Source organism: Pseudomonas sp. PDM09 (genome assembly GCF_014852305.1).
In the GTDB taxonomy this organism is placed as follows: domain Bacteria; phylum Pseudomonadota; class Gammaproteobacteria; order Pseudomonadales; family Pseudomonadaceae; genus Aquipseudomonas.
In genome coordinates this window covers 286,115-342,152 of the sequence record NZ_JACVBI010000008.1, presented here as the reverse complement: position 1 = coordinate 342,152, position 56,038 = coordinate 286,115, and the positions used below count along the sequence as shown (strand labels likewise).

The following is a 56,038-nucleotide window of genomic DNA, read 5'->3' as shown; positions in this document are numbered from 1 at the left end:
TCGTTAGCGGGAGGCGAATTCTACAGCGTTACTCGCTGCTGTCAACACCTCTTTTTCTCCGCTTTCGACCGAGAAGATCGAACCGTCAAAAGAGCCAAACAACACCGCTCTTTCAACTCCTTCTGGCCTCGATGAACTGAAGCGTAACCGCTGCCGAAAACTGCATAACTCATTGTTTATCAAGGAGTTTTCCGTTTCGACTGCGCCGGAAGTGGGGCGAATTATAGACGTCCAGAATCTGCCGTCAACTCTTAATTATGCTTTTCTTGCAGAAGGGCGCTTTTTAGCTGTTAAACGTGGAATCCGGCGGATTACAGGCGGCAATCTCAGCACCAACAACAACGCACCTATAGAAGCATAGATCGCCCACTCCTTCAGATCGGCACGTACGATCCACAACATATGCAGCAATCCGAGCCCGAGAACCACATAAACCAATCGATGCAGTTTCTTCCAGCGAGAACCTAAACGCCGCTGACTGTAGCGATTAGAGGTAACCGCCAATGCCAGCAAACAGAGAAATCCCAGCACTCCTACAATAATGTAGGGCCGCTTGCGCAACTCGATACCCAACTGCGACCAATCAAAGCCAAGAATGAACGCGGTGTAACCGCTCAAATGCAGAACAACATAAGCGAAGCACCACAACCCCAACTGCCGCCGAACCGCTATCCATCCCGGCCAACCAGTGAGCTTCTGCAATGGCGTCATGCTTAATGTAATGAGCAGCAGCACAAGCGTCCCCTGCCCCAGACGGTCAATCAATACTTTGCCTGGATCAGGTCCCAGCACATCCGCCCAAGCCTGATACAACCAAAGCACTGGCCAAATCGCTGCAGTGATGAACACGCCAATACGCCAATACGGATATCGCATCAGTAATGCTTCCGCAAATCGAGCCCTGTATAGAGAGAAGCAACTTCATCCGAGTAGCCGTTGAACATTTGCGTGTCCCGCACATTGGGCTTGAACAGACCGCTCGGCAAACGCCTTTCCCGTGCCTGGGTCCAGCGCGGGTGATCGACTGTCGGGTTCACGTTCGCATAAAAACCATATTCATCGGAGGCGATACTCTGCCAAGTAGTTTTCGGCTGCTCGCTGACCAGGCTGATCCGCACGATGGATTTGATGCTCTTGAAGCCGTACTTCCAGGGCACCACCAGACGCAGCGGCGCACCGTTCTGATTCGGCAACTCACGCCCATACATGCCCACAGCAAGAATCGCCAATGGATTCATTGCTTCATCCAGACGCAACCCTTCTACATAAGGCCAGTCGATCAAGGCAAAGCCGGAACGCTGCCCGGGCATACTCTTGGGATCCTGCAAGGTTTCGAAGCGAATGAACTTGGCTTTGGACGTCGGCTCTACTTCCTTGAGCAACGCCGAAATGGGAAAACCTATCCACGGAATGACCATCGACCAGGCCTCAACACAGCGAAGACGATAAATACGCTCTTCCAGTTGATAAGGCTTCATGAAGTCTTCCAGCGCATACCGCCCCGGCTTCCCCACCTCCCCGTCCACCACCACGCTCCAGGGTTCGGTTTTCAGCGCACCCGCGTTGGCCGCGGGATCACCTTTATCGGTACCGAACTCATAGAAGTTGTTGTAATGGGTCGCATCCTTGAACGGTGTGATCGCCTCGTCCTTGACGTTGACCGCCTCCCATTTGGTAGAAGGAAGCTTTTCGGCAAACCAGGTGGGCGCCTTGCCAGACTCGACATCAGCATAACGCGCAACATCATCGGCACTCGCCCAACGCGGCAGACTGCTCACCGCCAAACCTGCAACGGCAGCACCTAATACACTGCGGCGAGAAAGGTAGAGGGATTCAGGCGTGACGTCCGACTCATGACAGTCAGACGCTTTGGGGACTTTGATCAGCATGACAACTCCGCAGCTTTGGAGGACAGATGCACCCATAGACTGCGGAGTATGAGGGAAATTACATCACTCGGCTTTTTTGTGGCGACGAAGACGCAACAGGTACTGCACCGGCCCGGAAGCCGCATAGGCAAGGAAGACCAGCAGCAGAATACGCGGCGGATCACTGAACACAACGGCGAATACCAATACCACCGCGAGAATCGCGACAAAGGGAACGCGCCCTTTCAAGTCCAGCTCCTTGAAGCTGTTGTACTTGATGTTACTAACCATCAGCATCCCGGCGGCGGCAACCATCAGTGCAACCAGGAACGACATCTTGGAACCCTGAATGCCGTAATCGCTGAATGCCCAGACAATGCCCGCGACCACACCGGCGGCGGCCGGGCTGGCCAGACCGATGAAGTAACGTTTGTCTGCTGTGCCGACTTGAGTGTTGAAACGCGCCAGACGTAACGCCGCCCCCGCCACATAGATGAAGGCGACCATCCAGCCGACCTTGCCCATATCGCCCAGGGCCCAGCCGAATGCCAGCAATGCCGGCGCCACACCAAAGGCAACCATGTCCGACAGCGAGTCATACTCGGCACCGAAAGCGCTTTGGGTATTGGTCATACGGGCAACGCGACCATCGAGGCCGTCAAGCACCATGGCAACGAAAATCGCGATCGCGGCAAACGCAAAATATTTGCTCGCGCCGATCACATCACCCGCACTCAAGGCACTCTGGGCGCTCATCGAGTTGATGATGGAATAGAACCCTGCGAAGAGGTTCGCAGTGGTGAACAGATTCGGCAGAAGATAGATACCACGATGCCGGACTTTACGACCTTCAGCGTCATGCCCTTCTTCGATGTGTTCATCGATGGGCAGAAGGCTTTCGGCGTCAGAAGCCTGCTTTGGCTCTTCGGGACGTTCGCTCATGGACATTTACCTTGCAACGGGGTGGAAAGTTTCGACAGATGTCTGGGACGACGGTTCGGCCACAAACAATGCAGCTTTATACCAGAACCGACGGATCCAAACGAAAAAACGCGGCCTAGGCCGCGTTTTCCGTACAAGCTCGGGACTTAGTTCTTGGCTTTGTCGACGATCTTGTTGGCACCGATCCACGGCATCATGGAGCGCAGTTGCTCACCGATGATTTCGATACCGTGGGCGGCGTTGTTACGACGCTTGGCGGTCATCGAAGGATAGCCGGTGGCGCCCTCGCTGATGAACATCTTGGCGTATTCGCCGTCCTGAATACGTTTCAGGGCGTTGCGCATGGCCTGACGGGATTCGGCGTTGATCACTTCCGGACCGGTCACGTACTCGCCGTACTCAGCGTTGTTGGAGATCGAGTAGTTCATGTTGGCGATACCGCCTTCGTACATGAGGTCAACGATCAGCTTCAGTTCGTGCAGGCATTCGAAGTAGGCCATTTCCGGCGCGTAGCCAGCTTCAACCAGGGTTTCGAAACCGGCTTTTACCAGCTCAACGGTACCGCCGCACAGAACGGCTTGTTCGCCGAACAGGTCGGTTTCGGTCTCGTCCTTGAAGGTGGTTTCGATGATGCCGGTACGACCGCCACCAACGCCAGCAGCGTAGGACAGTGCAACGTTTTTGGCGTTGCCCGAAGCATCCTGGTAGATAGCGATCAGGTCAGGGATACCGCCGCCTTTGACGAATTCGGAACGCACGGTGTGGCCCGGAGCTTTCGGCGCGATCATGATCACGTCGAGGTCAGCACGTGGCACAACCTGGTTGTAGTGAATCGCGAAACCGTGGGAGAAGGCCAGGGTGGCGCCTTTCTTGATGTTCGGCTCGATTTCGTTCTTGTACAGGGCAGACTGGAACTCGTCCGGGGTCAGGATCATGACCAGGTCGGCAGCCGCTACGGCGGAAGCAACGTCAGTCACTTTCAGGCCGTGGGCTTCAGCTTTGGCAACAGTAGCCGAACCTTTACGCAGACCAACAGTAACGTCAACGCCGGAGTCTTTCAGGTTGCACGCTTGAGCGTGGCCCTGGGAACCGTAACCGATGATGGCAACTTTCTTGCCCTGGATGATCGACAGGTCGCAGTCTTTATCGTAGAAAACTTTCATGAATTTCCCCTTTATATCTGGCCCTTCAGGCCATTCGCTAATTTGGTTTAGATGCTCAGTACTTTGTCGCCGCGGGCAATCCCGGTGACGCCACTGCGTACGGTTTCCAGAATCGAGGCAGTCCCGATCGATTGAATGAAGCTGTCGAGCTTGTCGCTGGTACCGGTCAATTGAACGGTATATACGCTAGCGCTGACATCAACGATCTGCCCACGATAAATATCGGTGGTGCGCTTGATCTCGGCGCGCTGGGCGCCGGTGGCCTTGACCTTGACCAGCATCAGTTCGCGCTCGATGTGAGCACTCTCCGACAGGTCGACCAGTTTTACCACTTCGATCAGCTTGTTCAGGTTCTTGGTGATCTGCTCGATGACTTCATCGTGCCCTACCGTGGTTAGCGTCAGACGCGACAGGGTCGGGTCTTCGGTTGGCGCCACGGTCAGGCTTTCGATGTTGTAGTTGCGCTGCGAGAACAGGCCGACTACACGAGACAAAGCGCCCGGTTCGTTTTCCAGAAGCAAGGAAATAATGTGCCGCATGATTAAGTACGCTCCGTCTTGCTCAGCCACATATCGCGCATGGAGCCGTCTTTGATCTGCATCGGGTAGACGTGCTCGCTGGTGTCGACCGAAATATCGATAACCACCAGGCGATCTTTCATGGCGAACGCCTCTTCCATCTTCGACTTCAAATCTTTCGATTCGGTGATGCGCACGCCAACGTGGCCATAAGCCTCGGCCAGCTTGACGAAGTCAGGCAACGATTCCATGTAGGAGTGCGAGTGGCGGCTGCCATAACTCATGTCCTGCCACTGGCGAACCATCCCCAGTACACCGTTATTCAGAATGACGATCTTTACCGGCAAACCGTATTGCAGGCAGGTCGACAGTTCCTGAATGTTCATCTGGATGCTGCCCTCGCCCGTAACGCAGGCGACGTCGTCATCCGGGAAGCTCAGCTTGATGCCCATGGCCGCCGGAAAACCGAAGCCCATGGTGCCCAGGCCACCGGAGTTGATCCAGCGGTTTGGCTTGTTGAACGTGTAGTACTGCGCAGCGAACATTTGGTGCTGACCCACGTCGGAGGTCACAAAGGCGTCGCCCTTGGTCACTTCGCACAGGGTTTCGATCACGGTCTGCGGCTTGATCACGCTGCCGTCGCCCTTGTCATAAGGGAACAGGCCGCGATCGCCGCGCCACTCATCGACTTGCTTCCACCAGCTGGCAACGGACTCCTTGTTCGGGGTCTCGCCGATTTCCTTGAGGATCGCGACCATTTCGGTCAGGACACTTTCGACCGGACCGACGATAGGCACGTCTGCCTTGATGGTCTTGGAGATCGAAGCCGGGTCGATGTCGATGTGAATGATCTTGGCATTCGGACAGAACTTGGCCGGGCCGTTGATCACGCGATCGTCGAAGCGCGCGCCGACTGCAAGGATGACATCGGCATGGTGCATCGCCAGGTTGGCGGTGTAGCTGCCGTGCATGCCGAGCATGCCAATGAACTGACGGTCGGTGCCAGGGTAGGCACCCAGGCCCATCAGGGTATTGGTCACTGGCAGGTTGAGCATCTTCGCCAGTTCGGTCAGCGGCGCGGAGCCACCACCGAGAATCACGCCGCCGCCTGAATAAAGCACAGGACGCTTGGCCGCCAGGAGCATTTCGGCTGCCTTGCGGATTTGCCCGGAGTGACCGCGAACGGCCGGGCTGTAGGAACGCAGCTTGGCTTTTTTCGGGAAGATGTATTCGAACTTCTCGGCCGGGTTGGTCATGTCTTTCGGGATATCGACAACGACCGGACCAGGACGACCGGATTGCGCCAGGTAGAACGCTTTCTTCATGACTTCAGGGATTTCCGACGCATGCTTGATCATGAAGCTGTGCTTCACGATTGGCCGGGAGATACCGATCATGTCGGTTTCCTGGAATGCATCGGTGCCTACCATGGTGCTAGGCACCTGGCCGGAAATGATCACCATCGGAATGGAGTCCATGTAGGCCGTGGCAATACCGGTGATGGCGTTGGTTGCACCCGGGCCGGAGGTTACCAGTACCACACCGGCTTTACCGGTGGCACGGGCATAGCCGTCAGCCATATGGGTCGCAGCCTGCTCGTGACGAACCAGGATGTGGGTCACTTCCGGTTCTTTGAACAGGGCATCATAGACATGAAGAAGAGCACCACCCGGGTACCCGTAGATATATTTGACGCCTTCGTCACGCAAAAAGCGGACGAGCATCTCACCGCCAGATAAAAGCTCCACGTTGTTCACCTCTAAAACGCCAGAATACCGCCCACATACAAGAGGACGGGTCTTAATAGGTTTACTTCTCGGCAGAGCATGAGCGACGGTGGTCGCCGACTACGTCAGCACTGACTGAGCAAGTATTGGGATCGTCCCAAGTGTTGCGGGCCTTTCCCACCCAGCGCGAGGTAACGCGTTGCGGGTGTAACAGGTCGGCGCGGATGTGCGCCTCATGATCTACCGAGTGGGTCTGCTTCTGGCAGTCCCTCTACAGCGGACTTTGGATTCTTCTGTTTCGCCCATCGCAAGTCAAGCCGTCAATGTGCTTTATTCGAACTAAGCGCATGAGAACGCAAGAAAAAACCTTTAAACCGCAACTGTGTTAGCTTCGATTGCGCACCCATGACAAGGAAATGGCATGCGAACGTTCTTCTTCACCGCCGGCTTGCTGATCAGCCTGAGCCCTTTGTGCATGGCGGGCCAGATCTATAAATGGGTCGATGCCCAGGGCGTTACCCATTTCGATGCGCAACCGCCCCCAGGCCAGGAGCCCGCCCTCGTGGTGACGCCCGCCCCGCCCGTCGGCAAACCAGGTACGCCAACGCGCAGCAACGTCATAGGCGATCAACAGGCTATCGACAACAAAGTGAAAAAGCAGGTTGCCGAGCAGCAAGCCCAGCTAAAAGTATTCTGCGAACAGGCTCGAACCAACCTGGCTCAACTGCAGAACAATCCGCGACTACGGGAGGATGTCGACGGTGAGATGCGCCGTCTGACCGACCAACAACGTCAGGAGCGCATCACCGAAGCACAGAAACAGATTGCGAAAAACTGCATGTAGGAGCTGTCGAGTGAAACGAGGCTGCGATCTTTTGATTTTGCTTTTAAGAACAAGATCAAAAGATCGCAGCCTCGTTTCACTCGACAGCTCCTACGGTTCCTACGGCTCCTACAACGGATTGGAGTTAGCGAGAGGCGGTGATCAACAGGTCGAACTCTTTGAGCAAGACCTGAAGCTGCCGATCCTTGCCTTGGACGTTGCGGGCGGCGAAGACCATTTCGGCCATCTCCTGGATTCCCGATGCGTTTGGCAAGGGTAGATCCTGCTCCAAAATCGTTTTCATGCGCGGCAGGAAGATCCATTGCAGCCATTGCTCGAAATCCAGCGTATCCACCGAAAACGGCTCGACACTTGAAAGCGCTTCAGCGGACGGCGGAACTTCGTCCCACCAGCCCTGAACGCGCAGTTCGCGTTCGATCAACAGCAACTGTTCGGCAATCTTCGGGAAGCGTGCATCCATCACAGCGAGACCTTGGCCTTCTGACGCGCCAACGCTGCACCGGCGGAGTCACCCTGTTTCTCACGCGCCTGGGCGATCAATTCCCACAAGCTGGCCTGAAGAGCCGGACGACCATTGGCGAACGTCAAACCACGACGAGCGAACTGTTCGGCCTGAGCCGCATCGCCTTGAGCCATACGTACCTGGGCCAGACGATAAAGCACTTGCGGCTCACGCGGCGCGACACGCTGGGCGCGTTCGAGGCTGGAAGACGCACCATTAAGGTCGCCACTGGCCTGTTGCTGCTGGGCAGTGGTCAACAACGCCAGAACCGGACCGTCCAGTTGCTCATCGGCAGACAGGCCGCCGGAGCTCGCCGAAGGAATTCCGCTCGGCGTAGATGGCATGCTGTAGCTGCCCTGGTTGATCGGTGCCGACTGAACCGGCGAGGTATCGATCGGGCCCGGAGTGATCGGGCCTGGGGTAATCGGCGAAGTGCTGATCGGGGCCGAGGAAACAGCGCCACCACCCGGCACCATCACGACGACGCCAGTATCACCTTGCGGGATTGCCTGAGTCTGGGCTTGTGCAGGACGTTTTACCGTCGACTGCCGGAAACCGCCATTCGCCGAAATCCGTTCGCTGTTGGAGACGGCGCTGCCGGAGTCCACAACCGGGATCGAACCACGCTGTACGGTGGAGCAGCCGCTGAGCAAAGCTACGGCGGTCACTGCTGGAATCAACCACTTGTTCACTTGAAACCCTCTTTGCTTAATTCATCCAGCCCTTGACCCAATCCATCACCGATTCAGCAGGGCTTTCGCCACCGCAAGCGGGACCGGGAGGCGGTTCGCTGCCGCGAATATACGGCATCTGCACTGCGCCTGGGCAGCTGCCTTCAGAACCTTGCCCCGTGCGCGAATCGACCCAGGCCTGAACAATGTTGTCCGGCTGCGGCATGTCCAGCGGCAGCGGATCGGCCTTTCGCATGAAACTGGTCCAGACCTGCAGCGCACCGGTGGCACCGGTGAACGGTGTCTTGCCGTTATCATCGCGCCCCAGCCAGACCACCGCCAGCAGATCCTGACTGAAACCGGCGAACCAACTGTCCCGCGAATCGTTACTGGTACCGGTTTTGCCGGCCAGGGTCAGGGTTTTCGGCAACACGTTATAAACCGAACTACCGGTGCCTTCACGCATGACTCGTTGCATGGCGCTCTGAATCAGGTAAATGGACGCCGGATCGAACTGCTGCTGAATCTGGAACGGATAACGCTTGAGCGGCTCGCCCTCGGCAGTCAGCACACTGCGAATCCCGCGCATCGGCGTATTGAACCCACCATTGGCCAGCGTCTGGTACATGGTCGCCACTTCGATCGGGGTCATACCGCCGGCACCCAGCAACATCGACGGGAACGCCGGAAATTCCCGACTCACCCCCAGACGCGCCAGGGTCTTCAAGACATTCGGTACGCCCACCGCCAAGCCGAGACGTGCGGTCGACAGGTTGTAGGAATGCGCCAGCCCTTGATAAAGGAACACCGTACCGTGGGAACGGCGATCATAGTTCTGCGGTTTCCAGACCTGACCGTCCGCGCCTTTGACCGAGAAGTAGTCGTCCGACAGCCAAGTGGTCAGCGTGTACTGGCTTGGCTTCTCGAGGGCTGTCAGATAAACCGCCGGCTTGATCAACGAGCCGATCGGTCGTACCGCGTCCAGCGCCCGGTTGAAGCCGGCAAAACTCGCCTGACGACTACCGATCATGGCCTGGACTTCGCCGGTTTCCGGGTTGGTCACGACCATGGCCGCCTCAACCTCATCGGAACCCTTGCGCCCGGACAGACGCTTGAACGTGTCATTGACCGAGGCTTCGGCCTTCATCTGCAGGATCGGGTCGAAACTGGTGAAGATCCGCAGACCTTCTTCGGTCAAGTCTTCGTCGCGGTAGTCTTCGCGCAACTGACGCTTAACCAGGTCGAGGAAGCCCGGGAAAGAGCTGTCGGCCAACTTGCCGCGAGTGGTCACACCCAGTGGCATTTTCTTCGCCGCCTCAACCTGTTCGGCGGTGGCAACGCCTTGTTCCGCCAGAACATCGAGCACCAGATTGCGCCGTTCCAGCGCCCGCTCAGGGTTGCGACGCGGGTTGTAATAGGACGGCCCCTTGACCATACCCACCAACAAAGCGACTTGATGCAGTTTCAGCTCGGACAATGGCTGCCCGAAGAAGAACTGGCTGGCCAGGCCGAAACCGTGCACCGCGCGCTGACCATCCTGGCCGACGAACACTTCATTGAGGTAAGCCTCAAGAATTTCGCGCTTGTCGTAATGCAACTCAAGCAACAACGCCATCATGGCTTCGGTGAGCTTACGGGTCAGGCTGCGTTCGCTGGTGAGGTAGAAGTTCTTGACCAACTGTTGCGTCAGCGTACTGCCACCTTGGGTCATCTTGCCGCCCGAGGTGTTGACGTAGATGGCTCGGGCAATCGACTTCGGCGACACGCCCCAGTGGCTGTAGAAATCCCGGTCTTCTACGGCAACCAGGGTTTCGAGCAGATACGGCGGAACCTGATCGATCTTGATCAGGATGCGGTCTTCAAGGTTTTTCGGGTAAATCCCGCCAATCAGCAGCGGCTCCAGTCGCACCACAGAGAGCTTCGAACCGTTGGTCGCCGAGAGCTCGGCCACGTAATCGCCGGAGAAGCGCACGCGCACAGGCTGAGCTGTCTCCATGCCTTCATAGAACTGGAAGCCACGGGTATTCAAGTCGATGGTATTGCCATTGACCGCCGCCGCGCCAGGGCCGTTGCTGACGGCTTCGCGTCGGTAGCCCAAGGCATCGAGCTCGGTGAGGAAGTCTTCCTTGCTCAGCTTTTGGCCAGTGAACAGCTCAAGCGGGCGCGCGTACACCTTGGCCGGGATGGTCCAGCGCTTGCCGGAGAACTTCTCCTGGACCACAGCGTCGAGATAAACCGCGAACCCGGCAAGCACCACAAGGCCGACCAGGCTGAGTTTAAGGGCCCAGCCCAGCCAGGGGCGCATGCCCTTGGAAGGTGGTTTTTTGGGGGTGCGGGGGGATCGAGTACGAGTCATGGCGGCGGATTATACGCACTTTATTCATCCTCAACAGAAGCCCGCTGAGGTTTGCGTCGAGCAGACTTGCGGCCATAATGGCGGCCTTGAATTTTTCCCAGACTCTGAAGGATCGCCTGTGAGCCAGTCCCTGATCGCTGCCCTGCAAAACCCGGCCCTCTACCCGCATCCCGTAGAAGGGTTTCAGGTCATCGAAACCCATATTTCGTGGGTGCTGCTCACCGGCCCCTACGCTTATAAAGTGAAGAAGCCAGTGAATTTCGGCTTCCTCGACTTCACCAGCCTCGAGGCTCGCGAGCATTTCTGTGCTGAAGAGCTGCGCCTGAACCAGCGCCTGACCCATGATTTGTATCTGGAAGTGTTGCCTATCACTGGCAGCGCCGAGGCGCCGCAACTGGGTGGCGATGGCCCGGTTGTCGATTACGCCCTTAAAATGCGTCAGTTCCCACAAAGCCAATTGCTCAGCACTCTGCAAGCCAATGGCGAATTGACCACCACGCACATCGACGAGATGGCGGCGCAGATCGCTCAATTCCACCTCAGCGCGCCGAAAGTGCCTGCCGAGCACGAAGCCGGTACGCCGGACAGCGTGATGGCGCCGGTACGGCAGAACTTCGAACAGATCCGTCCGTTCCTCAGCGACAAGGCCGATCTGCTACAACTCGAGGCGCTGCAAGCCTGGGCCGAAAGCAGCTTCGAACGCCTCAAGCCGCTATTCGCCCAGCGCAAGGCCGACGGTTTCATTCGTGAATGCCACGGTGACATTCACTTGGGCAACGCCACCGTGATCGACGGCAACGTGGTGATCTTCGACTGCATCGAGTTCAACGAACCGTTCCGCTTCACCGACGTTTACGCCGACACCGGCTTCCTGGCCATGGACCTGGAAGACCGTGGCCTGAAGAGCCTGGCGCGCCGTTTCATCAGCCAATACCTGGAACTGACCGGCGACTATCAGGGCCTTGAGCTGCTGAACTTCTATAAAGCCTACCGCGCACTGGTTCGCGCCAAGGTCAGCCTGTTCAGCATGCCGGCCGAGGCCGATCCGGTGCAGCGCGCTACCACGCTGCGTCAGTACCGCAACTACGCCAATCTGGCGGAAAGCTACAGCACCATTCCTTCGCGTTTCCTGGCGATTACCCACGGTGTTTCCGCTGTCGGTAAAAGCCACGTGGCCATGCGCCTGGTGGAAGCCCTCGGCGCCATTCGCCTGCGTTCCGACGTCGAGCGCAAGCGTATGTTCGGCGAGCAAATCGTACCGAACGACCCGCAGGCCGGCATCTATAGTGCTGACGCCAGCGCCGCCACCTATAGCCGTCTGCATGAAATCGCCGGTGTAATTTTGCATGCCGGTTTCCCGGTGGTGGTCGATGCCACGTACCTCAAGCGCGACCAACGCGACGGCGCGGCAAAAATCGCCGAAGCCACGGGCGCGCCGTTCCTCATCCTCGACTGCGACGCACCGCAAGCGGTGATCGAGAGCTGGCTGAAGCAACGTCAGGCAGACAATAACGATCCGTCCGACGCCAACCTGGCCGTTATCGCCGTCCAGCAAGCCAGCCGCGAGGCCCTGACGCCAGCAGAAATTCTCTGCAGCAAACGCGTCCAGACCAATGAAAGTGGCACGCTCGATACCGTCGTTGCGCAGATCCGCCAACGTCTGCCAGGCCTGTAAGAAACTATTTCAACCGTGAAGCCCTCACCGGCTTCACGGCTATCAAATAGTGGCACTATACTGGCGCCATAAAACCATCAGGTGATGCGACATGAGCCAGCCGAAACTTCTCGACACCCCGCTTTATGCCTTGCTGCACAAAGACGACATCACAGGCTTTAACAACGAGCGCCCGAAAGATGGCCCCATCGACATGGTCGGTGGCGACTTCCGTGGTCTCGATCTGCGTGAACTGAACGCCGACGGCGTCGACTTCACCGATGCCTATTTCCGCTCCGCCGACTTGCGCGGCATCGACTTTCGCAACTCTTCCCTGGAAGGCGCGAGCCTGGCCCACGCACAGATCTCCGGCGCGTACTTCCCGCCAGAGCTGAGTGCCGATGAGATTCTGATGTCGATGAATTTCGGTACGCGACTGCGTTATCGCACCCGCTAAAAGCGACGCTCTACCAAGTCCGGCGCACCTGCCTTGCGCTGGACTTGTACTTTTTTTACCCCCCGAAACTCACACCTTCCGACCGCACTCGCAGCCTTTTCCCGCCACTTCCAGAGCCCGCGTCTTAGAAGCTTTTACGTCGAAACCGACCAAACAATCACGCTTTTCCTACTGATGGCTACACTGCTGAGAGGCTCGCCCACGCACCGTTCGGCTGTCGCAAGGAGGCTTGATGAATGATGAACTGCAACACCTGAAGAATCTTGGCAAGACGTCGGCGCAATGGCTGCATGCCGTGGGCATCCACAGTGCATCGGACTTGCGTCGGCTGGGAGCTGTGGATGCTTATCGGGCCGTGCGCACGCGCGGTTTTCGGGCTTCCAAGGTGTTGTTGTATGCGATCGAAGGCGCACTGATGGATGTTCACTGGAACGACATTCCCGCCGAACGCAAGGAAGCTTTGAACAAACAACTGGACGCCATCTCGTCACGCCACAAGATTTGAACGGGTAATTACGCTTACGCACACAGCCTGAAGAGCAATGATTGCAAGGCCTTCACCAAAGGAACTGGTGAGATCCACAGAAATTGAAAATCAGCGGTTGACTTGGTAATGAGAATCGCTATGATTATCACAACTGGTCGCGAGACTGGTCGATATTCTGAAAAGCCCTTGGTTCGGACTCTCAGATTATCTCCTCATCAGGCTAATCACGGTTATTTGACCCGGCTCTTGCCGGGTCTTTTTTTGCCTGTGGAAAACTCGCCAGGTTTTACTGCCCTGACTGCTTGCCGAACTGTTTACGCATTTGCGCGCAGTAATCCTGCGGTGGCGTGGCGGGCGTATACCAAACGTAATCGGCCATGGCCGGCGTGACCTCTGCGCCCCGCTCCGCCAGCATCAATACCATCGGCGCTTCAGACTCACCCAAGTCCTGCACATGGATCGGCACCCCGACATCCTTGCGTGCATGGTACGCGCCAGCAAACAGCAGTGAAGGCGCAGGGGCGGCCAGTAATCGCCCGGCCATCCGCCGGTCACGTTGCTGCTGGACGGCCAGCATCGCGGGCATTTGCGATGTGGGCAGCAAGCCGCAGTGGGAATCGCTGATTTGTGCCAGCAACGTCTCCTTGACCATCGGGGCGTTGGAGCGCGAACCGCTCAATGCCGGGGGGTTGGCGTAGACATTACGGACTTCAAGCGTATCCAGATTGGCCGCCAGCAACGGGTACGGCTGAGTCAGGGCAAAACCAACGATCGGCCCGTACAGATTCCACTCCCAACCCGGTTGCCAGGCCAACGCATTGGGCAAGTCAGCGGGTAGCGGTGAAGAATGCTTAACGTGATCGACGCGCACTTGTTGATCCGGCGTGAGCATTTCCAGCAGTAGACTGCCTTGGGGCCGCCGCTCATTCAGCGTCTGTAATAACCACAATTGCAGTTGATGGTGATCACGATTGTCATGCTGCTCGCCGACGATCAACCGCGAAGGCTTGGCCAACCGTGCAAGCAGTTCCTGCGCGGTCAGGGTTTGCCCGCTGCGCAGGTCCCGGATCTCGCCGCTGACGGGTGGCGGCACCACCGGCACATGCTGACAGGCACTCAGTAACAGCACAGCCAGGATCACCATCACACGCATGTTCTCACCTCGATGAAATGCTCAGCGGGCGATGATCAGCGGATGCCCACGCTCCGGGTGCGGTTGCACCAGTACTTCCAGCCCGAACACGGCCTTGAGCGGTTCCGGGCGCAATACCTGCTCCGGCGTATCCAGCGCCACGGGACGCCCACCTTCGAGCAGTAATAGACGATCACAATAGCGTGCCGCCAGGTTCAGATCATGCAGGATCACCAGCACCGCGGCACCACGATTGGCGAACTCGCGCACCGCTTGCAGAGTGGTGTGTTGGTGCAGCGGGTCGAGCATCGACGTCGGTTCGTCGAGCAACAACGTTTGCCCCGCCTCCCCCGGCCACAACTGCGCCAGGACGCGTGCCAGGTGCACCCGCTGACGCTCACCACCGGACAATGCCAGATAACTACGACCACTCAGGTGCTGCGCATCGGCCGCGTGCAGCGCGGCGGCGACGATTTCGTCATCCCTGACCCGGCCGCTTTGATAAGGCAAACGCCCCATGCCGACCACTTCTTCGACGCGAAAGGCAAAGTCCAGGGTCGACACCTGCGGCAACACCGCCAAACGCTGGGCTCGCTGCGCCCCGGCCCAATGATTCAGCTCGCGCTCATCGAGCCAGACGCTGCCGTGGTCCGCCTGCAATTCGCCGCATAGGGCACCGAGCAATGTGCTTTTACCGGCACCATTGGGGCCCAGCACGCCGAGCACTTCGCCCGGTTTGAGCTCAAGCGTGATGCCCGTAAGGACAATCTTTCGGCCTCGCCGGATTTGCAGATTCTGCGCGCGCAACATCAGGCACGCCCCCTGAGCAGTAAATACAGAAAGAACGGTGCACCGATGAAAGCCGTGACAATCCCGATCGGCAACTCGGCCGGCGCCAGGGCCAGCCGCGCCACCAGATCGGCAAACAACAAGAGACTGGCCCCCGCCAATACCGACGCCGGCAACAACACCCGATGATCGGGACCGGCCAGCAGCCGTACCAGATGCGGCACCACCAGGCCGACAAACCCGATCATCCCCGCTGCCGCTACCGCCGCGCCGACGCCCAGTGCCGTGCAGAACACCAGTTCGCGCTTAAGCCTTTCGACATCAATACCCAGATGACCGGCCTCTGACTCCCCCAGCAACAATGCATTCAAGGCCTTGGCCCGACGCGGCAGCCACAGCGCCACACCGGTGCTCACTAGCAACAACGGCCAAAGTCGCGAATAACTGGCGCCGTTAAGGCTGCCCAGGTTCCAGAACGTCAAGGTGCGCAGGGTCGCGTCATCCGCCAGATAGGTGAATAACCCTACCGCCGAACCGGCCAGGGCAGTCAATGCAATACCGGCCAGCAGCATGGTGGCGACGTTGGTCTGGCCATTGCGTCGCCCCAGTCGATAGACCAGCGCCGTTACACCCAGCCCACCGAGAAACGCGCACACCGATAACAGGTAAGGCCCGAAGGATTCCGGCAGACCGCCGAACACCGAGCCGCCGACAATCGCGATGGCTGCGCCCAATGCCGCGCCGCTGGAGACTCCCACCAATCCCGGATCGGCCAGAGGGTTGCGAAACAGGCCCTGCATCGCCACGCCGGACAGCGCCAAAACGCCGCCCACCGCCAAGCCGAGCAAGGTTCGCGGCAAGCGAATCCGCCCCAGGATCAACTCGGCCTGCTCCAACCCGTCGGGCGCGATGGGTAAACCCATCAGCCGCAACGCCGCGCGTAACGTGTCGAACAACGGCAAACTCACCGGACCCAACGCCAGCGACAACCAGATCGCCAGCAAACACAGCAGGCTCAGGCCAATGAATAATGCACGGGGTTTAACCAGAACGGTCATTGGCAGGTCGCACTCAGGCGCATAAACAGCTTCCTTGAAAAGTTTTGCCGGGCATCGAGAGAACAGGCCAAGTATCCTCGGCCTCCGGCAATCGCCCTGGGGGTGAGCGGCCATTTGATATTTGCTTGCATTTGAACGTCAAGCTCGGACATATCCGCTCACGAGCTGCGGGACTTGAGGATAGACATGAAGCTTCTTTGCACAGGCGCCGAATTGGCTGACGCCAGCAGTCGCGGTTTCGACGTTGATGGTCAAAAGCTCTTCGCCGTGCGTCGGGGCGGCCGGGTGTATGTGTATGAAAATCGCTGCCCGCACCGGGGCGTCGGACTGGAATGGAAACCCGACCAGTTTCTCGACCCCAGCAACAGCCTGATCCAGTGCGCCACCCATGGCGCACTGTTTCTGATCGAAGACGGCGAATGCGTCGCCGGCCCGTGCGCCGGGCAATCCCTGACCACCATTCCCTGCCGCGAAGACGAGCAAGGGATCTGGCTAACCGTTTAACAGCACCTCCAGGCGCCGATCAACCACCATCTCTTCGTGGGTCAAGTGCACGCCATACGCCAGCACTTCGACCCCGCACGCCACCGCTTCGCGTAACGCAGCCGCGTAGGCCGAATCGATTTCTTCAGCAGGACGCACGGCGTCGATGCCGGTCAGGTTCACGCAATACAATTGCACGGCACGAATCCCGTCCCGGGCCAAATGCGCCAACTCCCGCAAATGTTTGGCCCCGCGCTGGGTCACTGCGTCTGGAAATGCCGCCACCAACGAGCCATCGAAGCCCAGGGTGACGCTTTTGACTTCTACATAGGCTGGCCCGCTCGGGTAGTCGAGACGGAAATCGATGCGGCTGCTCTCTTGACCGTAGGCCACTTCGCGCTTCAGTTCGGTAAAGCCGTTCAGCTCGGTGATGACATTGGCCCGCAACGCCTCTTCGATCAAACCGTTGGCGCGCCCGGTGTTTACGCAGAACAACCGCCCTTGCGGGGTTTCCCCGACTTCCCAGGTGCCGGGCAATTTACGCTTGGGGTCGTTGGAACGGCTGAACCAGACCTGCCCGCCTTCGACTTGGCAATTAAGCATCGAACCGGTGTTTGGGCAGTGAATAGTCAGCAACTCGCCGCTAACGGTTTCGATATCGGCGAGAAAACGTTTGTAGCGACGAATCAAGCGACCTTCTTCGAGGGGAGGATGAAAACGCATCAGCCTTGCCAGCTCCGCAAACCACGAGCGATCCGCTCAACCGCTTCCTGCAAACGTGGAAGACTTTGGGTGTAGGCAAACCGCACATGATGCCCAGCCTGATAACGACCGAAGTCCAGGCCCGGCGTAATCGCGACGTGCTCGGTTTCGAGGAAATGTCGGCAAAACGCGAAGGCATCGCCGCCGAACTTGCTGATATCGGCGTACAAATAGAAAGCACCTTCCGGCTCTACGGCAATACCGAAGCCCAATTCACGCAGGGCTGGCAACAGGAAATCACGACGTCGTCCGAACTCGGCGCGGCGCTCCTCGAAAATTTGAATAGTGGCGGGTTCGAAGCAAGCCAATGCGGCGTGCTGGGCCATGCTCGGCGCACTGATGTAGAGGTTTTGGGCGAGCTTCTCCAGCTCACCGACCGCCGCTTCTGGCGCGACCAGCCAACCGAGACGCCAGCCGGTCATGCCGAAATACTTGGAAAAACTATTAAGGACGAAGGCGCTGTCATCGACTTCCAGCACGCTGGCCGCATCCGTGCCGTACGTCAGGCCATGGTAGATCTCGTCGACCACCAAATGGCCGTGGCGGGCCTTGATCGCTGCAGAGAGCCCGGCCAATTCGTCGCGGGTCAGGATGGTCCCGGTCGGGTTGGCCGGCGATGCCACCAGGGCGCCGACGCTGTCGTGATCCCAGTGGCGCGCCACCAGGTCCGGGGTCAGCTGATAACGCACGTCCGGGCCGACCGGCACCAGTTGCGCCGCGCCTTCCACCAACCGCAGGAAATGCCGGTTGCACGGGTAACCCGGGTCTGCCAGCAGCCAGTGTTTACCTGGGTCCACCAGCAAGGCGCTGGCCAACAGCAACGCGCCTGAACCGCCGGGCGTGATGAGAATTCGTTGCGGATCGATGTTCAGCCCGTAACGTTGCTGATAAAAGCCCGAAATGGCTTCACGCAGCTCAGGAATGCCGCGGGCAGCGGTGTAACGGGTCTTCCCCGCCGTCAACGCGGCCTGGCCGGCCTGGATGATCGGCTCGGCGGTGGTGAAGTCCGGCTCGCCGATTTCCAGATGAATCACGTCGTGCCCGGCTGCTTGCAACTCGTTGGCTCGCGCCAGCAGGGCCATGACGTGAAACGGTTCGATAGCGCGACTGCGCGCACTGTAGGACAGAGCCATTAGCCTTCCTTACAACGGGGAAAAGAATCGATTCTACCCAAGCGCAGGAACGAGCGAGAACCTAAAGCGGTCAGAGCCCATATAACGCTGGTCTCAAACGGTTCAAGCGTATGCTCCAGGTTTGACTAAAATCAATAATTGATCAGGTCTCCAGAGCCACCAGGCAAGGCTTTGCAATCTTTTGCAAGGCCCACGGGCCGCGGGCTCGACATCCGGGAGTAGCGCGGTCCGATTTGATCTGGTAAGTTCGCCCGCTTGCAGCCGCAGGGCCGGCAGGTGTCGGTGATGGAGCAATCCTGCGCAATGGATTACAAGAGTAGAGGCGGTCCATTTCATGCCCACCCAAGCAAAGCAACAGCAGAACCAGTCGATCAGCGGCTTCGAACCCTACAAAGAAGTGAAGGGCGAAGAGTACATGGGCAAGCCCATGCGCGCTCACTTCACCAAGATCCTGAACAAGTGGAAACAGGACTTGATGCAGGAAGTCGACCGTACTGTTGATCACATGAAAGACGAAGCGGCCAACTTTCCTGACCCGGCAGACCGTGCCAGCCAGGAAGAGGAATTCAGCCTCGAATTGCGCGCCCGCGACCGCGAGCGCAAGCTGATCAAGAAAATCGACAAAACCCTGCAATTGATCGAAGACGAAGAATACGGCTGGTGCGAGTCCTGCGGCGTCGAAATCGGCGTCAAGCGACTGGAAGCCCGCCCTACCGCCGACATGTGCGTTGACTGCAAGACCCTGGCGGAAATCAAGGAAAAGCAAGTCGGCAAGTAATCTTGGCGACTTGAACGAAGAACGGAGCGTGCGAACGCTCCGTTTTTTTGTTTCTGACATTTGCCCTGGCAGCAAATCTGTGGGAGCGAGCCTGCTCGCGAATGCGGTGTGTCAGGCAACACTAATGTTGGAGCTGATGCCCCCTTCGCGAGCAGGCTCGCTCCCACAGGGACTTGCGCACGACCAGAGAAGTAACATTCGTCCATGACTGCTACGACTTCCCCTCTTTACATCGGCCGTTTCGCTCCTACACCCAGCGGCCACTTGCACTTCGGTTCGCTGGTCGCAGCACTGGCCTCCTACCTCGACGCCCGTTCGGTCGGCGGCCGCTGGTTGGTGCGCATGGAAGATCTCGATCCGCCACGGGAAGAGCCCGGCGCTCAGGCAGCGATTCTCAAGGCGCTGGAAAGCTACGGGTTCGATTGGGATGGCGACATGGTCCGACAGAGTGACCGGCACGCTGCCTATGACGAAGTCATCAATCGCCTGTTCAATCAGGGCCTGGCCTACGCTTGCACCTGCTCGCGCAAGCAATTGGAGCCGTATCACGGCATCTATCCCGGGTTCTGCCGCAACGCAGGGCACGGCACCGAGAACGCCGCGATCCGCCTGCGTGTACCGGAACTGGAATACCACTTCATCGACCGGGTGCAGGGCGAGTTCCGTCAACATCTGGGGCGGGAGGTGGGTGATTTCGTGATCCGCCGCCGCGATGGGCTCTACGCCTATCAATTGGCAGTGGTGCTGGACGACGCCTGGCAAGGCATCACCGATATCGTGCGAGGCGCCGATCTGCTGGATTCCACGCCGCGCCAGCTCTATCTGCAAGAACTGCTGGGCCTGCCGCAACCGCGCTACCTGCACATCCCGCTGATTACCCAGCCTGACGGCCACAAACTCGGCAAATCCTATCGCTCGCCGCCGCTGACCGAAGATCAGGCCACGCCGCTGTTGCTGCGCGCATTGCGGGCGCTGGGGCACAAACCGGCGACCGAACTGAATGACGCCACGCCACGGCAAGTGCTGAACTGGGGGATTACCCACTGGGATGCATCGCTGATCCCGCGCACACTGACGTTGCCTGAAGCGCAACTGCAGTGATGCCACTTGCAGTGGCGCGCCCATCCGTTACCATCGCCGCACGTTTTCGGGCACGCGCATAAAAAAGAGAGGCCGGGATGTACATCTATCGCTTGGTCCTGCTCCTGGTAGTGGGGATTTATCTGTTCTCCCCGGCCATCATGGATTGGTGGATCGACGCCACGGGCGCCTGGTATCGCCCTTATTTGCTCTGGCTGATTCTGATTGTCGTGACCTTCATCCTGCAGAGCCAAAAAGATGCCGATGAGCTTTAGCCTGACCCAGATGATCCTGATCAGCGCCGCGTACCTGGCGGTGCTGTTCGGCGTGGCCTGGATCAGCGAACGGGGGATGATCCCCCGGGCGATCATTCGCCACCCGCTGACGTACACCCTGTCGCTGGGCGTCTACGCCAGTGCCTGGGCGTTTTACGGCACGGTGGGCCTGGCCTATCAGTACGGCTACGGTTTTCTGTCCAGCTACCTCGGGGTTTCCGGAGCGTTTCTGCTGGCGCCGGTGCTTCTGTACCCGATCCTGAAAATCACCCGCACTTATCAACTCTCGTCCCTGGCCGACTTGTTCGCGTTTCGTTTCCGCAGCACTTGGGCCGGCGCACTGACGACAATTTTCATGCTGATCGGCGTGCTGCCGTTGCTGGCACTGCAGATTCAGGCAGTGGCCGATTCCATCAGCATCCTCACCCGCGAGCCGGTGCAGCATCGCGTGGCGCTGAGCTTCTGCGCACTGATTACGCTGTTCACGATTTTCTTCGGCTCACGCCACATCGCTACCCGCGAGAAACATGAAGGCCTGGTGTTCGCGATTGCCTTCGAATCGGTGATCAAACTGATCGCGATTGGCGGCGTCGGCCTGTATGCGCTGTACGGCGTGTTCGACGGCCCGCAGCAGCTGGAACTGTGGCTGCTGCAAAACCAGACCGCCCTCGCCGCCCTGCACACACCATTGCAGGAAGGCCCGTGGCGCACGCTGCTGCTGGTGTTCTTCGCCTCGGCGATCGTGATGCCGCACATGTACCACATGACCTTTACCGAAAACCTCAACCCGCGCTCGCTGGTCAGTGCGAGCTGGGGTTTACCGCTGTTTTTGCTGTTGATGAGCCTCGCGGTGCCGCTGATTCTCTGGGCAGGGCTGAAACTCGGCGCCACGACCAATCCGGAATACTTCACCCTGGGCATCGGCATCGCCGCCAACAACAAAGCCTTGGCGCTATTGGCCTATGTCGGCGGATTGTCAGCGGCCAGCGGTTTGATCATCGTCACCACGCTGGCGCTCTCCGGGATGGCGCTGAACCATCTGGTGCTGCCGCTCTATCAGCCGCCGGCCGAAGGCAATATTTACCGTTGGCTGAAATGGACCCGCCGGGCGCTGATCGTCGCGATCATCATGGCCGGTTACGGCTTCTACCTGATGCTGGGTGCCGAGCAGGACCTGGCCAACCTCGGCATCGTCGCCTTCGTCGCCACGTTGCAGTTCCTGCCAGGGGTGTTGTCGGTGCTGTACTGGCCGACCGCCAACCGTCGCGGCTTCATCGCAGGCCTGCTGGCGGGGATTCTGGTGTGGCTGGTGACCATGCTGCTGCCGCTGGTCGGCAATCTGCAAGGCTTCTACATTCCGCTGTTGAACATGATTTACGTGCTGGACGACACCAGCTGGCACATGGCAGCAATCGCCTCGCTGGCTGCCAACGTGCTGATGTTCACGCTGATCTCGTTGTTCACCAACGCCAGCCCTGAAGAAGCCAGCGCCGCCGAAGCCTGTGCGGTGGACAACGTTCGCCGCCCGCAACGCCGCGAACTGCATGCAGCCTCGCCTCAGGAATTTGCCACGCAGCTTGCAAAACCATTGGGCGCCAAGGCAGCACAGAAAGAAGTCGAACAGGCGCTGCGTGACCTCTATCTGCCGTTCGATGAACGCCGGCCATACGCCTTGCGCCGTTTGCGTGACCGTATCGAAGCCAACCTTTCCGGCCTGATGGGGCCAAGCGTGGCGCAGGACATGGTCGAAACCTTCCTGCCCTACAAGGCTGGCGGAGAAAACTACGTCACCGAAGACATCCACTTCATCGAAAGCCGTCTTGAGGACTACCACTCGCGCCTCACCGGTCTTGCCGCTGAACTCGATGCCCTGCGCCGCTACCACCGCCAGACCTTGCAGGAATTGCCGATGGGCGTGTGCTCGCTGGCCAAGGATCAGGAAATCCTCATGTGGAACAAAGCCATGGAGGAACTGACCGGGATTGCCGCGCAGCGTGTGGTCGGTTCGCGCCTGAGCACCATTGGCGATCCGTGGAGAGAACTGCTGCAAGGCTTCATCAATCTGCCGGACGAGCATTTGCACAAACAGCACCTGGCCCTCGACGGTCAGACGCGCTGGCTGAACCTGCACAAAGCGGCGATCGATGAACCGCTGGCGCCGGGTAACAGTGGCCTGGTGCTGCTGGTGGAAGATTTGACCGAAACCCAGATGCTCGAAGACAAACTGGTGCACTCCGAGCGCTTGGCCAGCATCGGTCGACTGGCGGCCGGCGTGGCCCATGAAATCGGCAACCCGATCACCGGCATTGCCTGTCTCGCGCAGAACTTGCGCGAAGAGCGTGAGGACGATACCGAACTCACGGAAATCAGCGGGCAGATCCTCGAGCAGACCAAACGCGTGTCACGCATCGTTCAGTCGCTGATGAGCTTCGCCCATGCCGGCAGTTATCAGCACAGTGACGAGCCCGTCTGTCTGGCGGAAGTGGCCCAGGATGCCATCGGCCTGCTGGCCTTGAACCGGCGCAATTTCGAAGTACAGTTCTATAACCTGTGCGATCCCGACCACTGGGTCGAAGGTGACCCGCAGCGGCTCGCCCAGGTATTGATCAACCTGCTCTCAAATGCCCGCGACGCCTCGCCTCCGGGCAGTGCGGTGCGAGTCAAAAGCGAAGCCGGCGAACACACGGTCGATCTGATCGTCGAAGACGAAGGCAGTGGTATTCCCTCGAGCATCATGGACCGACTGTTCGAACCTTTCTTCACCACCAAGGACCCTGGCGAAGGCACCGGTCTGGGCCTTGCACTGGTCTATTCCATCGTTGAAGAGCATTATGGACAAATCACCATCGACAGCCCGGCTGATGTTCAAAGCCAACGCGGCACCCGTATCCGGGTAACTTTGCCGCGTCATGTCGAAGCGACGTCCGCTGTGAACTGAGACCGTCGAGAGTATCGAATCAATGCCGCACATTTTGATCGTCGAAGACGAAACAATTATCCGCTCCGCCTTGCGCCGTCTGCTGGAACGTAACCAGTACCAGGTCAGCGAAGCCGGATCCGTGCAGGAAGCACAAGAGCGTTTCAGCATTCCCACATTTGACCTGATCGTCAGCGACCTGCGCCTGCCGGGCGCCCCCGGTACCGAGTTGATCAAACTTGGCCAGGGCACTCCGGTGCTGATCATGACCAGTTACGCCAGCCTGCGTTCGGCCGTCGACTCCATGAAAATGGGCGCGGTGGATTACATCGCCAAGCCTTTCGATCACGACGAAATGCTCCAGGCCGTCGCACGAATCCTGCGTGACCGGCAATCGGCGCAAGCCAGCGGTGAACCGGTCGTCGGCAAGACGAGCAATGGTGCTGCGAAAAATGGTGTCGACAACAGCAACGGCGAAATCGGCATTATCGGCTCCTGCCCGCCGATGCAGGACCTGTACAGCAAGATCCGCAAAGTCGCGCCAACCGATTCCAATGTCCTGATCCAGGGCGAGTCCGGTACCGGTAAAGAACTGGTCGCACGCGCCCTGCACAACCTGTCTAAACGCGCCAAGGCGCCGATGATTTCGGTGAACTGCGCGGCCATTCCGGAAAGCCTGATCGAGTCCGAATTGTTCGGCCACGAAAAAGGCGCGTTTACCGGCGCCAGTGCCGGGCGTGCCGGGTTGGTGGAAGCGGCGGACGGCGGCACCTTGTTCCTCGATGAAATCGGTGAACTGCCACTGGAAGCCCAGGCCCGCCTGTTGCGCGTATTGCAGGAAGGTGAAATCCGCCGGGTGGGCTCGGTCCAGTCGCAGAAGGTCGATGTACGCCTGATTGCCGCGACGCACCGGGACCTCAAGAGCCTGGCGAAGATCGGGCAGTTCCGTGAAGACTTGTATTACCGCCTTCACGTAATCGCCCTGAAACTGCCGGCCTTGCGCGAACGCGGCGCAGACGTCAATGAAATTGCCACTGCATTCCTCGCGCGGCAGAGCGCACGGGTCGGCCGTACCGATCTGAAGTTCGCCCAGGATGCCGAACAGGCCATTCGGCATTACTCCTGGCCGGGTAACGTTCGCGAGCTGGAAAATGCGGTCGAGCGCGCGGTGATCCTGTGCGAAAGCCCGGAAATTTCCGCCGAGCTGCTGGGCATCGACATCGAACTGAGCGATCTGGATGACGACGACTTCATCGGCCTGGCGCCGCAGCAGGGCAACGGCGCCGGTAACACCAGCCACGAACCGACCGAAGATTTGTCCCTGGAAGACTACTTCCAGCACTTCGTGCTCGAGCATCAGGATCACATGACCGAAACCGAACTGGCCCGCAAACTCGGGGTCAGTCGCAAATGCCTGTGGGAGCGCCGTCAGCGCCTGGGCATTCCGCGGCGCAAGACCGGGGTAGCCAGCGAGAGCTGAACCGCACCTGTCGCATGTGCGGGTAACACATGACATTGTGAAAAAACTGTTACCTCGGCTTTTTCGCGTAACAGAAGCCGGGGCTTACGGTAACGAAGCCCCGGTTTTTTTGGGTCTCGAAAAACACCATCAGCCCGCCTAACCCCTTGTTTTACTGGGCCTCGCAAAAGTTGGCACGCACCCTGCTATATGTTTAGTACAAGAACAATAACAAGCAATGTACAAGACAATAAAAATAAGACGAATCGACTCACGCACAATAAAAACAAGACGGCGAGAGGCGTAGCTAACTGATTCTTTTGGAGAGGCGTTGCATTTGGGGCTTGCCCCACGACCAGGCCGAGAATAATAAAAAACTGTCTCAAGACAGTGCCTGAACTGGTTGGATCGAACGATCACAGCAACACAGCGACCAAAGCAATCCGTTTGCTCTTGGCTCCCGATTGGGAGGGTCATGAAGGAAAACTTCATGGCGAGGGCGCTCAACAAAAACAAGAAGCCCGAAACCAATAATAAAAATAGAGCATGCAACTACTTCTTGGGGAGCTTCGGCTCCCCTTGTGGTTTCTGCCGTTTACCCCTGCTGCCGACATCCTCTTCACACGCTTGCGCAGCTTCCTACACCATCCCCCGACTAAATGCTAGAATCCCCGCCCATCATGCGGTCATTCTTCGTTATGGCCGAACATTCCTTCAAACAGTGCATCCCATGCTGAAGAAGTTGTTCCAGTCATTCCGTTCTCCCAAGCGTCATACGCAACACATTCGCAGTACGCCTGAAGTGCTCAACAGCGGCCAACATTCGCTGCAAAAGGCACAGTTCAGCCGTTACGCGGTGAATATCGTCGAACGCCTGCAGAACGCCGGTTACCAGGCTTACCTGGTCGGCGGCTGTGTGCGTGACATGCTGCTCGGCATCACGCCGAAAGATTTCGACGTCGCCACCAGCGCCACGCCTGAACAGGTACGCGCCGAATTCCGCAACGCGCGGATTATCGGTCGGCGTTTCAAACTGGTGCATATCCACTTTGGCCGCGAAATCATTGAAGTCGCGACCTTCCGCGCCAATCACCCGCAAAACGACGAAGACGAAGACAGCAACCAATCGTCTCGTAATGAAAGCGGGCGCATATTGCGTGACAACGTCTATGGCACTCTGGAAGAAGACGCGCAACGCCGCGACTTCACCATCAACGCCTTGTATTACGATCCGGTTAGCGAGCGCATTCTCGACTACGCCAACGGCGTACACGACATCCGCAATCACCTGATCCGCCTGATCGGCGATCCGAAGCAACGCTACCAGGAAGACCCGGTGCGGATGCTGCGGGCCGTGCGTTTCGCCGCCAAGCTGAATTTCGGCATCGAAAAACACAGCGCCACGCCCATTCGCGAACTGGCGCCGTTGTTGCGTGAGATCCCGTCGGCTCGTCTGTTCGAAGAAGTGCTCAAGTTGTTCCTCTCCGGCCATGCAGCGGACACTTTCGAAATGCTGGTCGACCTGCAGCTGTTCGATCCGCTGTTCCCGGCGAGTGCGGCAGCGTTGGAGTACAGCCCGACGTACACCCACACGTTGATCAGTGAAGCACTGATCAACACAGACCTGCGAATCAAGCAGAACAAGCCGGTCACCCCGGCGTTCCTGTTTGCCGCCCTGCTCTGGCCTGCCCTGCCGGCGCGTGTGTTGCGCCTGCAAGAACGCGGCATGCCGCCGATTCCGGCGATGCAGGAAGCCGCTCACGAATTGATCGCCGAGCAGTGCCAGCGCATCGCCATTCCGAAACGCTTCACCATGCCGATCCGAGAGATCTGGGACATGCAGGAGCGCTTGCCACGGCGTAGCGGCAAACGCGCCGACCTGTTACTGGACAATCCGCGGTTCCGTGCCGGTTACGACTTCCTGCTGCTGCGCGAAAGCGCCGGGGAGCAGACCGATGGCCTGGGCGAATGGTGGACCGATTATCAGGACGCCAACGACAGCGAACGCAGGGACATGATCCGCGACCTCAGCGGCAAGGACGACGGTACCGGTGCTCCACGCAAACGTCGTCGCAGCGGCGGTGCCAAGCGCAAGCGCGCGGCCGGCGCACCGAGCGCTACAGGCGAATAAGCCATGGAACGCATCTACATCGGCATGGGCAGCAATCTGGCTGACCCCGCCGAACAGTTGCGCAGCGCTGTCGCAGCGCTGGCGCAATTGCCGCAAACCGAACTGATCGGGGTTTCCGGGTTTTATCAAAGCGACTCGCTGCTGCCCGGTCAACCGCGTTACACCAACGCGGTCGCCGCCCTCGACAGCAGCCTCGCGCCGCTGAACCTGCTGGATGCGCTGCAAGCCATCGAGAACGGACAAGGCCGCGAGCGCCTTGAACGCTGGGGCCCGCGCACGCTGGATCTGGATATCGTGCTGTTCGGCGATCGATTGATCGACGAACCTCGCCTCAAAGTTCCCCACTATCACCTGCAGGAACGGGCCTTTGTGCTCTATCCGCTGGCCGAGCTGGCACCGGCTGATCTGCGCCTGGCCGATGGCCGCACCCTCGCAGAATTACTCGCTGCCTGCCCGTTCGTCGGGTTGGAACGCTTCTCTTAAAATTGACAAAAAACCCTGTGGGAGCGGGCTTGCCCGCGATAGCGACTTTACATTCAACATCAATGTTGACCGATAGTCCGCCATCGCGGGCAAGCCCGCTCCCACAATGGTTTCTGTCGTATCAAAGATTTGCATCAGCAAAAACCTGCTGAATCGCATCAGTAACGCCGGTAACACCCCACGCGTAACAACGCGGTAACACACGCAATTGACTTCCCGGGTTCTCCTCACGACTATAGGCGTCCCGCTGCCGCCAACGCGGCGCCATAGGGCGCAATCCAGGCCTTACAAGCACCACGAAAGAAGGTGCGCCTGTATAAATGACGAATCACGCGCGTTACTCGCAGTAGTTTCCATAGCGCCTGTAATGAGGATTTTTTCATGCCAGCCATCACCCTGACCACGCTCCAGAGCCTCAAGCAGAAAGGTGAAAAGATCACCATGCTGACCTGCTATGACGCGACCTTCGCCCACGCCTGCAACGAGGCTGGGGTTGAAGTGCTGCTGGTGGGCGACTCACTCGGCATGGTCTTGCAAGGTCACGACAGCACCCTGCCGGTGACCACCGCCGAAATGGCCTACCACGTGGCAGCCGTCAAACGCGGCAACACCGATGCCCTGATCCTCGCCGACCTGCCCTTCATGGCCTACGCCACCCTCGAACAAACCATGACCAACAGCGCCCTGTTGATGCAGGCCGGTGCACACATGGTCAAGGTTGAAGGAGCATTGTGGCTCGCGGACTCGATCCGTCTGCTGGCCGAACGTGGCATCCCGGTGTGCGCGCACCTGGGGCTGACGCCGCAATCGGTCAACATCCTGGGTGGCTATAAAGTCCAGGGCCGCAACGAGAACCAGGCGCGGCAAATGCGTGCCGACGCGATTTCCCTGGAACAGGCGGGTGCGGCCATGCTGCTGCTCGAATGCGTGCCCAGCGAACTGGCCGAAGAAATCTCCCAGGCGGTGAAAATCCCGGTGATCGGCATCGGCGCCGGCAGTGGCACCGACGGCCAGGTGCTGGTCCTGCACGACATGCTGGGCTTGTCCATTACCGGCCGCGTGCCGAAATTCGTGAAGAATTTCATGACTGGCCAAACCAGCGTCCAGGCAGCCTTGAGCGCTTACGTCACTGAAGTCAAAGCGGCGACTTTCCCTGGCATCGAACACGGATTCTCTGCATGAACACCGTAAAAACCGTCCGCGAACTGCGGGCCGCCGTGGCCCGCGCCCGTAGCGAAGGTAAACGTATCGGCTTCGTGCCGACCATGGGCAACCTGCACAGCGGGCATATCGCGCTGATTACCAAAGCCACCCAACGGGTGGATTTCGTGGTCGCGAGCATTTTCGTCAACCCGCTGCAGTTCGGCGCCGGCGAAGACCTGGACAAGTACCCGCGAACCCTGGCCGCCGATCAGGAGAAACTGCTTCAGGCCGGTTGCCATCTGCTGTTCGCACCCACCGTCGAAGAAATGTACCCCGATGGCATGGCCGGTCAGACCCGCGTCAGTGTTCCGCAACTGTCCGAGGGCCTGTGCGGCGCCAGCCGTCCGGGGCATTTCGAAGGGGTAGCGACCGTAGTCAGCAAGCTATTCAACATGGTCCAGCCGGACCTGGCGATCTTCGGCCAGAAAGACTTCCAGCAATTGGCGGTGATTCGCGCCCTGGTGCATGACTTGAACATGCCGATCCAGATTATCGGTGAGCCTACCGTACGTGCGGCCGACGGTCTGGCGCTGTCGTCGCGCAATGGTTTCCTCAACGAAGAACAGCGGGCCATCGCGCCGGTGGTCTATCGCACCCTGACCCATATTGCCGATGCAATTAAACAGGGCGAGCGGGATTACCCGACGTTGATCAACGAGCAGATCAAGCAACTCGAAGCCGCCGGTCTGCGAGTGGACTATCTGGAAATTCGTCATGCGCTGACCTTGCGTCCGGCGACGGCGGAAGATCGGGATCTGGTGATTCTGGTGGCAGCCTTCCTGGGCACGACGCGGTTGATCGACAACCTGCATTTGAACCTCGACGCGCCAGCCTGAGCACCGCAAAACCAATGTGGGAGCGGGCTTGCTCGCGAAGAGGCCATCACATTCAACATCATCGTTGACTGTCAGACCGCTTTCGCGAGCAAGCCCGCTCCCACATTAGATCTACGTCGTTTCCAGACTGTATTGCTGCCTCCAAAGCCTTCGGGCAAACTGCCCGCCGTTCGATTCCGACCTGGGGAAACACTCATGCACGCCATCATGCTCAAGGCCAAGCTGCATCGCGCCGAAGTTACCCACGCCGTACTCGATTACGAAGGCTCTTGCGCCATCGACGGTGAATGGCTGGACCTGTCCGGCATCCGTGAGTACGAACAGATCCAGATCTACAACGTCGACAACGGCGAACGCTTCACCACCTACGCGATTCGTGGCGAAGAAGGTTCGCGCATGATTTCGGTCAACGGTGCCGCGGCGCACAAGGCCAAGGTCGGCGACCGCGTGATCATCTGCGCTTACGCCCACTACAGCGAAGCCGAACTGCTTAACTTCAAGCCGCGCATGCTCTACATGGCGCCGGGTAACGAGTTGAGCCACACCAGCAATGCCATTCCGGTTCAGGTCGCCTGATCGAGCCCCTCCTCTGTCAGCCTTCCGTTTGTCGGACCGCTCCCGGTTTAAATGTTAAAAAAGTACCGGGAGCAGGTCAGACAAAGTCAAGACAGATTGCAGCGCGAGGTTTACTGTATTCGCCCTGCGCCATGAAATCGTGTCGACGCAGTTGACCGGACGCCCACCCACAGCGCTCCGGGATTTTTAGTGTTCAAAAGGCCGTTCAAGTAAAAAGGAAAACCGCAGCGATGGCGTATTACCGCACTCCTCACGACGTTACCGCTCTGCCCGCCTGGCAAGCGCTGAATGACCACCGCCAAGCCATGCAGGATTTCAGCATGCGCGAAGCCTTTAATGCCGATCCGCAGCGCTTTACTCAATTCACCCTTAGCAGCTGCGGCCTGTTTCTCGACTACTCGAAAAACCTGATCAACGCCCAGACCCGCAATCTGCTGGTGGGCCTGGCCAACGAAGTCGACCTCAAAGGCGCGATCAAAGCGCTGTTCGATGGCGAAATCGTCAACTCTTCCGAAGGCCGCCCCGCCCTGCACACCGCACTGCGCCGCCCGGTGGGCGACAAGCTGTCGGTCAACGGCGTCAACGTGATGCCCGATGTACACAAGGTGTTGAACCAGATCACCGACCTCGTGGGCCGCATCCACGATGGTTTGTGGCGCGGTTACACCGAGAAGCCGATCACTGACGTGGTCAACATCGGCATCGGTGGCTCGTTCCTCGGCCCTGAACTGGTGTCCGAAGCGCTGCTGTCCTACGCCCAGAAAGGCGTGCGCTGCCATTACCTGGCGAACATCGACGGCAGTGAATTCCACGAACTGACCATGAAGCTGCGCGCCGAGACCACGTTATTCATCGTCTCGTCGAAATCCTTCAACACCCTCGAAACCCTGAAAAACGCCCAGGCCGCACGCGCCTGGTACCTGGCTCAGGGCGGTTCGGAAGCCGAGCTGTACCGTCACTTCATCGCCGTTTCCAGCAACAACGCGGCAGCGGTAGCGTTCGGTATTCGCGAAGAAAACATCTTCCCGATGTGGGATTGGGTTGGTGGGCGTTACTCGCTGTGGTCGGCTATCGGTTTGCCGATTGCATTGGCCATCGGCATGTCGAACTTCAAAGAGCTGCTGTCCGGTGCCTACACCATGGATCAGCACTTCCAGAGCGCGCCATTCGAACAGAACATGCCGGTACTGCTGGCGTTGCTCGGCGTCTGGTACGGCAACTTCTGGGGCGCGCAAAGCCACGCGATCCTGCCGTACGACCACTACCTGCGCAACATCACCAAACACTTGCAACAGCTGGACATGGAATCCAACGGCAAGAGCGTACGCCAGGACGGCACGCCAGTGTCCACCGATACCGGCCCGGTGATCTGGGGCGGCGTCGGCTGCAACGGTCAGCACGCTTATCACCAGTTACTGCACCAAGGTACCCAACTGATTCCGGCCGACTTTATCGTGCCAATCGTCAGCTTCAACCCGGTGTCCGACCATCACCAGTGGCTGTACGCCAACTGCCTGTCGCAAAGCCAGGCGCTGATGCTGGGCAAGACCTTGGGCGAGGCCGAAGCCGAACTGCGCGACAAGGGCTTGAGCGAAGAGGAAGTACAAAAAGTCGCGCCGCACAAGGTGATCCCGGGCAACCGTCCAAGCAACACCCTGGTGGTCGAACGTATCAGCCCGCGTCGTCTCGGCGCACTGGTGGCAATGTACGAACACAAAGTCTTCGTGCAAAGCGTGGTCTGGGGCATCAATGCCTTCGACCAGTGGGGCGTGGAGTTGGGCAAGGAGCTGGGCAAAGGCGTCTACAACCGCCTGGTCGGCAGCGAAGAAACCCCGGCCGACGATGCCTCCACCCAAGGCTTGATCAACTACTTCCGCGGTCGTCACCGCGGGTGATAGGCTGAAGGGGCGGTTTGCCTGCCCCTACAGCTTGCAATATCGACAGTTCCACGGCACCGGGTTTACCGCAAAATCGGTGGCGTGCGCTATCACTGTAGGAGCTGCCGGAGGCTGCGATCTTTTGATCTTGATTGTAAAAAACAAGATCAAAAGATCGCAGCCTCCGGCAGCTCCTACGAGGGTCGCGCAGCTCCCCTCTTGTCGCAAAACAAGAATAAGGAACCGTCATGTTCGATATCAGCACGTTCCCCAAAGCCGATGCCATCCGCCGGGCTGCACAGTTAAGTCAAGATGACTACCAACGCCTGTACCGCCAATCCATCGAACACCCCAGCACCTTCTGGGCAGAACAGGCCGCACGCTTTCTCGACTGGAGCGCGCCGTGGCAAACCGTCCAGCGTTACGACCTGAAAACCGGTGAAGCGAGCTGGTTCGCGGGTGGACAGTTAAACGTCAGTTACAACTGCATCGACCGTCACCTGGAAAAACGCGGTGATCAAATCGCGATTATCTGGGAAGGCGATGACCCCGCCGAATCCGCCCAGATCACCTACAAAAAACTTCATCACAACGTCTGCCGACTGGCCAACGTGCTCAAAGGCCGTGGCGTGAAGAAAGGCGACCGCGTGTGCATCTACATGCCGATGATCCCCGAAGCCGCCTACGCCATGCTCGCCTGCGCGCGAATCGGTGCGATTCATTCGGTGGTGTTCGGCGGCTTCTCCCCGGACTCGTTGCGTGACCGGATTCTCGACGCCGATTGCCACACCGTGATCACTGCCGACGAAGGCGTGCGCGGCGGTAAATTCGTGCCGCTCAAACAGAACGTCGACACCGCGCTGCAAAGCTGCCCCGACGTGAACACCGTGATCGTGGTCGAACGCACCCAAGGCCAGGTTAGCTGGGTCCAGGATCGGGACATCTGGTACCACCAGGCTTTGCGCGACGTCAGCGATGACTGCCCGCCAGAGCCGATGGACGCCGAAGACCCGCTGTTCATCCTCTACACCTCCGGCAGCACCGGTAAACCCAAAGGCGTGCTGCACACCACTGGCGGCTACTTGTTGCAAGCCGCCATGACCTTCAAGTACGTGTTCGACTATCGCGACGGTGAAGTCTTCTGGTGCACCGCCGATGTCGGCTGGGTCACCGGCCATAGCTACATCGTCTACGGGCCGCTGGCCAACGGAGCGACCACGCTGATCTTCGAAGGCGTGCCGAGCTACCCCAGCACCTCGCGCTTCTGGCAGGTGATCGACAAGCACCATGTGAACATCTTCTACACCGCCCCGACTGCCCTGCGTGCGCTGATGCGTGAAGGTCCCGAGCCATTGAAGGAAACGTCCCGCGAGAGCCTGCGGTTACTCGGCACCGTCGGTGAACCGATCAATCCGGAAGCCTGGGAGTGGTATTTCAATACAGTCGGCGAGCAGCGCTGCCCGATTGTCGATACCTGGTGGCAGACCGAAACCGGCGGCATCATGCTCAGCCCGCTGGTCAGCACCCAACGGGTCAAACCCGGTTGCGCCACGCAACCGATGTTCGGCGTGCAACCGGTATTGCTCGACGAACACGGCAAGGAAATCAAAGGCGCCGGCAGCGGCATACTGGCCATCAAGTCCAGCTGGCCGGCGCAGATCCGCAGCGTCTACGGCGACCCGAAACGGATGATCGAAACCTACTTCAAGCCCTACCCCGGCTACTACTTCACCGGCGACGGCGCACGTCGCGACGAGGACGGCGATTACTGGATCACCGGCCGTATCGACGACGTGATCAACGTCTCCGGGCACCGCATCGGCACGGCCGAAGTGGAAAGCGCGCTGGTGCTGCACGACAGCATCGCCGAGGCCGCCGTGGTCGGTTACCCCCACGACGTCAAAGGCCAGGGCATTTATGCCTTTGTCACGCCCATGAATGGCACCGAACCCAACGACGAATTGAAGAAACAATTACTGGCGCATGTCAGCAAGGAAATCGGCAGCTTCGCCAAACCGGACTTGATCCAGTGGGCCCCGGCCCTGCCGAAAACCCGCTCGGGCAAGATCATGCGGCGAATTCTGCGCAAGATCGCCTGCAACGAACTGGACAGCCTGGGTGACACCTCGACCCTCGCCGACCCGAGCGTGGTGCAAGGGCTGATCGATCAACGCCTGAACCAATGAGCCCATGTTGTGAATTGGCCATCACATCCCTGTAGGAGCGAGGCTTGCCCGCGAAAGCGGTGTGTCAGGCGACATTGATGTTGACTGTCCCGCCGTCTTCGCGGGCAAGCCTCGCTCCTACAGGTACAGGTTCTTCATCGTCCAAGCTGTTAAACTCCCGCGCCCCAATTCCCTCCTGCAAGGCGCCCAGCATGTCTTCCTTGAATCAGGCGCTGCGCGCCGCCCTCGATCATCGTCAGGACCTGTTTGCCGAGCTGCATCAGCAAGGCACCGATTGCTATCGCCTGTTCCACGGCAGCCAGGAAGGCGTCGGCGGCCTGACCATCGACCGCTACGGCCCGCAACTGTTGGTGCAAAGCTTTCATCAGGCGCTGGAGCGTGACGCTCTTCTGCAACTGCACGAGATCGTCAATCAGCAGTTGGGCCTCGACACCCTGCTGGTCTACAACGACCGTTCCCGTGGTAACTCGCGCATCGACCGCGAAGACACCGTCTACCGCGCCGACGAAGCCGCCCTGCAAGATTTGATCGGCCACGAATGGGGACTGAACTACCGGGTGCGCGGGCGCCACGCTGGCCAGGACCCGTTGCTGTTTCTCGATCTGCGCAACGCTCGCGGCTGGGTCAAGGCGCACAGCAAAAACAAAAGTGTGCTGAACCTGTTTGCCTACACCTGTGGCGTCGGCCTCAGCGCCGCAGCGGGTGGTGCGAGCGAGGTGTGTAACCTGGACTTTGCCGAAGGCAATCTGGCGGTCGGCCGTGAGAACGGCTTGCTCAACCCGCAATTGCCAACGATGGAATTCATTCAGTCCGATTACTTCCCGGCAATTCGTCAATTGGCCGGTCTGCCTATCAGCCAGCGTCGCGGCCAGAAACTGCCGAGCTATCAACGTCTGGACCCGCGTCAGTACGATTTGGTGCTGCTTGATCCTCCGGCCTGGGCCAAGAGTGCGTTCGGCACGGTCGACCTGTTGCGCGACTACCAAAGCCTGCTCAAACCGGCACTGCTGACCACCGCCGACGATGGCGTACTGATCTGCTGCAACAACCTGGCGAAGGTCAGCATGGACGATTGGCGCGAGCAGGTTTTGCGCTGCGCAGAGAAGGCCGGGCGCCCGGTGCGCGAGTGGACAGCGCTGACACCGGGCAGCGATTTCCCATCGATGGATCAGCAGCCGCCACTGAAAACGCTGATTCTGCAGCTCTGAAAATTCGCACCGATAATCAGATAATTCCTATAAAGCCTGGTTGCTTCGGAACCGCAAACGCATGCCATACTCCAAGGCACTCCGATTCCGACAGATGAAGCCGCACATGCCCAAAGGATTGATTCGCGCTATCGGCGCCTTGTTGACTGCCCTGGCTCTTTATAGCCTGCTGGGGTTTCTGATTTTGCCGGGCATCGCGTTGCGAATCGCCAACCAACAATTGGCCAACTACGCCACGACACCTGCGACGATTCAGCGGATCGAACTCAATCCGTTCAGCCTTGAAGTCACCCTTTGGGGCTTGGTCATCGGCGAGCCGGGCAAGGAACAGGTGGGCTTCGAACGTCTGTACGCTAACCTGCAGATCGATAGCCTCTGGACCAAGGCGCTGCACTTGTCCGATATCGAACTGGACAAACCCAAGACCGAAATCCTTTTCGGCAAGGACGGCAAACTCAACCTGCTCGGCCTGTTCAAAATCCCCGCCAGCGAACCGACCCCGGTCGATCCGGACGCCAAACCATTCCCGCTGCGCGTGGAGCGGATCAAACTGGCCGGCGGCTCCTTGCATTTCGAGGATGCACGGCCCAGCGAACCCATCGAGTTCCTCTACGATAAACTCGATTTCGAACTGAAAAACCTCAGCACCCTGCCCGAAGACAGCGCCGACATGACGTTGGTCGCCGTCGGCCCGGCAGGTGGACAGATCGACTGGACCGGTAATTTCAGCCTGATCCCGATCGCCTCCGAAGGTAAGCTGAAAATCACTGACGGCAAGATGAAATCCTTCTGGCCCTATGTGCGTGATGCCGTGCCACTCGCACTCGAAGAGGGCGTCGTCAGCCTCAGCACCGACTACAAACTCAACCTGGCCAAAGAAACCGAGCTGCTGCTGAGCAACGTTGCCGTCAGTGTCGCGCCTTTCGCGATCAAGACGCCGGACGGTCGACCCCTGGTGAAGCTCGAGCGGCTGGACATCAGCGAAACCACTGTGGACCTGGCCAAACAGCAAGTGGTGGTCGGCAAGATCCGCAGCAAAAAACTGGAAACCTGGGCCGCCCTCGAAGCCGACGGGCAACTCGACTGGCAAAAACTGTTCGCCAGTCAGCCATCCAAAGCGGCCAACAAAGCCAATGCCGAGCCAGCCAGCACGCCGGCAGCAGCCGATTCGCCGAAGCCTGAACCGACCGCGCCGAGCAAGCCTTGGCAGGTGCTGCTCAAAGACGTGCAGCTACGTGACTATCAGGTACATCTGGCCGACCGCAAGGCACAACCGGAGGTCGCGCTGGAGGTGGGTCCGCTGAACCTGGACCTGCAAAATTTCGACAGCCTCAATGGCTCACCTTTCAACCTCAAGCTCGACACCGGCGTGGGCAAGCAAGGCAAGGTCACAGCGGACGGCGTGGTCAATCTGGCCCCTATCAGCGCCAAACTGAACGTGCAGACGAAGGACATCGACCTGCGCGTCGCCCAGTCCTACATCAACCCGTTCATTCGTCTCGAACTGCGCAGCGGCATGCTGGGCAGTGATCTGGCGGTCGACCTGAAAAGCACCGAACCGCTGGCGTTCAGCGTCACAGGCAAAGCCCAGGTCGATCAGCTGCATACCCTCGACACTCTGAAAACCCGCGACTTCCTCAAGTGGCAACAGTTGGTGCTCGAAGGCCTGAACTATCAGCACGGCGACAGCCTGTCGATCGACAAGGTCAACCTGTTCCAGCCTTATGCACGCTTCATGATCAACGATGATCGCACCACCAACGTCGATGACCTGTTGATCCCGCAACCGGCCGACTCCGGCGCCACAACCACCACTGCGGCCAAACCGGCAGCCGGAAAAGAAAAACCGCTGAGTATCCACATTGGCGGCATTGCCATCAATGACGGTTCGGCAAACTTCGCCGACTTCAGCCTGACTCCGAACTTCGCCACCGCCGTTCAACAGCTCAACGGGAAGATCGGCACCATCGACAGCCGCCAGGCAAAACCGGCCAGCGTCGACATCAAAGGCAAGGTCGACCGCTATGCACCGGTGACCATCAAGGGCTCGGTCAATCCGTTCGACCCGATGGCCAGCCTGGACATCGCCACCAGTTTCAAACGGGTAGAACTGACCACCCTGACGCCCTACTCCGGCAAGTTCGCCGGTTACCGTATCCGCAAGGGCCGGCTCAATCTCGACCTGCATTACAAGATCACCAACGGCCAGCTCCTGGCTGAAAACAAAGTGGTGGTCGAGCAGTTGCAACTAGGTGAAAAGGTCGACAGCCCGGACGCGGTGAGCCTGCCACTGAAACTGGCGATTGCCTTGCTCAAGGATGTCGACGGCAAGATTTCCATCGAACTGCCGGTGAGCGGCGACCTGAACAACCCTCAGTTCAGTGTCATGCCGATTATCTGGCAGACCCTGCGCAACCTGATCGTGAAAGCCGCCGCAGCGCCATTCAAAATGATTGGCGGGCTGGTCAGCGGCGGTGGTTCGGAAGACTTGGGCAGCGTGGCGTTCGCACCGGGCTCAAGTGACCTGAGCAAAGATGCCGAAACGGCGCTGGTCAAACTGTCCCAAGCGCTCAAGGAGCGTCCGGCCCTGCGCCTGGAAATCGAAGGCACCGCCGCCAAGAGCAGCGATGGCCCGCTGATTGCCGAGCAACGCCTGGAGCGGGAATACCAGTACAACTACTACAAGATGCTCCAGCGTCGCGGTGATAAAGTACCGGCCCAAGCCTCGTTGCTGGACGTACCGGACAACGAGAAAGGCCCGCTGCTTGAAGGGATCTACCGCACACGCCTCAAGACCCAGCCGCCCGCCGAATGGAAGGATCTGGGCAAGGAAGAACGCAGCAGAAAAATGCGGGAAGGCGTGATTGCGTTCTGGAGTTCCAGCGAGGTGCTGTTGCGTCAACTGGGGCAAGAACGGGCCAGCAGCATCAAGGATTATCTGGTGGACAAGGGGCAATTGGCCGATGACCGCGTGTACTTCATCGACGCCAGCCTCGGCGAGGCAGAAAGCGATGGCCGCGTTATCACGCCCATGCATCTGGATGCCGAATGATGGGCGCACATTGGCTTCTGAGCCTGACTCTGTTGCTGGTTGCCGGCCAGGCAGCGGCGGCCGAGACCTTGCGTTGTGGCAGTCAATTGATCAGCGTCGGGGACAGGTCCAGCGAAGTGCTGCAAAAATGCGGAGAGCCCGTTGCCCGCGACTTGCTGGGCTACAAGCGCAGCGCCAATCGACGGGAAGAATTTCAAGTCGAGGAATGGACCTACGGGCCCAACAGCGGGATGTACCAGTACCTGCGCTTTGAAGGCAACCGGTTGGTTCAAATCACCAGCAAGCGTGGGAATTAAATCCACCACAAACCAATGTGGGAGCGGGCTTGCTCGCGAATGCGGTGTGTCAGTCGGCATCAATGTTGACTGGCACACCGCATTCGCGAGCAAGCCCGCTCCCACAGTCGTTTTGCGTAGCCCGCAATAGAACAGGCCCCGACACGAATGCCAGGGCCTGTAATGGCCACATCCTTGTGGCCTTCGCATGAACTCTCAAGTTGCGGCAGACGTATGACTCGGCCCGTCTACCGCTCCTTCTCCCGGTCCAGGCGAGAAGCCTTGTCTTACTCGGATTTCAGGCCGTCAGCGGACACCGCTTTGACGCCTTTGATTTTCTTGGCGATAGCCACGGCGGTGGTTTTCTGAGCATCTGTCAGAACGGTCATGGAAGACAGGGAAACAACGCCTTTGTTGGTTTCGACTTTGATGTCGGTGCCTGGGATGCCTTTTTCGGTGACCAGGTCTGCTTTGACTTTGGTTGTGATCCAGGTATCGGAAACATCCTCTTTCGCTTCAGTGACTTCACCGGCGGCCAGCACCATGGGTGCCTGAGTCGCTTGGGTGGTCTGTGCAAATGCAGCGTTGGCCATGGTCAGGGTCAACGCGGTAGCAGTAGCGGCAGCGATAGCGAACTTCTTCATACGAGTAACTCCTGTATTTCTGGAAAGTCTGCTGCGTGTCTTGTCAGCAGGGTTACAGGAGATAGTGCGAACGCTGTGCCAACAGCGACATAAAAAATAAAACCTTTTAAATCAATAGGTTAACCATAATGGCAATTTCCGGAATCATGCAAATTGCATGACTGCGAAATTATCTACATGCAACTTGCGGGTTTTAACGCAGGCCTAAAGCCATGAATTGTCGGGGATTTTCTTGATTATTGAATTGGCCCACAAATGACGAGCAAAAAAAAATGCCCCGCGTCGTGAAACGTGGGGCATTGGCAGGATGACAATGGTTCAGGCGTCAGCGGCACCGGTGCAGCCTTTAGGAGTGTATTGCTGTTGAGCCGTGGTGACACAAGTCCAGCCGCCGCTGAGTGTACGCGAGAGCGTAATGGTCTTGTTGAGTACCGGCCCTGGAGCATTGAGGATCGTGCAAGCGATACTGCCCACACCGGTAGAGGAGGTGCCCGATGCCGAAATAGTGCAATTACCAGTGGTTACTGTACCGCCGATCAGAGCAAGGGTGGGATCGGTGCCTTGGTTAATAATGTCTTCGAAAGGCACCTTCAGTGCCGATATTTCTGCAAGAGCAGCAGTTACCTTCGCCCGCGCCTGGTACTTCGAATACTGCGGCAACGCAAACGTCGCCAGAATCCCGATGATCGCCACCACGATCAGCAGCTCGATCAGAGTAAAACCTTTTTGATTTTTCATAGACAGGCTCCATGCATGAGTCGAAATCTCATGATCTGAACAAGGCACAGCACAGGTCATGCCAAGCCGCGCGCGTCCCTGCCTGCTGGGCGCGAGATCGCGGCAAAGACCTTTCCTACTCCAAGGATCCGCACTATCTGACACTTTTTGTCACCTCACCCCGACTGGTTTGGTTCCACTGCTTGACTAGGCTATAAGTCATTCACTGTCTGCGTCCGGTATTCCAATGAATGACATCGCCCTTAGCGGTCTGGCCAAGCAATTGGTACTGGCCGAGCTGATCACTGACCAAAGTGCGCAACAGGCGTATCAACAAGCCCAACGCAATCGAATTTCGCTGGTCAGCTATCTGGTGCAAAACAAACTGCTGAAAAGCTGGCAGGTCGCTGAGGTGGCCTCGGAGCATTTCGGCATGGCCCTGCTGGACCTCAACTGCCTGGACAAGGACACCCAACCCCGAGGGCTGGTCAGTGAGAAGCTGATCCGCCAGCACCACGCCCTGCCCCTCTGGCGGCGTGGTAACAAACTGTTCGTGGGGATTTCCGATCCGACCAATCACCAGGCCATCAACGACATCCAGTTCAGCACCGGGCTGAGCACCGAAGCCATTCTGGTGGAAGAAGACAAGCTCAGCGACGCCATCGAAAAATTCTTCGACAACCATTCCACCGGTCTGGAAGACATGGCCGATGTCGACCTCGACGGGCTGGACATCGAGTCGGTCGATGACCAGAAACAGGACGTCCTCGTGGGGCAAGACGCCGATGACGCGCCGGTGGTGCGCTTCGTCCACAAGATGCTGCTCGACGCGATCAAGAGCGGCTCTTCCGACCTGCATTTCGAGCCCTATGAAAAAATCTACCGCGTGCGCATGCGCACCGATGGCATGCTGCGGGAGGTCGCCAGGCCGCCGACACAACTGGCCAACCGCATTGCCTCGCGGCTGAAGGTCATGGCCAGTCTCGATATCTCCGAGCGGCGCAAACCCCAGGACGGGCGAATCAAGATGCGCCTGTCCAAAAGCAAGTCCATCGACTTCCGGGTCAACACACTGCCGACCTTGTGGGGCGAGAAAGTGGTAATCCGGATCCTCGACCCGTCCAGTGCCCAAATGGGCATCGATGCCCTCGGCTACGAGCCCGACCAGAAAGACCTGTACATGGCCGCGCTCAAGCAGCCACAGGGAATGATCCTGGTGACCGGCCCTACCGGCTCGGGCAAGACAGTGTCGCTCTATACCGGGCTGAACATCCTCAACACCGTCGACATCAATATTTCCACTGCCGAAGACCCGGTAGAAATCAACATCGAAGGCATCAACCAGGTCAACGTCAATCCCAGGCAGGGACTGGATTTCGCCCAGGCGCTGCGCTCGTTTCTGCGTCAGGACCCGGACGTGATCATGGTCGGTGAAATCCGCGACCTCGAAACCGCCGAAATCGCCATCAAGGCCGCCCAGACCGGGCACATGGTGCTTTCCACCCTGCACACCAACAGCGCCGCGCAAACCCTGACCCGCTTGCACAACATGGGGATTCAGGGGTTCAACATCGCGACCTCGGTCAGCCTGATCATCGCCCAGCGCCTGGCGCGCAAACTGTGCAGTCATTGCAAAAAGCCCATCGAGATTCCCCGCGAGGCGTTGGTCAAAGAAGGCTTTCCCGAGGAACGCATCGGCTCGTTCACGATCTATGAACCGGTTGGTTGCGATCAGTGCAACAACGGTTACAAAGGGCGAGTAGGGATTTATGAAGTGGTAAAGAACACCCCAGAACTGCAACGGCTGATCATGGCCGAAGGCAATTCACTGGAAATCGACATCCAGATGCGTAAGGACGGCTTCAACGACCTGCGTACTTCGGGCCTGCTCAAGGCCATGCAAGGCATCACCAGCCTTGAAGAAATCAATCGGGTCACCAAGGACTGAACATGGCGGTCAAAGCAGCGAAAATCAGCGTATATGCCTGGGAAGGCACAGACAAAAAAGGCACAAAAATGACCGGCGAATTGACCGGCCAGAATCCCGCGCTGATCAAGGCCCAGTTACGCAAGCAAGGGATCAACCCGGGCAAGGTGCGGAAAAAAACCGCGTCCATTTTCAATGCCGGTAAACGCATCAAGGCCCTGGACATTGCCCTGTTTACCCGGCAGATGGCGACCATGATGAAAGCCGGCGTACCGCTGCTGCAATCGTTCGACATTATCGGCGAGGGCTTCGATAACCCGAACATGCGCAAACTGGTGGACGAGGTAAAACAGGAAGTCGCGGCCGGTAACAGCTTCGCCGCGGCCCTGCGCAAAAAGCCCCAATATTTCGATGAGCTGTACTGCAATCTGGTGGATGCCGGCGAGCAGGCCGGTGCTCTGGATACCCTGCTGGAACGGGTGGCGACCTACAAGGAAAAGAGCGAAAGCCTCAAGGCCAAGATCAAGAAAGCCATGACCTACCCGCTGGCGGTGGTGTTCGTCGCGATCATTGTGACCGGGATTCTGCTGGTCAAGGTTGTGCCGCAGTTCGAGTCGGTGTTCTCGGGGTTCGGCGCCGAACTGCCAGCGTTCACCGTGATGGTCATCAGCTTGTCGGAGTTCCTGCAGGCCTGGTGGTGGATGGTGCTCGGCCTGTTGGGTGCGCTGGTTTTCGGCGTCCGCCATGCCTTTAAAAAGTCCCCGGGCTTTCGGGACCGAATGGACACCTGGCTGCTGAAACTGCCGTTGGTTGGCGCGCTCATGTACAAGTCCGCCGTGGCCCGTTACGCCCGCACCTTGTCGACGACGTTCGCCGCCGGCGTGCCACTGGTCGAAGCCCTGGATTCAGTGGCAGGCGCAACCGGCAACATCGTGTTCAAGCGAGCGGTACTACGCATCAGGCAGGATGTTTCCACCGGCATGCAGCTGAATTTTGCGATGCGCACCTCCGGCATCTTTCCGAACATGGCGATCCAGATGACGGCCATTGGCGAAGAGTCTGGCGCACTGGATGACATGCTCGACAAGGTCGCGAGCTTCTATGAGGACGAGGTGGATAACATGGTCGATAACCTGACCAGTCTGATGGAGCCTTTCATCATGGTGGTGCTGGGGGTTATCGTCGGCGGCCTGGTGGTTGCGATGTACCTGCCCATCTTCCAACTTGGCTCAGCGATCTGATATGTCCTTGAACGAATTTCTGAGTCTCGACCCGCTGGCCTTCACGATCACCGCATTGGTGATCGGCTTGGTAATCGGCAGTTTTCTCAACGTAGTGGTCTGGCGCCTACCGAAAATGCTTGAGCGTGAATGGCGCTTGCAAGCCCATGACGTCCTGGATTTGCCACCCGAAGCCCCCGGCCCGGCTTACAACCTGATACTGCCTCACTCCGAGTGCCCCGACTGTGGCCATCGGATTCGAGCGTGGGAAAACATTCCCGTGCTCAGTTATCTGTTTTTACGCGGGCGATGCTCGAACTGCGCGACGCCGATCAGCAAACGTTACCCGCTGACCGAACTGGCCTGCGGCGTGCTGTCAGCGTTCGTCGCCTGGCATTTCGGTTTCGGCTGGCAGGCCTGCATGGTGCTGGTCCTGAGCTGGGGCCTGTTGGCAATGAGCCTGATCGACGCCGAACACCAGCTGTTGCCGGATGTGCTGGTGCTGCCGTTGATATGGCTGGGATTGATCGTCAACAGTTTCGGGCTCTTCGTCTCACTGCATGATGCGCTCTGGGGCGCGGTGGCCGGCTATATGGCGCTTTGGACGGTGTTCTGGCTGTTCAAGCTGATCACCGGCAAGGACGGCATCGGCTACGGTGACTTCAAGCTCTTGGCGATGCTCGGCGCCTGGGGCGGCTGGCAGATCCTGCCGCTGACAATCCTGCTGTCATCGCTGCTGGGCGCCATCATCGGGGTGATTTTGCTGCGCCTGCGGGATGCGAAGACCTCAACTCCGCTGCCCTTTGGCCCCTATCTGGCGATTGCCGGCTGGATTGCCTTGCTCTGGGGTGGTCAAATAACCGGCTTCTATTGGCAGTTTGTCGGTTTGAAATGAATACCCCTGTGGAAAAACCCTGGATTCTCGGCCTGACCGGCGGCATCGGCAGCGGCAAAAGCGCGGCCGCCCAGCACTTCATCGATCTGGGCGTGCACGTGGTGGACGCCGATCATGCGGCTCGCTGGGTGGTAGAACCTGGTCGCCCGGCACTGGCGAAGATCGCCGAGCACTTTGGCCCCGGTGTGCTGCAAGCCGACGGCCAACTGGATCGTGCGGCGCTGCGCAAGCTGATCTTCGAAGTGCCGGATGAACGCCGCTGGCTCGAAGCGCTGTTGCATCCGCTGATCGCCGAAGAAATCACTCACCATCTGGCCAAGGCACAATCGCCTTATGCGATTCTGGTTTCGCCGCTGCTGATCGAGTCCGGGCAGTACGCCATGACCCAACGGGTTTTGGTGATCGATGCCCCGGAACAGTTACAGATCGAACGCACCCTGCAGCGTGACCAGACCAGCGAACAGCAGGTCCAGGCGATCCTCAAGGCCCAGTCCAGCCGACAGGACCGCGTGAGCCATGCCGACGATGTGGTGGTCAACGACCGCGACCTCGCCTGGCTGCACAGCGAGGTCGAACGCCTGCATCATTTTTACCTTACTTTGCGTGGAGGCCAGTCATGAGCCAAACCCCTACCGTCGATTGCCCAACCTGTGGCGCCCCTGTCGAATGGAGCCCGGAGAACAAGTTCCGGCCATTCTGTTCAGACCGTTGCAAACTGATCGACCTGGGCGCCTGGGCGTCGGAAGAACACAAGATCCCGGTGCCTCCCGATGCCGAGGACGAGATGTTCAGCGCCGACTTCGACCCGCGCCACTGATCCCGCCCCTCAGGGCCGCATAAAGCCATAGTCCTGGCCCTCGTCGAGGTTCTCGGCGAGAAACCGCAACTCATCGGCCAGGTCTTCTATATTGCGTACTGCCTTGCTCTGCTGCACCACCGCACTGAGCAAGGCGCGCAGGCTCAATCCCGGATCGAAGCCCACCTCTTGCGCCACATCCAGACTCTGACGCAACTCCTGCCGGGCCCACTCATACACACTCATGCCATTGCTCCTGAAGGTTTTCCAGAGCATGGATTCGGCAACGTTTTTTGGATTTGATGTGGATCAAGATTTGGGATCGTCGTCTTTCCAGGGCGCCGAAAGGTAGCGGGTGCGATTGAACGTCTCCAGCCATTCGGGGCAGAACACCACCAATGCGCTGACCACCATACCGTTGATAAACGCTTCCGGGAAAATCAGTAGCCACAGGTAGCCGACAAAATCTGTCAGCCAGTACGGCATGGCGAAACGTTCGTCGTACCACAGCAGCGTGAGCGCCAGAATCAGGCACAACAGGGCCGACAACGCAGCGGCAAAAAAACCCGAACAGAAAATGTACACAAAGGGGTTACGCGGCTGCGCGCGCTCCACCAGGATGGCGCAGCACTCGGTGACCAGCACCGGCAGCAGAATCAGCAGCGCGCCGTTGACCCCCATGGCCGCCATGTCCTGCCGCCCCAGCAGGACCAATCCCGTTTGCGCGACCAATCCGCCGACAATCGCCAACGGCCAATCCAGCAGTAACGTCACCGCCGTCATGCCGATGAAGTGATAGGACACGCCGGTGTCGAAGTCCCGTCGCACCAGCCAGAGCATGAACAGCGCGAACACCGTGCCGAACAATAGATGCTGGCGGCGGCTGTCGCTGAACAGTTCGACCCAGGGTGCTCGCGCAATGGCCCAGATCAGCACCGGTGCATAGATCAGCCACCCCACCGTCAGGGTTTCGGAGGACAGTAACTCGGCACCGATCATGGCTGGGCACACTCCCTTGTCTTGCCAAAAGAGAACAGGCGATCAGTCTACACCGCCCTTTACTCCCTTCGACTTCGGGCTGGTATACACATTTGTACCGGCCCCGGGGGCGCTCCACGATTAGGTACATATCCATTTCTGCGGTAACGGCCACCTAGGGTTCCGCCCTTACGGCGGGTCACTTTCGAAAAGCGCGAAAGTAACCAAAGCGCTTTTGCCCCGCCATTCGGTGCCTCGCTTAGGCTCGGCATGCCATAACGAAGGCATTGCTCCGGGGGCCCGCCGCCATCGGCCCTCCATGGCCGGGGGCGGCTACCGCGGCATCCATGCCGCGGTGCCCCCTGCGCAATGCCTGCGTTCGCCTCTGGGAAAGGGGCAACAGATCAAGATCAAAAGCCAAAGCCAAAGCCAAAGCAACGGCAAGATCAACTGCTTCGCGAGCAAGCCCGCTCCCACAATGGATCTGCGTACCACTGCGCTTTTCACCACTCAACAGGCCGAGCGTTAGCTCGCCTGCAGCTTTTGATCTTGACGCACCGCCCCCTCGAGAGGCCGAGCGGAGGTTCTGCGCAGTGGGCAACCCGGCATGGATGCCGGGTTAGCCGCCCCCGGCCATGGATGGCCGATGGCGGCGGGCCCACGGAGCAGGACCGGAGCAAGGGCATGCCGAGCCTGGGCGAGGCACCGAACGAAAGGGGCAAGAGCCCTTTGGTTACTTTGGGGCTTTTCCAAAGTGACTCGCTGTAAGAGCGAAACCGCCAGCCGCCGCTACCGCAGAAACGGATATGTACCCGATCAAAAAGAACCAGCGATTGTTACGTTTTCTGTAAGGCTGAATCAGGCCGAGCCCCCTGTATCGATCGCGGGCAAAGCCTAGAATTGAGCCATCGGAATCAACACGGAGTACGGAAAATGAAAACCTTGATCAGCCTGTTTCTGACCCTCGCCGCCACCTCGGCCCTGGCCGCCGGCAACGAGCCAGCCGCCACCTCGTACAACCCGGCGCAGCCGCTGGACATCGCCAAGGTGGTTTCAGTGACGAACACCGCAACTGCCTGCGGGGTTGTGCCTGCGACCCTGGAATATGTCGATCATCAGGGCCAGACCCATCGCGTGACGTACGAAGTCATGGGTGACTGCACCACAGATCTGTGACCGCGGGCTCATAACAGCTTCCACGTGTAGCTGAGGATCAGGCGGTTTTCGTCGATATCGCTGCGGTAGTTGGAACGCGCCATCACATTGCGGACACGGATGCCGAGGCCTTTGAGGCTGCCACTCTGCAGCACATAGCCGATATCCAGATCGCGCTCGCGGTCCTTGCCTTCAAAGCCCTTGCCGGTGTCGACGTTATTGCCGGTGATGTAACGCACGGTGCTGGTCAGGCCGGGCATGCCGAGGGCCGCGAAGTCGTAGTCGTAACGCGCTTGCCAGGAGCGTTCATCGGTGTAGGCGAACTCGTAGGTCGGCACCTCGTTGCCCAGCGGCGAGATGTTGGCAAACACCCGCGGGAAGGCGCTGTCGCCGAACATGCCCTGATAGCCGACATAAAACGTGTGGCCGCCGCGCTTGGCTGACAGCAAGGAGAAGAACGCCTGGTTGTCGATATTGCCCAGCAACTTTTTGCCCTCTTCGTGCGAATCGTAATAGCCAAGGTTGGCGCCCAGGACCCAGTCTCCCAACGGCTCGCCGTGCTTGAAGCCGAGAAAGCGCTGGTTGTAGATATCTTCCAATTGCCCGAACCAGGCACTGAGCGAACTGCGTTTGTCATTGAAGGCGTAATCGGCGCCAGCAAAGTTGAAACCATCGCTGCTGACCTGACGCTGCGGAACATGACCGAGCATGGCTTGCATCTTTTCGTCGCCGGCCTCGTTGCGCAGGCTGGTTGAATTCAAGTGGCCGCCTTGCAAGGTCAGGCCATCGATTTCATTGGAGCTGATGCTTGCGCCCTGATAGCTGGGCGGCAGCAGCCGGATATCGCTGAAGGCCAGCACCGGCACGTTGGGTTGCAACTCCCCCACTTTCAGCTCGGTCTTGGAGTAACGCATCTTCAGCGCACCTTCCAGACGGCTGTAATCATCTGCCGCGCGACCATCATCGTGCACCGGCAGCAAACCGGTATTGACCCGGTCCGGGCTGCTATCGAGTTTGAGGCCGAGCAGGCCGATGACATCCACACCAAAACCGACCGGGCCCTGGGTGTAACCGGACTTGACGTTGAGGATGAAGCCCTGCGCCCACTCTTCGGCCTTCGACTGTTGATTGGCCCCGACGATGTCCGAGAAGTCCCGACTGAAGTAGTAGTTGCGCGCCTGCAAGGTGGCCGTGGTGTCTTCGATGAAGCCGCCCTCGGCGGCCATCACGCCACTGGAAAAACCCGAGACGACCGCCAGGGACAACACTGAACCGGTTGCTGGAAAAATCTGTTTCATCGCTGTTCTCTTATTGTTATTGATCGACAGGTTGAAGTGCTCCACCCGTGGCGGATTCGCCACGGGGGATGGTAAAAACGGATAAGGATCGGGGTTGCGATTACTTACTCGGTCAGCGCGCCACCTCCTGCGCAGGGGCCGCTTGAGTCGCCGGTGCGGGACGCCGGGCACTCAACAGCACGTGCGTGACCATGCCGAAAATCAGCCCCCAAAAAGCGGCGGACAGACCAAACAGCGACATGCCCGAGGCGGTGGTGAGAAAGGTCACCAACGCGGCTTCGCGATCACTCGGCACGGCCATTGCGCCGGCCAACGCCCCGGCTATCGCGGCGAACAGCGCCAGCCCGGCCAGGGCTGCGATCAGCTCCTTGGGGAACGCCGAAAACAACGAAACCAGCGTGGCACCGAAGATCCCCAGCACCAGGTAACACAGCCCGCCCACGACTCCGGCCACATAGCGTTTGCGCGGATCTTCATGGGCCTCGCGACCGGTACAAATGGCCGCGGTAATCGCCGCCAGATTCAACCCGTGACAACCGAACGGTGCCAACAGAGCAGTGCCCAACGCGCTGCTGGCGATGATCGGGCCTGCCGGCGTTGGGTAGCCGCTGGCACGCAGCACCGCCATGCCGGGAACAAACTGGCCGGTCAGCGCCACCATCACCAGCGGCAAGGCGACATTCAGGGTCGCACTCAGGCTGAACGCGGGGGTGATCCATACTGGCGTGGCCAAGCCGATCACCAGTGCTTCGCGGTGCAAATCACCGGCAAGAAACGCCATCGAACAGCCCACCAGCAGCACCATCAACACCGCATAGCGCGGCATCACCCGCTTGCAGATCAGGTACGTGGCAAACATCGCCAGCACCAACAGCGGCTTGCCTTGCAGCGAGACGAACAACCCCGTACCGAAGCTGAACAGAATCCCCGCCAGCATCGCCGCCGCAATCGCCGCGGGCAGTTTGCCGATGATCCGGTCAAACGCCCCCGACACGCCGACCAGAAAGATAATCAGGCTGCTGACCAGGTAAGCGCCCACCGCCTCCGGCATGGAGATTCCCGGCAACAGTGCCACCAGCAACGCCGAGCCCGGTGCCGACCACGCGATGATCACCGGGACGCGGTAACGCAGGCTCAAACCGATACCGAGCACGGCGCTGCCGATGGAAATCGCCCAGACCCAGGACGACAACACTTCCCGCGAGAGGTGCGCGGTCTCGGCGGCCTGAAAGATGATCACCAAGGGGCCTGCGTAGGAAATCACCGTGGCGATAAATCCAGCGACGGCAGCAGACAGGGAAAAGTCCTGAAATAACGCTTTCATGAAACCTCGCCGCAAGACTCGTCAGGCGATCCGTGGCACAGGCCCGGCCGCTCTTGTTCGGAAAAAAGTGGGGGTGACCAGGCAGGCGACACGGCATGACGCCGTGCCGCCACTGCCGGGTTCAGGCGCTGGTCGGCGCCAGCGTCTGGGTGGCACCTTTGGCGCTGCGCTGACTGCTGATGGCGAACACGGTCATGGCGAGAGCGGCCACCGCACCGGGCAAGGCAAACGCCATGAAGTTCAGTTGCAGCGGCAGGCTGATCCCCAACAAGGCACCGCCCAGCAGTGGGCCGACGATCGCGCCGTTGCGGCCGATGCCCGACGCCCAGCCCAAACCGGTGGAGCGGATGGTCATGGAGTAGAACTGCGCGGCGCAGGCGTACAGCAGAATCTGTGAGCCTATGGTGGTGGCGCCGGCAAGGGCGATCAGCAGGTACAACACCGGCATCGGGCTGTTGAAGCCCAGCAAGGTGATCGATACCGCAGCCACGACGAAGAACACCGCCAACACGCGCGGCAGGTTGAGCTTGTCGCCCAGCACCCCGCCGCCGACCGCGCCGAAAATGGCACCGAAGTTGAGTACCAGCAGGAACGACAGACTCGAGCCCAGGCTGTAACCGGCGTTGGCCATCAGTTTCGGTAGCCAGGAACTCAAGGCGTAGACCATCAGCAAGCAGCAGAAAAATGCCAGCCACAGCATCAGCGTGCGCAGCGCACGGCCCTCGCGGAACAGTTGCAACACCGGGGTGCCCGTGCCCTTCACTTCGCTCATGTGCAACTGATCGCTGGCGAGTGCAACGTAAGCCGGATCAACCCGTTCCAGAACGTTGCGCGCCTCTTGATTGCGCCCCTGACGCAGCATGAAACCCACCGATTCAGGCAGGAAGTACATGATCAACGGCAACAACAGCAACGGCAGCACCGCCACGTAAAACACTGACTGCCAGCCGAAACTCGGGATCAGCACAATGCCGAGCCCCGCCGAGAGCATGCCGCCCACCGAGTAGCCGCTGAACATGATCGCCACCAGCGTGCTGCGGATTTTCTTCGGCGCGTACTCGTTCATCAGCGCCACGACATTGGGCATCACCCCGCCAATGCCCAGCCCGGCAACGAACCGGCAGAGGCCAAACTCGGTGGGGTTACGGGCAAATCCATTGAGCACGGTAAAACCGCTGAAGAGCATCACGCACAGGGTGATGGCTTTCTTGCGGCCAATCTTGTCCGACAGCGGGCCGAAAAACAGCGCGCCGAACATCATCCCGAACAGTGCATAACTTCCCAGCGCGCCAGCTTGCAGGGGACTGAGCCCCCACTCTTTCATCAGCATCGGCAATACCACGCCGTAGATCACCAAATCGTATCCGTCGAAGATGATGATCAGGGCGCACCAGAACAGCACCATCCAGTGAAAGCGGTTGAATCGAGCGTTGTCGATCACCTCATGTACGTTGATCTTGCGCATGGCATCTATCTCTTGTTGTTGTTTTTTTAAGAGTCGGTAACGCGGCTAACGTCCGTACAGCCGAGGGTAGAGACGCCGGGCACGGGGCAATAGCCGCTTTGCGCAGATCGCTATCCGTTTTGTGCAAGGCCCTGTAGCAACCCTGTAGAGGGTTGATTCATGGACTAGACTCACGCGGTTGGTGATGGAGTTGAACGTCTAGAGCAGAGGGCCGTCCACGACTGACGCCAGGTTTGCTCGAAGCAATGCGCGATCTGCAAGCTGATAGCTGCACCTGCAGGGTCTATCTATCAGCAGTCAGCGACTGGCATAGGTGAGGCTTGGGTCATGGCAAAGGACAAGAAGAAAACCCCTGTTAAAAGCAACTCCGCTGAACCCTTGAAACTGAAGAACAAAGACTATCTTGAGCAGTTACGCCGACTGCATGTCGAAATGGTCAAGTTGCAGGAATGGGTGAAAGAAAAGGGCATCAAGATCTGTATCGTCTTCGAGGGGCGCGATGGCGCCGGCAAGGGTGGGACGATCAAGGCGCTCACTGAGAGGGTGAGCCCGCGTGTCTTTCGGGTGGTGGCGCTACCGGCCCCGACCGATCGCGAGAAGAGCCAGATGTATATACAGCGCTATCTGGCGCACATGCCTGCGGCCGGCGAAGTAGTGATCTTCGATCGCAGTTGGTACAACCGCGCAGGGGTCGAGCGTGTGATGGGATTTTGTACCGATAAGCAGGTGACCCGCTTCCTGGCCCTGGCCCCCCTCATGGAACGCATGATGGTCGACTCGGGCGTCATGCTGTTCAAGTATTGGCTGGAAGTCAGCGAAGAGGAGCAGACCCGCCGGCTCGAGGCGCGGATCAAGGATGGTCGCAAAATCTGGAAACTGACGCCAATGGATCTCAAGTCATACAGCCGCTGGTATGACTACTCGCGCGCACGTGACGACATGTTCAAGGCGACCGACACCGATCATGCTCCGTGGCTTGTGGCCAACTCGAACGACAAGAAGCGGGCCCGCCTCAACATCATCTCTGATTTGCTCAGCCGTATTCCGTACAAGAATGTACCGCGCGAGAAGGTGATTTTGCCCAAACGGCAGAAATCAGGCGGCTATCGGGAACCGGATTATCCGCTGCGGCGAATTCCGGAAAAGTTCTGACCGGCACGTTCAAGCGAATCTGCGCTGTACACCAAAGGGCCACAGTCCTATGAGCCATTCGGATGCTTCGCCTCCCGTCCCGGAACCGGGCCGCATTGCCCATCGCAACACCGGCGGCGACACCGGTTGGAGTCGCTGGCTGCCCGGACTACGCACGCTGCGCGGTTACAAAATAACCTGGTTGCGGCACGACCTCGTGGCCGGACTGGTGCTGACCACGATGTTGGTGCCTGTCGGCATCGCCTACGCGGTGGCATCGGGCGTACCCGGCATCTATGGCCTTTACGCGACCATCGTTCCTCTGCTCGCTTATGCGCTGTTCGGACCCAGCCGGATTCTGGTGCTGGGGCCGGATTCCTCGCTGGCTGCCGTCATTCTCGCCGTCGTGCTGCCACTGTCCGGCGGTGATCCGCATCGTGCCATCGCCCTTGCGAGCATGATGGCGATCGTATCGGGGGTGGTGTGCATCCTGGCCGGCATAGCGCGCCTGGGCTTTGTCACGGAGCTTCTTTCCAAACCGATCCGCTACGGGTACATGAACGGGATCGCGCTGACGGTATTGATCAGCCAACTGCCCAAGTTTTTCGGTTTTTCGATTGAATCCGACGGCCCACTGAGAAACCTGTGGGCGATCGCTACGGCGGTAATGGAGGGGAAAACCAACTGGACCGCCTTCATGGTCGGCGCAGGCACCTTGGCCGTGATTCTGCTGCTCAAGGGCAACAAACGCGTGCCGGGCATTCTGATCGCCGTGGCGGGAGCGACCGTCGCCGTGGCTGTGCTGGACCTTGCCGCGCGCACTGGAATATCGGTCCTCGGCTCGCTTCCACAAGGCTTGCCTGCGTTCGCCATCCCCTGGATCACCCGCGACGACATCGTCCCCGTCCTGATCGGTGGTTGCGCCGTTGCCCTGGTTTCGTTCGCCGATACCAGCGTGCTCTCGCGTGTCTATGCGGCGCGGACCCGCACCTATGTGGACCCGAACCAGGAAATGGTGGGCCTCGGTGTCGCCAACCTGGCCGCCGGATTTTTTCAGGGTTTTGCGATCAGCAGCAGTTCGTCACGTACGCCCGTGGCCGAGGCCGCAGGCGCCAAAACCCAGTTGACCGGAGTCATCGGCGCGCTTGCTGTTGCCTTACTGCTGGTGGTGGCACCGGACCTGTTGAAGGATTTACCTACCAGCGCACTGGCTGCGGTGGTGATCGCCTCCGCCATCGGCCTGATTGAGGTCACCGACCTGCGACGCATTTATCGAATCCAGCGTTGGGAGTTCTGGCTGTCAATCGTCTGCACCGTCGGCGTGGCCGTGCTGGGTGCGATCGAGGGGATCGGCCTGGCCATCGTGATCGCCGTCATCGAATTTCTGTGGGATGGCTGGCGTCCTTACTCTGCCGTCCTGGGACGCGCGGACGGCGTGAAGGGTTATCACGACATCAAGCGCTATCCCGACGCGCGCCTTGTACCCGGCCTGGTGCTGTTTCGCTGGGATGCGCCGTTGTTTTTCGCCAACGCCGAGTTGTTCCATGACCGAGTGCTGGACGCCGTGGCTGCATCGCCTACGCCAGTGCGCTGGCTGGTTGTTGCGGCGGAACCCGTCACCAGCGTGGACGTGACCTCCGCCGACATGTTGGCGGAACTGGACGAAACGTTGCACGCGGCGGGTATCAAGTTGTGCGTGGCCGAGATGAAGGACCCGGTCAAGGACAAGCTGAAGCGATTCGGGCTTTTTGCGCGGCTTGGCGAAACATCGTTCTTTCCAACAATAGGCTCTGCAGTCGACAGCTATCTCGCGATACATCCGGTGGATTGGATGGGTCGGGAGGACAAGAGTCGCTGAGCGGCATGTTCACCGGCTCACTTGCGACCAGGGCTGGACTTACCAAATGCAGGCCCTTGCCACTCTCTACAGGAGGTAATCCATGGTTCCCATACCCCTTCTCGAAAAGGTTTTTTCCCGAGACCTGCTCGACGTACTGATTCGTGCCGGAGTGATTGCCGTTCTGGTGATGTTCTGCTTTCAGATATTCAGCCCGTTCCTCGATCTGATGCTGTGGTCGGTGATCCTGGCAATCACCCTCTACCCCTTGCAGATCAGATTCAAAGGCAAGCTGGGAAACAAGGACGGGATCACCGCGACGCTGATCGTATTCATCGTCATCAGCATTCTTATGGTGCCTATTTATTTATTGGGAGCCTCGCTTGCGGATTCCGTGGAAAAGGTCATGACCATGGTCAAAACCGACAGTTTCCATATTCCGCCACCCTCCGGTGCGATAGCCAGCTGGCCACTGGTGGGCGAACCTCTTTATAACTTGTGGGCGCAAGCCACCACTGACCTGCCCGATCTGGCACACAAGTTCATGCCGCAGATCAAAGGTGTCAGCCTCTCCCTCCTGAGCAAGCTTGCGGGTGTCGGCATGGGGCTCCTTTTATTCATCGTCGCCCTGATTATTGCCGGTATTTTTTTAGCGTATGGCGAGAGCGGCCACCGCAGCGCGGTGCAAATCGTTTCGCGCTTCAGCGGTCCGATCAAGGGGCCGAAAATCGCCGATCTGTGCACCGCCACCATCCGGGCAGTGGCATTGGGGGTGGTCGGCATCGCGTTCATCCAGATGCTGTTGGTGGGCATCGGCTTTGTATTCATGGGTGTTCCCGGCGCCGGCCTTCTCGCCTTGGCGGTGCTGCTTCTTGGCATCATGCAATTACCGGCCACCCTGATTACCCTTCCGGTCATCGTCTTTGTTTTCATGAGCGAAGGTGCCAGTACGGCGACCATTGTGTTTGCCATTTATGTCTTCATCGCGGGATTGGTCGATAACGTCCTCAAACCGCTGCTGCTGGGTCGTGGTGTCGATGTGCCGATGCCCGTGGTGCTGATCGGCGCCTTGGGTGGCATGGTCACGGGCGGTATCCTCGGCCTGTTTATCGGCCCTGTGATACTCGCGGTCGGCTATCAGCTGTTCTGGGAATGGGTGGATCAAGCGCAAGAGCCCGGGCCAGATAATCAAGGACCTGATACGGCGGCAGAAGATATTCGCTGATAAACACCCATAGGCATGCCAGAAAAAACGGCTGAAGAAATCCCGACAGACTTTTTTTCTTTTGCGACAGACTTATTATTCAGATCACATTTGAACGCTAAGCTTGGGCCTATGGATGATTCAGATTATTTACGCCTGCTGACCATTGCGGCCGAGCAAGCCAACACGTTCCTCTCCAATGCCCGCAAATGGGAGCGTGAGCGTTGGGTTTGCCAGCGCCTGCTGCAAGGCCTGAACATTCCCTATCGCGCCGACGAGTTTGCCCCCGCCGGGGAGCCACCGGACGTGTTGTTCCGCGACGCGAACTTCGAAGTGTTCTTCGTGCTCGACGAGGGTCGGCGCCTCAACGACGAATGGCGCGACGAGCTGCAACGTCGACGCAGCGCGTTTTCCCTGAGCCAGCTAGTGCGCCGCGAGGCCAAGCCCCGGCGCATCCCGGCCAATGAATTTCTGTTGAGACTGGCGCCGACCTTGCGCAAAAAAGCCCACAACTACAAAGAGCGCGGCATGGACCTGGGGGAGCTGGACATCATCGCCTTCGCCA

At 59.0% G+C, this 56,038-nt stretch carries 51 protein-coding genes (1 of these 51 only partly in view); 30 read left to right on the top strand and 21 right to left on the bottom strand.

Annotation, left to right across the window (positions count from 1 at the left end):
- Window positions 1-255: 255 nt before the first annotated feature.
- From msrQ to IB250_RS20840, 6 genes are all read right to left on the bottom strand, one after another.
- Window positions 256-876, bottom strand: coding sequence for a protein-methionine-sulfoxide reductase heme-binding subunit MsrQ (gene msrQ / locus IB250_RS20865; RefSeq protein ID WP_192345435.1), 621 nt, complete (start codon window positions 874-876; stop codon window positions 256-258).
- The gene (msrP, locus tag IB250_RS20860) at window positions 876-1,889 is read right to left on the bottom strand and encodes a protein-methionine-sulfoxide reductase catalytic subunit MsrP (protein ID WP_192345434.1); all 1,014 of its coding nucleotides are present in this window, start codon (window positions 1,887-1,889) and stop codon (window positions 876-878) included. Before msrP ends, msrQ begins: the two co-directional genes overlap by 1 nt.
- 63 nt (window positions 1,890-1,952) lie before the next feature.
- A complete protein-coding gene (gene pssA, locus IB250_RS20855) occupies window positions 1,953-2,810 on the bottom strand; it encodes a CDP-diacylglycerol--serine O-phosphatidyltransferase (RefSeq protein WP_123497220.1) in 858 nt (285 codons plus the stop codon).
- A 146-nt stretch (window positions 2,811-2,956) separates the two neighbouring features.
- Window positions 2,957-3,973, bottom strand: coding sequence for a ketol-acid reductoisomerase (ilvC, locus tag IB250_RS20850; RefSeq protein ID WP_003185459.1), 1,017 nt, complete (start codon window positions 3,971-3,973; stop codon window positions 2,957-2,959).
- Between the two features lie 47 nt (window positions 3,974-4,020).
- Window positions 4,021-4,512, bottom strand: a complete 492-nt coding sequence (gene ilvN / locus IB250_RS20845; protein WP_003176102.1) for an acetolactate synthase small subunit — start codon at window positions 4,510-4,512, stop codon at window positions 4,021-4,023.
- A 2-nt stretch (window positions 4,513-4,514) separates the two neighbouring features.
- Window positions 4,515-6,239 (bottom strand): acetolactate synthase 3 large subunit, encoded by a 1,725-nt coding sequence (locus tag IB250_RS20840; RefSeq protein WP_123497228.1) that lies wholly within the window; start codon window positions 6,237-6,239, stop codon window positions 4,515-4,517.
- A gap of 400 nt (window positions 6,240-6,639) precedes the next feature.
- Here IB250_RS20840 and IB250_RS20835 point away from each other — a divergent pair, with 400 nt between their 5' ends.
- Window positions 6,640-7,062, top strand: a complete 423-nt coding sequence (locus IB250_RS20835) for a DUF4124 domain-containing protein (RefSeq protein WP_192345433.1) — start codon at window positions 6,640-6,642, stop codon at window positions 7,060-7,062.
- A gap of 124 nt (window positions 7,063-7,186) precedes the next feature.
- Here IB250_RS20835 and IB250_RS20830 read toward each other — a convergent pair whose 3' ends face one another.
- The 3 genes from IB250_RS20830 to mrcB are packed head-to-tail and all read right to left on the bottom strand — an operon-like array spanning window position 7,187 to window position 10,591.
- On the bottom strand, window positions 7,187-7,522 hold the full coding sequence (locus IB250_RS20830) for a YqcC family protein (protein WP_123497216.1): 336 nt from the start codon (window positions 7,520-7,522) through the stop codon (window positions 7,187-7,189).
- A complete protein-coding gene (locus tag IB250_RS20825) occupies window positions 7,522-8,256 on the bottom strand; it encodes a tetratricopeptide repeat protein (protein ID WP_123497214.1) in 735 nt (244 codons plus the stop codon). The genes IB250_RS20830 and IB250_RS20825 overlap by 1 nt, the downstream gene beginning before the upstream one ends.
- A 16-nt stretch (window positions 8,257-8,272) precedes the next feature.
- On the bottom strand, window positions 8,273-10,591 hold the full coding sequence (gene mrcB / locus IB250_RS20820; RefSeq protein WP_192345432.1) for a penicillin-binding protein 1B: 2,319 nt from the start codon (window positions 10,589-10,591) through the stop codon (window positions 8,273-8,275).
- 118 nt (window positions 10,592-10,709) lie between these two features.
- On the opposite strand from mrcB, the gene IB250_RS20815 reads away from it, so the two are divergent.
- From IB250_RS20815 to IB250_RS20805, 3 genes are all read left to right on the top strand, one after another.
- Complete coding sequence (locus IB250_RS20815) at window positions 10,710-12,266, top strand: AAA family ATPase (RefSeq protein WP_192345431.1); 1,557 nt, start codon at window positions 10,710-10,712, stop codon at window positions 12,264-12,266.
- Window positions 12,267-12,357: 91 nt separating this feature from the next.
- Window positions 12,358-12,702, top strand: coding sequence for a pentapeptide repeat-containing protein (locus IB250_RS20810; protein ID WP_052967693.1), 345 nt, complete (start codon window positions 12,358-12,360; stop codon window positions 12,700-12,702).
- Window positions 12,703-12,934: 232 nt separating this feature from the next.
- Window positions 12,935-13,207 carry a TfoX/Sxy family protein gene (locus tag IB250_RS20805; protein WP_007902045.1) on the top strand — a complete coding sequence of 91 codons (273 nt, stop codon included), beginning with the start codon at window positions 12,935-12,937 and terminating at the stop codon, window positions 13,205-13,207.
- A 268-nt stretch (window positions 13,208-13,475) separates the two neighbouring features.
- Here the strand turns inward: IB250_RS20805 and IB250_RS20800 are convergent, their stop codons facing one another.
- The 3 genes from IB250_RS20800 to IB250_RS20790 are packed head-to-tail and all read right to left on the bottom strand — an operon-like array spanning window position 13,476 to window position 16,114.
- Window positions 13,476-14,342 carry a ChaN family lipoprotein gene (locus IB250_RS20800; protein ID WP_192345430.1) on the bottom strand — a complete coding sequence of 289 codons (867 nt, stop codon included), beginning with the start codon at window positions 14,340-14,342 and terminating at the stop codon, window positions 13,476-13,478.
- 21 nt (window positions 14,343-14,363) lie between these two features.
- On the bottom strand, window positions 14,364-15,131 hold the full coding sequence (locus IB250_RS20795; RefSeq protein WP_192345429.1) for a heme ABC transporter ATP-binding protein: 768 nt from the start codon (window positions 15,129-15,131) through the stop codon (window positions 14,364-14,366).
- The gene (locus IB250_RS20790) at window positions 15,131-16,114 is read right to left on the bottom strand and encodes a FecCD family ABC transporter permease (protein WP_192345442.1); all 984 of its coding nucleotides are present in this window, start codon (window positions 16,112-16,114) and stop codon (window positions 15,131-15,133) included. The genes IB250_RS20795 and IB250_RS20790 overlap by 1 nt, the downstream gene beginning before the upstream one ends.
- A gap of 240 nt (window positions 16,115-16,354) precedes the next feature.
- On the opposite strand from IB250_RS20790, the gene IB250_RS20785 reads away from it, so the two are divergent.
- Window positions 16,355-16,672 (top strand): Rieske (2Fe-2S) protein, encoded by a 318-nt coding sequence (locus tag IB250_RS20785; protein ID WP_192345428.1) that lies wholly within the window; start codon window positions 16,355-16,357, stop codon window positions 16,670-16,672.
- Here IB250_RS20785 and sfsA read toward each other — a convergent pair.
- Together sfsA and IB250_RS20775 are read right to left on the bottom strand one after the other, a co-directional pair.
- Window positions 16,661-17,374, bottom strand: a complete 714-nt coding sequence (gene sfsA, locus IB250_RS20780) for a DNA/RNA nuclease SfsA (protein WP_192345427.1) — start codon at window positions 17,372-17,374, stop codon at window positions 16,661-16,663. The two genes, IB250_RS20785 and sfsA, sit on opposite strands and share 12 nt — an antisense overlap.
- The gene (locus tag IB250_RS20775; RefSeq protein WP_052967680.1) at window positions 17,374-18,546 is read right to left on the bottom strand and encodes a pyridoxal phosphate-dependent aminotransferase; all 1,173 of its coding nucleotides are present in this window, start codon (window positions 18,544-18,546) and stop codon (window positions 17,374-17,376) included. Before IB250_RS20775 ends, sfsA begins: the two co-directional genes overlap by 1 nt.
- 334 nt (window positions 18,547-18,880) lie before the next feature.
- Between IB250_RS20775 and dksA the strand changes: the two genes are divergently transcribed.
- The 15 genes from dksA (at window position 18,881) to IB250_RS20700 (ending at window position 38,903) form a co-directional block, all read left to right on the top strand.
- The gene (dksA, locus tag IB250_RS20770; protein ID WP_030130357.1) at window positions 18,881-19,324 is read left to right on the top strand and encodes an RNA polymerase-binding protein DksA; all 444 of its coding nucleotides are present in this window, start codon (window positions 18,881-18,883) and stop codon (window positions 19,322-19,324) included.
- 204 nt (window positions 19,325-19,528) lie between these two features.
- Window positions 19,529-20,425, top strand: a complete 897-nt coding sequence (gene gluQRS / locus IB250_RS20765) for a tRNA glutamyl-Q(34) synthetase GluQRS (protein ID WP_192345426.1) — start codon at window positions 19,529-19,531, stop codon at window positions 20,423-20,425.
- Window positions 20,426-20,502: 77 nt separating this feature from the next.
- Window positions 20,503-20,679: a hypothetical protein gene (locus IB250_RS20760; protein ID WP_003176118.1), complete on the top strand. Its 177-nt coding sequence runs from the start codon at window positions 20,503-20,505 to the stop codon at window positions 20,677-20,679.
- Window positions 20,663-23,617, top strand: coding sequence for a sensor histidine kinase (locus tag IB250_RS20755; protein ID WP_192345425.1), 2,955 nt, complete (start codon window positions 20,663-20,665; stop codon window positions 23,615-23,617). The genes IB250_RS20760 and IB250_RS20755 overlap by 17 nt, the downstream gene beginning before the upstream one ends.
- Window positions 23,618-23,639: 22 nt before the next feature.
- On the top strand, window positions 23,640-25,076 hold the full coding sequence (locus IB250_RS20750) for a sigma-54-dependent transcriptional regulator (protein WP_123497191.1): 1,437 nt from the start codon (window positions 23,640-23,642) through the stop codon (window positions 25,074-25,076).
- A gap of 709 nt (window positions 25,077-25,785) precedes the next feature.
- A complete protein-coding gene (locus tag IB250_RS20745; RefSeq protein WP_192345424.1) occupies window positions 25,786-27,186 on the top strand; it encodes a polynucleotide adenylyltransferase PcnB in 1,401 nt (466 codons plus the stop codon).
- Window positions 27,187-27,189: 3 nt separating this feature from the next.
- On the top strand, window positions 27,190-27,669 hold the full coding sequence (folK, locus tag IB250_RS20740; protein ID WP_192345423.1) for a 2-amino-4-hydroxy-6-hydroxymethyldihydropteridine diphosphokinase: 480 nt from the start codon (window positions 27,190-27,192) through the stop codon (window positions 27,667-27,669).
- A 381-nt stretch (window positions 27,670-28,050) separates the two neighbouring features.
- Window positions 28,051-28,851 carry a 3-methyl-2-oxobutanoate hydroxymethyltransferase gene (gene panB, locus IB250_RS20735; protein WP_192345422.1) on the top strand — a complete coding sequence of 267 codons (801 nt, stop codon included), beginning with the start codon at window positions 28,051-28,053 and terminating at the stop codon, window positions 28,849-28,851.
- The gene (panC, locus tag IB250_RS20730; protein ID WP_192345421.1) at window positions 28,848-29,708 is read left to right on the top strand and encodes a pantoate--beta-alanine ligase; all 861 of its coding nucleotides are present in this window, start codon (window positions 28,848-28,850) and stop codon (window positions 29,706-29,708) included. Before panB ends, panC begins: the two co-directional genes overlap by 4 nt.
- Before the next feature lie 195 nt (window positions 29,709-29,903).
- A complete protein-coding gene (panD, locus tag IB250_RS20725) occupies window positions 29,904-30,284 on the top strand; it encodes an aspartate 1-decarboxylase (protein WP_003228271.1) in 381 nt (126 codons plus the stop codon).
- 230 nt (window positions 30,285-30,514) lie between these two features.
- Window positions 30,515-32,179, top strand: a complete 1,665-nt coding sequence (pgi, locus tag IB250_RS20720; protein ID WP_007901989.1) for a glucose-6-phosphate isomerase — start codon at window positions 30,515-30,517, stop codon at window positions 32,177-32,179.
- 230 nt (window positions 32,180-32,409) lie between these two features.
- Window positions 32,410-34,347, top strand: coding sequence for an acetate--CoA ligase (acs, locus tag IB250_RS20715; protein WP_192345420.1), 1,938 nt, complete (start codon window positions 32,410-32,412; stop codon window positions 34,345-34,347).
- Between the two features lie 191 nt (window positions 34,348-34,538).
- Complete coding sequence (locus tag IB250_RS20710; RefSeq protein WP_192345419.1) at window positions 34,539-35,555, top strand: class I SAM-dependent rRNA methyltransferase; 1,017 nt, start codon at window positions 34,539-34,541, stop codon at window positions 35,553-35,555.
- A gap of 61 nt (window positions 35,556-35,616) precedes the next feature.
- Window positions 35,617-38,607: a DUF748 domain-containing protein gene (locus IB250_RS20705; protein WP_192345418.1), complete on the top strand. Its 2,991-nt coding sequence runs from the start codon at window positions 35,617-35,619 to the stop codon at window positions 38,605-38,607.
- Window positions 38,607-38,903 (top strand): DUF2845 domain-containing protein, encoded by a 297-nt coding sequence (locus IB250_RS20700; protein WP_192345441.1) that lies wholly within the window; start codon window positions 38,607-38,609, stop codon window positions 38,901-38,903. Before IB250_RS20705 ends, IB250_RS20700 begins: the two co-directional genes overlap by 1 nt.
- Window positions 38,904-39,169: 266 nt before the next feature.
- Here IB250_RS20700 and IB250_RS20695 read toward each other — a convergent pair whose 3' ends face one another.
- Both IB250_RS20695 and IB250_RS20690 read right to left on the bottom strand, forming a co-directional pair.
- On the bottom strand, window positions 39,170-39,526 hold the full coding sequence (locus IB250_RS20695) for a BON domain-containing protein (RefSeq protein ID WP_192345417.1): 357 nt from the start codon (window positions 39,524-39,526) through the stop codon (window positions 39,170-39,172).
- A gap of 318 nt (window positions 39,527-39,844) precedes the next feature.
- A complete protein-coding gene (locus tag IB250_RS20690) occupies window positions 39,845-40,264 on the bottom strand; it encodes a pilin (protein ID WP_192345416.1) in 420 nt (139 codons plus the stop codon).
- Between the two features lie 226 nt (window positions 40,265-40,490).
- Between IB250_RS20690 and pilB the strand changes: the two genes are divergently transcribed.
- Genes pilB through yacG form a run of 5 tightly spaced genes read left to right on the top strand, consistent with a single transcriptional unit; the run spans window position 40,491 to window position 45,102 of the window.
- Window positions 40,491-42,191, top strand: a complete 1,701-nt coding sequence (gene pilB, locus IB250_RS20685; protein ID WP_192345415.1) for a type IV-A pilus assembly ATPase PilB — start codon at window positions 40,491-40,493, stop codon at window positions 42,189-42,191.
- A gap of 2 nt (window positions 42,192-42,193) precedes the next feature.
- Complete coding sequence (locus IB250_RS20680) at window positions 42,194-43,411, top strand: type II secretion system F family protein (protein ID WP_192345414.1); 1,218 nt, start codon at window positions 42,194-42,196, stop codon at window positions 43,409-43,411.
- A gap of 1 nt (window position 43,412) precedes the next feature.
- On the top strand, window positions 43,413-44,285 hold the full coding sequence (locus IB250_RS20675; RefSeq protein WP_192345413.1) for a prepilin peptidase: 873 nt from the start codon (window positions 43,413-43,415) through the stop codon (window positions 44,283-44,285).
- A complete protein-coding gene (gene coaE / locus IB250_RS20670; protein ID WP_123497164.1) occupies window positions 44,282-44,905 on the top strand; it encodes a dephospho-CoA kinase in 624 nt (207 codons plus the stop codon). The genes IB250_RS20675 and coaE overlap by 4 nt, the downstream gene beginning before the upstream one ends.
- A complete protein-coding gene (gene yacG / locus IB250_RS20665) occupies window positions 44,902-45,102 on the top strand; it encodes a DNA gyrase inhibitor YacG (protein WP_192345412.1) in 201 nt (66 codons plus the stop codon). Before coaE ends, yacG begins: the two co-directional genes overlap by 4 nt.
- 9 nt (window positions 45,103-45,111) lie before the next feature.
- On the opposite strand, the gene IB250_RS20660 is transcribed toward yacG, so the two are convergent.
- Both IB250_RS20660 and IB250_RS20655 read right to left on the bottom strand, forming a co-directional pair.
- Entirely contained in the window at window positions 45,112-45,327 is a 216-nt protein-coding gene (locus IB250_RS20660; RefSeq protein ID WP_007938959.1) for a hypothetical protein, read from the bottom strand.
- Window positions 45,328-45,390: 63 nt separating this feature from the next.
- Window positions 45,391-46,080 (bottom strand): energy-coupling factor ABC transporter permease, encoded by a 690-nt coding sequence (locus IB250_RS20655; protein WP_192345411.1) that lies wholly within the window; start codon window positions 46,078-46,080, stop codon window positions 45,391-45,393.
- Between the two features lie 912 nt (window positions 46,081-46,992).
- Here IB250_RS20655 and IB250_RS20650 point away from each other — a divergent pair.
- Entirely contained in the window at window positions 46,993-47,235 is a 243-nt protein-coding gene (locus IB250_RS20650) for a DUF2790 domain-containing protein (protein ID WP_192345410.1), read from the top strand.
- An 8-nt stretch (window positions 47,236-47,243) separates the two neighbouring features.
- On the opposite strand, the gene IB250_RS20645 is transcribed toward IB250_RS20650, so the two are convergent.
- The 3 genes from IB250_RS20645 to IB250_RS20635 form a co-directional block, all read right to left on the bottom strand.
- Window positions 47,244-48,512, bottom strand: a complete 1,269-nt coding sequence (locus IB250_RS20645) for an OprD family porin (RefSeq protein ID WP_192345409.1) — start codon at window positions 48,510-48,512, stop codon at window positions 47,244-47,246.
- A 112-nt stretch (window positions 48,513-48,624) separates the two neighbouring features.
- Window positions 48,625-49,836, bottom strand: coding sequence for a benzoate/H(+) symporter BenE family transporter (locus IB250_RS20640; RefSeq protein ID WP_192345408.1), 1,212 nt, complete (start codon window positions 49,834-49,836; stop codon window positions 48,625-48,627).
- A gap of 121 nt (window positions 49,837-49,957) precedes the next feature.
- Window positions 49,958-51,301, bottom strand: coding sequence for an MFS transporter (locus IB250_RS20635; protein WP_192345407.1), 1,344 nt, complete (start codon window positions 51,299-51,301; stop codon window positions 49,958-49,960).
- A gap of 327 nt (window positions 51,302-51,628) precedes the next feature.
- Between IB250_RS20635 and ppk2 the strand changes: the two genes are divergently transcribed.
- From ppk2 to IB250_RS20615, 4 genes are all read left to right on the top strand, one after another.
- A complete protein-coding gene (gene ppk2, locus IB250_RS20630) occupies window positions 51,629-52,453 on the top strand; it encodes a polyphosphate kinase 2 (protein WP_192345406.1) in 825 nt (274 codons plus the stop codon).
- 49 nt (window positions 52,454-52,502) lie between these two features.
- On the top strand, window positions 52,503-54,290 hold the full coding sequence (locus IB250_RS20625; protein WP_192345405.1) for a SulP family inorganic anion transporter: 1,788 nt from the start codon (window positions 52,503-52,505) through the stop codon (window positions 54,288-54,290).
- A gap of 82 nt (window positions 54,291-54,372) precedes the next feature.
- Complete coding sequence (locus IB250_RS20620; RefSeq protein ID WP_192345404.1) at window positions 54,373-55,494, top strand: AI-2E family transporter; 1,122 nt, start codon at window positions 54,373-54,375, stop codon at window positions 55,492-55,494.
- 111 nt (window positions 55,495-55,605) lie between these two features.
- Window positions 55,606-56,038, top strand: the 5' portion of a protein-coding gene (locus tag IB250_RS20615; protein WP_008008717.1) for a DUF1780 domain-containing protein. 194 nt of this gene lie beyond the right edge of the window; only the first 433 of its 627 coding nucleotides appear in the window; its start codon is at window positions 55,606-55,608; its stop codon lies beyond the right edge, outside the window.

Bases quoted from the DNA above. Each gene is read 5' to 3' on its own strand.
- IB250_RS20700 (WP_192345441.1), top strand. From the start codon at position 38,607: ATGGGCGCACATTGGCTTCTGAGCCTGACTCTGTTGCTGGTTGCCGGC.
- IB250_RS20635 (WP_192345407.1), bottom strand. From the start codon at position 51,301: ATGCGCAAGATCAACGTACATGAGGTGATCGACAACGCTCGATTCAAC.
- IB250_RS20775 (WP_052967680.1), bottom strand. From the start codon at position 18,546: ATGGCTCTGTCCTACAGTGCGCGCAGTCGCGCTATCGAACCGTTTCAC.
- IB250_RS20805 (WP_007902045.1), top strand. From the start codon at position 12,935: ATGAATGATGAACTGCAACACCTGAAGAATCTTGGCAAGACGTCGGCG.
- IB250_RS20755 (WP_192345425.1), top strand. From the start codon at position 20,663: ATGCCGATGAGCTTTAGCCTGACCCAGATGATCCTGATCAGCGCCGCG.
- acs (WP_192345420.1), top strand. From the start codon at position 32,410: ATGTTCGATATCAGCACGTTCCCCAAAGCCGATGCCATCCGCCGGGCT.
- IB250_RS20835 (WP_192345433.1), top strand. From the start codon at position 6,640: ATGCGAACGTTCTTCTTCACCGCCGGCTTGCTGATCAGCCTGAGCCCT.
- msrQ (WP_192345435.1), bottom strand. From the start codon at position 876: ATGCGATATCCGTATTGGCGTATTGGCGTGTTCATCACTGCAGCGATT.
- IB250_RS20810 (WP_052967693.1), top strand. From the start codon at position 12,358: ATGAGCCAGCCGAAACTTCTCGACACCCCGCTTTATGCCTTGCTGCAC.
- IB250_RS20800 (WP_192345430.1), bottom strand. From the start codon at position 14,342: ATGCGTGTGATGGTGATCCTGGCTGTGCTGTTACTGAGTGCCTGTCAG.
- IB250_RS20640 (WP_192345408.1), bottom strand. From the start codon at position 49,836: ATGAAAGCGTTATTTCAGGACTTTTCCCTGTCTGCTGCCGTCGCTGGA.
- yacG (WP_192345412.1), top strand. From the start codon at position 44,902: ATGAGCCAAACCCCTACCGTCGATTGCCCAACCTGTGGCGCCCCTGTC.
- coaE (WP_123497164.1), top strand. From the start codon at position 44,282: ATGAATACCCCTGTGGAAAAACCCTGGATTCTCGGCCTGACCGGCGGC.
- pssA (WP_123497220.1), bottom strand. From the start codon at position 2,810: ATGAGCGAACGTCCCGAAGAGCCAAAGCAGGCTTCTGACGCCGAAAGC.
- IB250_RS20750 (WP_123497191.1), top strand. From the start codon at position 23,640: ATGCCGCACATTTTGATCGTCGAAGACGAAACAATTATCCGCTCCGCC.
- IB250_RS20745 (WP_192345424.1), top strand. From the start codon at position 25,786: ATGCTGAAGAAGTTGTTCCAGTCATTCCGTTCTCCCAAGCGTCATACG.
- IB250_RS20650 (WP_192345410.1), top strand. From the start codon at position 46,993: ATGAAAACCTTGATCAGCCTGTTTCTGACCCTCGCCGCCACCTCGGCC.
- IB250_RS20795 (WP_192345429.1), bottom strand. From the start codon at position 15,131: ATGTTGCGCGCGCAGAATCTGCAAATCCGGCGAGGCCGAAAGATTGTC.
- IB250_RS20620 (WP_192345404.1), top strand. From the start codon at position 54,373: ATGGTTCCCATACCCCTTCTCGAAAAGGTTTTTTCCCGAGACCTGCTC.
- sfsA (WP_192345427.1), bottom strand. From the start codon at position 17,374: ATGCGTTTTCATCCTCCCCTCGAAGAAGGTCGCTTGATTCGTCGCTAC.
- dksA (WP_030130357.1), top strand. From the start codon at position 18,881: ATGCCCACCCAAGCAAAGCAACAGCAGAACCAGTCGATCAGCGGCTTC.
- IB250_RS20695 (WP_192345417.1), bottom strand. From the start codon at position 39,526: ATGAAGAAGTTCGCTATCGCTGCCGCTACTGCTACCGCGTTGACCCTG.
- gluQRS (WP_192345426.1), top strand. From the start codon at position 19,529: ATGACTGCTACGACTTCCCCTCTTTACATCGGCCGTTTCGCTCCTACA.
- IB250_RS20785 (WP_192345428.1), top strand. From the start codon at position 16,355: ATGAAGCTTCTTTGCACAGGCGCCGAATTGGCTGACGCCAGCAGTCGC.
- msrP (WP_192345434.1), bottom strand. From the start codon at position 1,889: ATGCTGATCAAAGTCCCCAAAGCGTCTGACTGTCATGAGTCGGACGTC.
- pilB (WP_192345415.1), top strand. From the start codon at position 40,491: ATGAATGACATCGCCCTTAGCGGTCTGGCCAAGCAATTGGTACTGGCC.
- panC (WP_192345421.1), top strand. From the start codon at position 28,848: ATGAACACCGTAAAAACCGTCCGCGAACTGCGGGCCGCCGTGGCCCGC.
- panB (WP_192345422.1), top strand. From the start codon at position 28,051: ATGCCAGCCATCACCCTGACCACGCTCCAGAGCCTCAAGCAGAAAGGT.
- IB250_RS20660 (WP_007938959.1), bottom strand. From the start codon at position 45,327: ATGAGTGTGTATGAGTGGGCCCGGCAGGAGTTGCGTCAGAGTCTGGAT.
- IB250_RS20675 (WP_192345413.1), top strand. From the start codon at position 43,413: ATGTCCTTGAACGAATTTCTGAGTCTCGACCCGCTGGCCTTCACGATC.
- IB250_RS20625 (WP_192345405.1), top strand. From the start codon at position 52,503: ATGAGCCATTCGGATGCTTCGCCTCCCGTCCCGGAACCGGGCCGCATT.
- ppk2 (WP_192345406.1), top strand. From the start codon at position 51,629: ATGGCAAAGGACAAGAAGAAAACCCCTGTTAAAAGCAACTCCGCTGAA.
- ilvC (WP_003185459.1), bottom strand. From the start codon at position 3,973: ATGAAAGTTTTCTACGATAAAGACTGCGACCTGTCGATCATCCAGGGC.
- IB250_RS20690 (WP_192345416.1), bottom strand. From the start codon at position 40,264: ATGAAAAATCAAAAAGGTTTTACTCTGATCGAGCTGCTGATCGTGGTG.
- panD (WP_003228271.1), top strand. From the start codon at position 29,904: ATGCACGCCATCATGCTCAAGGCCAAGCTGCATCGCGCCGAAGTTACC.
- IB250_RS20710 (WP_192345419.1), top strand. From the start codon at position 34,539: ATGTCTTCCTTGAATCAGGCGCTGCGCGCCGCCCTCGATCATCGTCAG.
- IB250_RS20830 (WP_123497216.1), bottom strand. From the start codon at position 7,522: ATGGATGCACGCTTCCCGAAGATTGCCGAACAGTTGCTGTTGATCGAA.
- IB250_RS20645 (WP_192345409.1), bottom strand. From the start codon at position 48,512: ATGAAACAGATTTTTCCAGCAACCGGTTCAGTGTTGTCCCTGGCGGTC.
- pgi (WP_007901989.1), top strand. From the start codon at position 30,515: ATGGCGTATTACCGCACTCCTCACGACGTTACCGCTCTGCCCGCCTGG.
- ilvN (WP_003176102.1), bottom strand. From the start codon at position 4,512: ATGCGGCACATTATTTCCTTGCTTCTGGAAAACGAACCGGGCGCTTTG.
- folK (WP_192345423.1), top strand. From the start codon at position 27,190: ATGGAACGCATCTACATCGGCATGGGCAGCAATCTGGCTGACCCCGCC.
- IB250_RS20705 (WP_192345418.1), top strand. From the start codon at position 35,617: ATGCCATACTCCAAGGCACTCCGATTCCGACAGATGAAGCCGCACATG.
- IB250_RS20760 (WP_003176118.1), top strand. From the start codon at position 20,503: ATGTACATCTATCGCTTGGTCCTGCTCCTGGTAGTGGGGATTTATCTG.
- mrcB (WP_192345432.1), bottom strand. From the start codon at position 10,591: ATGACTCGTACTCGATCCCCCCGCACCCCCAAAAAACCACCTTCCAAG.
- IB250_RS20680 (WP_192345414.1), top strand. From the start codon at position 42,194: ATGGCGGTCAAAGCAGCGAAAATCAGCGTATATGCCTGGGAAGGCACA.
- IB250_RS20655 (WP_192345411.1), bottom strand. From the start codon at position 46,080: ATGATCGGTGCCGAGTTACTGTCCTCCGAAACCCTGACGGTGGGGTGG.